Origin of the sequence: uncultured Aquabacterium sp., from assembly GCF_947366995.1 — a bacterium.
Lineage (GTDB): Bacteria > Pseudomonadota > Gammaproteobacteria > Burkholderiales > Burkholderiaceae_C > Aquabacterium.
On sequence record NZ_CANBCC010000033.1, the window covers coordinates 1 to 42322 of the forward strand.

27 protein-coding genes are annotated in these 42322 nt (G+C 68.4%); 11 read left to right on the top strand and 16 right to left on the bottom strand.

The features are described from left to right. The first annotated feature begins 9630 nt into the window (after positions 1 to 9630). From Q0Z44_RS10250 to Q0Z44_RS10275, 6 genes are read left to right on the top strand one after another with little or no spacing between them, the layout of a single operon-like run. Positions 9631 to 11292, top strand: a complete 1662-nt coding sequence (locus Q0Z44_RS10250; RefSeq protein ID WP_298012281.1) for a DUF2341 domain-containing protein — start codon at positions 9631 to 9633, stop codon at positions 11290 to 11292. Positions 11293 to 11303: 11 nt separating this feature from the next. Further along, complete coding sequence (locus Q0Z44_RS10255; RefSeq protein ID WP_298012283.1) at positions 11304 to 11711, top strand: biopolymer transporter ExbD; 408 nt, start codon at positions 11304 to 11306, stop codon at positions 11709 to 11711. 7 nt (positions 11712 to 11718) lie between these two features. Continuing rightward, positions 11719 to 12120 carry a biopolymer transporter ExbD gene (locus Q0Z44_RS10260; RefSeq protein ID WP_298012284.1) on the top strand — a complete coding sequence of 134 codons (402 nt, stop codon included), beginning with the start codon at positions 11719 to 11721 and terminating at the stop codon, positions 12118 to 12120. A gap of 9 nt (positions 12121 to 12129) precedes the next feature. Then, entirely contained in the window at positions 12130 to 12831 is a 702-nt protein-coding gene (locus tag Q0Z44_RS10265) for an energy transducer TonB (RefSeq protein WP_298012286.1), read from the top strand. Between the two features lie 12 nt (positions 12832 to 12843). Beyond that, complete coding sequence (locus tag Q0Z44_RS10270) at positions 12844 to 14592, top strand: putative porin (RefSeq protein WP_298012288.1); 1749 nt, start codon at positions 12844 to 12846, stop codon at positions 14590 to 14592. A gap of 46 nt (positions 14593 to 14638) precedes the next feature. Continuing rightward, positions 14639 to 15253, top strand: a complete 615-nt coding sequence (locus Q0Z44_RS10275) for a hypothetical protein (RefSeq protein WP_298012290.1) — start codon at positions 14639 to 14641, stop codon at positions 15251 to 15253. A 15-nt stretch (positions 15254 to 15268) separates the two neighbouring features. Here the strand turns inward: Q0Z44_RS10275 and fabI are convergent, their stop codons facing one another. From fabI to Q0Z44_RS10300, 5 genes are all read right to left on the bottom strand, one after another. Continuing rightward, complete coding sequence (gene fabI, locus Q0Z44_RS10280) at positions 15269 to 16030, bottom strand: enoyl-ACP reductase FabI (protein WP_298012292.1); 762 nt, start codon at positions 16028 to 16030, stop codon at positions 15269 to 15271. A 37-nt stretch (positions 16031 to 16067) separates the two neighbouring features. Then, complete coding sequence (locus Q0Z44_RS10285; protein WP_298012295.1) at positions 16068 to 17144, bottom strand: AI-2E family transporter; 1077 nt, start codon at positions 17142 to 17144, stop codon at positions 16068 to 16070. Positions 17145 to 17361: 217 nt separating this feature from the next. Further along, positions 17362 to 17685: an H-NS histone family protein gene (locus Q0Z44_RS10290; protein WP_179950644.1), complete on the bottom strand. Its 324-nt coding sequence runs from the start codon at positions 17683 to 17685 to the stop codon at positions 17362 to 17364. Between the two features lie 145 nt (positions 17686 to 17830). Continuing rightward, a complete protein-coding gene (locus Q0Z44_RS10295; RefSeq protein ID WP_298012298.1) occupies positions 17831 to 18943 on the bottom strand; it encodes a site-specific integrase in 1113 nt (370 codons plus the stop codon). Positions 18944 to 19124: 181 nt separating this feature from the next. Beyond that, positions 19125 to 20126: an AraC family transcriptional regulator gene (locus Q0Z44_RS10300; RefSeq protein ID WP_298012300.1), complete on the bottom strand. Its 1002-nt coding sequence runs from the start codon at positions 20124 to 20126 to the stop codon at positions 19125 to 19127. Between the two features lie 198 nt (positions 20127 to 20324). Here Q0Z44_RS10300 and Q0Z44_RS10305 point away from each other — a divergent pair, with 198 nt between their 5' ends. Next, complete coding sequence (locus Q0Z44_RS10305) at positions 20325 to 21896, top strand: NAD(P)/FAD-dependent oxidoreductase (RefSeq protein ID WP_298012302.1); 1572 nt, start codon at positions 20325 to 20327, stop codon at positions 21894 to 21896. A gap of 12 nt (positions 21897 to 21908) precedes the next feature. Here Q0Z44_RS10305 and Q0Z44_RS10310 read toward each other — a convergent pair whose 3' ends face one another. Together Q0Z44_RS10310 and Q0Z44_RS10315 are read right to left on the bottom strand one after the other, a co-directional pair. Next, positions 21909 to 23528, bottom strand: a complete 1620-nt coding sequence (locus Q0Z44_RS10310) for a PEP/pyruvate-binding domain-containing protein (RefSeq protein WP_298012306.1) — start codon at positions 23526 to 23528, stop codon at positions 21909 to 21911. A 1-nt stretch (position 23529) separates the two neighbouring features. Beyond that, positions 23530 to 25476: a phosphate transport regulator gene (locus tag Q0Z44_RS10315; RefSeq protein WP_298012309.1), complete on the bottom strand. Its 1947-nt coding sequence runs from the start codon at positions 25474 to 25476 to the stop codon at positions 23530 to 23532. Between the two features lie 153 nt (positions 25477 to 25629). Here Q0Z44_RS10315 and Q0Z44_RS10320 point away from each other — a divergent pair, with 153 nt between their 5' ends. Continuing rightward, positions 25630 to 26262: a hypothetical protein gene (locus Q0Z44_RS10320; protein WP_298012312.1), complete on the top strand. Its 633-nt coding sequence runs from the start codon at positions 25630 to 25632 to the stop codon at positions 26260 to 26262. Between the two features lie 36 nt (positions 26263 to 26298). On the opposite strand, the gene Q0Z44_RS10325 is transcribed toward Q0Z44_RS10320, so the two are convergent. The 4 genes from Q0Z44_RS10325 to Q0Z44_RS10340 all read right to left on the bottom strand — a co-directional run bounded on the left by Q0Z44_RS10325 (position 26299) and on the right by Q0Z44_RS10340 (position 31968). After that, complete coding sequence (locus tag Q0Z44_RS10325) at positions 26299 to 27864, bottom strand: methyl-accepting chemotaxis protein (RefSeq protein WP_298012315.1); 1566 nt, start codon at positions 27862 to 27864, stop codon at positions 26299 to 26301. A 115-nt stretch (positions 27865 to 27979) separates the two neighbouring features. After that, positions 27980 to 30046, bottom strand: coding sequence for a CocE/NonD family hydrolase (locus Q0Z44_RS10330; protein ID WP_298012317.1), 2067 nt, complete (start codon positions 30044 to 30046; stop codon positions 27980 to 27982). A gap of 30 nt (positions 30047 to 30076) precedes the next feature. After that, positions 30077 to 31729, bottom strand: coding sequence for a GMC oxidoreductase (locus Q0Z44_RS10335; protein ID WP_298012319.1), 1653 nt, complete (start codon positions 31727 to 31729; stop codon positions 30077 to 30079). Positions 31730 to 31767: 38 nt separating this feature from the next. Beyond that, on the bottom strand, positions 31768 to 31968 hold the full coding sequence (locus Q0Z44_RS10340) for a hypothetical protein (protein WP_298012321.1): 201 nt from the start codon (positions 31966 to 31968) through the stop codon (positions 31768 to 31770). A 170-nt stretch (positions 31969 to 32138) separates the two neighbouring features. On the opposite strand from Q0Z44_RS10340, the gene Q0Z44_RS10345 reads away from it, so the two are divergent. Next, a complete protein-coding gene (locus Q0Z44_RS10345; protein ID WP_298012323.1) occupies positions 32139 to 33563 on the top strand; it encodes a CapA family protein in 1425 nt (474 codons plus the stop codon). Positions 33564 to 33593: 30 nt separating this feature from the next. Here Q0Z44_RS10345 and Q0Z44_RS10350 read toward each other — a convergent pair whose 3' ends face one another. From Q0Z44_RS10350 to Q0Z44_RS10370, 5 genes are all read right to left on the bottom strand, one after another. Beyond that, on the bottom strand, positions 33594 to 34403 hold the full coding sequence (locus tag Q0Z44_RS10350; RefSeq protein WP_298012325.1) for an FCD domain-containing protein: 810 nt from the start codon (positions 34401 to 34403) through the stop codon (positions 33594 to 33596). A gap of 74 nt (positions 34404 to 34477) precedes the next feature. Then, positions 34478 to 34696, bottom strand: coding sequence for a DUF535 family protein (locus tag Q0Z44_RS10355; protein ID WP_298012327.1), 219 nt, complete (start codon positions 34694 to 34696; stop codon positions 34478 to 34480). Further along, on the bottom strand, positions 34693 to 37773 hold the full coding sequence (locus Q0Z44_RS10360; protein ID WP_298012329.1) for a CusA/CzcA family heavy metal efflux RND transporter: 3081 nt from the start codon (positions 37771 to 37773) through the stop codon (positions 34693 to 34695). Before Q0Z44_RS10360 ends, Q0Z44_RS10355 begins: the two co-directional genes overlap by 4 nt. A 1-nt stretch (position 37774) precedes the next feature. Next, positions 37775 to 38923: an efflux RND transporter periplasmic adaptor subunit gene (locus tag Q0Z44_RS10365; protein WP_298012333.1), complete on the bottom strand. Its 1149-nt coding sequence runs from the start codon at positions 38921 to 38923 to the stop codon at positions 37775 to 37777. Beyond that, entirely contained in the window at positions 38920 to 40215 is a 1296-nt protein-coding gene (locus Q0Z44_RS10370) for a TolC family protein (RefSeq protein ID WP_298012336.1), read from the bottom strand. Before Q0Z44_RS10370 ends, Q0Z44_RS10365 begins: the two co-directional genes overlap by 4 nt. Before the next feature lie 119 nt (positions 40216 to 40334). Between Q0Z44_RS10370 and Q0Z44_RS10375 the strand changes: the two genes are divergently transcribed. Together Q0Z44_RS10375 and Q0Z44_RS10380 are read left to right on the top strand one after the other, a co-directional pair. Further along, positions 40335 to 41012 (top strand): response regulator, encoded by a 678-nt coding sequence (locus tag Q0Z44_RS10375; protein ID WP_298012339.1) that lies wholly within the window; start codon positions 40335 to 40337, stop codon positions 41010 to 41012. Further along, positions 41009 to 42322, top strand: a 1314-nt coding sequence (locus Q0Z44_RS10380; protein ID WP_298012341.1) for a sensor histidine kinase, incomplete at its 3' end; no start/stop codon positions are given. The genes Q0Z44_RS10375 and Q0Z44_RS10380, both read left to right, overlap by 4 nt.

Consider the following 42322-nt stretch of genomic DNA (forward strand, 5'->3'; position numbering starts at 1 on the left):
TTATCCGGTGACTGGAGTTCAGACGTGTGCTCTTCCGATCTCATCAGCCCGGGCCAGCTGAGTGGCGAGGCCGCCCCTTCTTCGCTGGCGTCGACCGCGACACAGCCGCGCGAGACGAGCTATGTGGAGGGCGCAGATGCCGGCTGGCTCAGCCTGAAGGGCAGCACGCTCTACATCGGCGCCGAGATCCAGGCCGGCGCCGTGGTGGGGCCGCTGCAGCTGTGGGGCAACCCCAGCGGAACGACGGTCTCGGCCGCGGACACGACGGTGCGCCTCAACACCAAGGTGTCGACCGAGCTGGGGCGGCTTGCCACACTCATCGACAAGCCACACCTGTATGCCGCTGTGCGGCCGCTCGGGGGGCGCGTCGACATCGAGAACACCCAGGGCTCGGTGCGGTTGCAGGCGGACACCGCGGGCGCCATGCCGACGCTGCCCGATGAGGATGGGGGTGCTGCGTCGAACTGGTTGGCCGGCTTGGCGACCGAGACCCGCGTGTCGGCCACCATGCTGCAGAACAGCGGGGCCTCGGCCGTGGCCCTGAAGGCGACCCACACCAGCGACACGGTGCCGCACGACGTGAACGTGGATGCCGACGTGAGACTGGATCTGGGCGCGTCGGGTTCGTTCCTGGCGGCAAGCCAGGGCGGCGGCACGGTGACGATGGCGGGGCAGGTGCGCGCTGCAGGCGGCACCATTGCGCTGGAAGCCGGTCAGGCCCGCGCCAGTGGCACCGGCGAAGGCAACGCCATTGGCGCTGGCCCGGGGAATGTCATTGTCGCGTCGACGGCCGTGCTGGATGTGTCGGGCGGGGCGAGTGCCCGCGGCGCCGAGGCCGATGGCGGGCAGATTGCGATCAAGGCCGGCCACAGCGTGTCGGTGGCCGGGGGGGCCTTGCTCAACGTGTCGGCCGCGCTGCTGCGTGGCGCGCCGTCGGGCACGGTGAAAGGCGAGGCCGGCGGCATCAACCTCCAGGTCAACACCGCCGTGCCGGCAGGCGTGCCGGAAGACACCGTCTCAGGAAAGTTGATCCTGGCGGGCACCTTGCGTGGCTTCGATTTCAACCGAGGCGGCAAGCTGGCGATCGGTGGCCTGCGGAGCCTCTGGATCGGTGAGCCGACGGCCCAGGTTCCGCAGGCACTGCAAAGCGGACTGCAGATCGCACCGACCTTCTTCTCCGAAGGCGGATTCGGCACGTTCACGCTTCAGACCAAGGGCGACATCGTGGTGGCGGACCACACCCGCATCGTGCCCAGGCTCGTCAACCTGAGCGAGCCGGTGAACTCGTCGCAGATCAATGTGGGCCGCGCCGGCCCGACGGGCACGGCGATGGCCGCAGAGACCGAGCGCGTGGTGCTGGACGATGCGCTGCGGCAGCCGGTTTCGATCACGCTGGATGCATCGGCCTTGAAGGCCGATGTGGCGATGTCGATCCAGCCAACCGGGTTGAACCGGGGGGGCAGCGTCACGCTGGGCGTGGGCGCGGTGATGGACGCCGGGCTCGGCGGCAGCCTCACGCTGCGTGGCAGCTACCGCGTGGACGTTCACGGTGCGCTGCTGGCGCGGGGCGGCGACGTGACGGTGGGACTCGGCACCGACACGGTGTTGCACCGGGTGGGCTCGTCGCCCACCAACGCGCTCGAACTCGACCCGGTGGGCTACCTGCCCGACCAGGCCGTTCAGCTGCACGACACCAGCCTGATCGACGTATCGGGTGCGGCCAGGGTGCGTGCCACCACGGTGGCCGGCCAGACGCGACTTGTCGGCGACGTGCTGGGCGGCGGCACGGTCAGCCTCAACCCGGATGCCCAACGCGGCTGGGTGCTGATGGACGAAGGGGCGGTCATCAACCTGAGCGGTGCACAGGCCGCGCTGCATACGGGGGTGTCGCGTCAGGCCACGACCGTGAGCGCCGCAGCGGGCACGCTCAACGTCTCCTCTCTGTATGGCTTCTACCTGGGCGGCACCCTGATCGCCCACCGCCCGGACGCCAGCGTGTCCGGCGGGCAGTTCAACGCGCGCTCGGTGGCAGGCAGCATCCGTGATTTCCAACTGCAGCCCGACACCGTGCCGGGCACGGCCTTCCCGGTGACGGCGCTGTCTGAGGTGGGGCGCATCCGCGTGGTGGGCGAGGGGCAGGCGGTTTCAACGGACGCCGCCGCGCGAACCTTTGGTGAGAGCCAGGTCTCGGCCTCGGGGCTGCTGGACAGCGGCTTTGATCGCCTGTCCTTCACGGCCAGCGAGCGGGTGGTGCTGGGGCGCGATGCCAACCTGGTCGCCAGACCGGCCGACCGCGCGGGCCATGTGCCACTGCGCTCGGTGGTGCTGGACGCGCCGGTCATCGCCGCAGAGGCCAGTGCTTCAGGCACGCCGAACGCCGTGACGGTACAGGCCCACCATGTCAGCATCGGCTCGGCCCGATCGGCCGACCCGGCGTTGGGCATGCAGCCGCCGGGCGCAGCCACGACGGGCACGGCCGCGCTGACGGTGAACGCAGGGCTGATCGACTGGTATGGCACACACGCCTTCCAAGGGTTCGCCAACGTCGCGTTGCGGGCCACGTTGTCTGCCAAGCACGAGGTGGGCGCGCGCCGCAATGGCGAGATCCGCCTCAACGGCCTGGGCGCTGGTACGACGCGGCCGACCGCGGCCCTGTTGTTCGATGGCCACCTCGAACTGCAGGCGGGCAACCTGTACGCCAGCACGCTGACCGATGCCCGGATCGAGGGTACCGCGACGTCCACCCTGCAGACCCTGAATCCCGAGAAGGGCTCCAGCAGCGCGTCGCCACTGTCTGCCCTGGGGCGCCTCACGCTGGACGCCGGCACGGTGAGCCACGCCGGCACGATCGACCAGCCGTTCGGCGACATCCGGATCACCGGAACCCAGGTGGCGCTGCAGGACGGCAGCCGGCTTTCCGTCAGCGGCGAGGGGCTGGTGGTGCCGGTGGGCTTCATGCTGAACGGGCAGCGCTGGCTGTATGGCACGAGCGAGGCCGGCGTTGCCTCTTCTGCGGATGCCAAGGCCGTGCTGGATCTGGTGGACCTGCACAAGGACGTCACGGTCGAATCGCCGAACCTGACGGTGGCGTCCAGCTCACGTATCCAGGCCCAGGCCGGTGGTGACCTGCTGGCGTGGGAGTTCGTGGAAGGCGTGGGCGGCACGAAGGACACCTTCAACCGCGCCGGCGTCTATGCCATTGTTCCGAGCCACACATACGAGTTTGCCCCCTACGACACACAGACGGCGCTGACTGCAGCGGCCAACGGGCAACCCCTGTCTGTCGGTGCGCAGGTCCGGATCACGAGTGCCAACGGGGCCCTGCCACCGGGCACCTACACGCTGTTGCCCGCACGCTATGGGATCCTGCCAGGCGCGGTGCTGGTGTCGGCCCGGACGCTGGCGTCGGACCAGCCGCTGGCGACCGGGCTGACACGACCCGATGGCAGTGTGCTGGTCTCGGGCGTCGAGACTGCCGTGGGCACCGACATCAACGGCGGCAACCGCCGCAACCTCGCGCTGCTGCTGGAGCCGGCTGCGACGGCGGCCGCGCAGTCGCGGGTCGACCGGGTGTCGATCAACGATTTCCTGAGCACGCAGGAGGGCACGCGACCTGCAACGGGCGGGCGCGTTTCCCTGCTCTCGACCCAGGCGTTCGACTGGACCGCCAGCTACCAGCTCAAGGGCGGCGAGCTCGATCTCAGCATGGGCCGTTCCCTGGTGGTGGGCCTGGCCGGCACCACCCGGCTGGAGGAGGGCGAAGTGCTGGTGTCGGCAGAGGCCTTGTCTCGCACAGAAGCCGACAGCATTCTGCTGGGGGGCCAGCGCGAGGAGGTGAAGGGCGAAACCGTCGTCACCGCCAAGGCCGAGCACATCCGGTTCGATGGCGATGTGTCGACCGGTGAGCTGATCGCGGTGGCCCAGCGCGGCATCGATGTGGCTCAAGGGGTGAGCCTCACCGTCGACGAGGACAAGCACGCCGACACGGACGTGCAGCGCGTGGTCCGTGTCCAGGGTGATGGGGCTACGCTGGCCGTCAGTCACAACAAGGGCCTGGACGTGCAGCGCGACCTCGCTTCGGTGGCGCCGGGTACCCCGCTGGCAGGCCAGCTGAGCATCGCCTCGTCCCCGGCCGCACCGAGTGCGCTGAAGGCGGCGCATGTGGTGATGGACGCGGCGGGTGCACTGTCGGTGAACCCGGACACGGCCATCCAGGCCCGGGCCATGAGCGTGGCCGCCGGGCAGATCGCCATCGGAGACACCACCGCAGACTCGGCCCTGGTGCTGGCCGGTGGCCTGCTGGAGAGCGTCAACGCCGCCGAGCGCGTGCAGCTGCGCAGCTACGGGGCCATGCAGTTTGCGGCGAATGCAAGCCTGGGCAGCGTGAAGACAGCCCAGTTGACACTCGATGCCCCCGCCCTCGTCGGCCAGGGGGGTGACATCACCGTGCGCGCCGGCGAGGTGGTGCTCCGCAACACCACCGGGCGCGCCGCGCCGACCGACCTGACCGGCGCCGGACGACTTCGCATCGAGGCCAACCCGGCCTTGTCGGATGTCCGAACGGGCGGCCTCATTGTGGGCGTCGGGCCGGTGCGCTTGGCGGCCGAGTCGGTGACGCTGGCGAGCCAGGGCGATCTGGTGTTCGATGGCCGCGGCAAGCAGACCAACACCCTGTCCTCACAGGGCGACCTGACGCTGAGTGCAGCACGGGTGACGGCCCTGTCGGGTGGAGCGCATCAGGCCCGGGCCGATGGCGTTCTGCGCGTGGAGAAGGCAGCGGGCTCGCGCACACTGGGTGAGACCGCCGGGTTGGGCGCGACGCTCGCCCTGTCCGGCACGCGGGTTGAACAGCAAGGCCGTGTCGAGGTGGCTTCGGGCAAACTGGAGATCGAAGGCCGCGGTGCGACCGACAGCGCCCGGACGGTGGTGCTGGGCGAGGGCTCCGTCACCCGTGCCGCGGGGACCGTCGTCCAGGCAGGCCGCACGTGGGCGGCCAGTTCGGCAGGCGGCGAGGTGCGCATCCGCGCGGCTTCGGGCGACATCGAGGTCTTGGGCCAGATCGATGTGTCTGCTGGTGGGGTACCCGTGTACGACGGCACCGGCAAGGTGGTGGGCTGGAAGACAGCCTCTGCTTCCGACAGCGCCAAGGCCGCCGGCACGATCGAACTCAGCGCACCCACCGAAAGCGGTCGCGTGGTGTTCGGCGCAGAGGCCTCCCTGCTGGGCCGGGCCAGCACCGACACGCTCAGCGGCCAGCTGGTTGTCGACGCGGGCCGTGTTGCCGAGGCGGCCCAGGCCAGCGCCGCGGCTGGCGTGCGCGGCACGCTGGACCGCCTGGCCGAGCTGAGCAACGAAGGGGGGCTGCACGGCGCGGTCACGGTCCGCTTGCGCGGCACTGAGGATCAGAGCCTCCACACGGCCATGAAGGCCGTGCGCACGCGCATTTCGGTGGACCAGCGCAGCCTCACACTGGGCCGTGACGCGCTCATCGATGCACGCGCGCCGCAAGGTGGGATGGTGCAATTGGCGGCGCGCGGCTTGACGCTCGAGGACGGCGCGCGCATCGAGGCGGCCTCCAGCCGCGACGGCGCTCAGGGCGGCGACGTCCTGCTCTCGGCCACCACGGGCGTGCGCATCGTGACGACGGTCGACGCTGACACGGGCGAAACCACCGTGAGCACGGAGTCGGATCCCGGCGTGCTGGACCTGCGTGCCGGCGCCACCGTGGATGCAGGAACCGGCCGCATCGTGCTGCGCGCCGAGCGGGACGACAACGAGCTCGCCGCAGCAATGGCCCTCGCAGCGGATGCCGCGGCACAAGCCGCCGACGGACGGGATCCAGTGCTGGATGCCGCGGCGCTGGCGCGCGGGCTCCGCATGGCGCCAGTGCAGGCGACCCTGAACGCACGCGAGGTGCTGGTGGAATCGGCCCGCGTGTACGAGCGCAATGACGATGGTGAGGCCTACACCGGCATCCGCACGGCGGCCAGCAGTGGCACGCTGCTGGGGCAGCGCGATCTGGCCACCCATGCAGCTGAGTTCCTGGCGGCGCGCGATGTGCTGATGGGCTCGCTGGGCCTGCTCGGTCGGGCACAGCTCCGTGCAGGCGTCGAAGTGCGTACGACGGGCGACTTCACGGTGTCGAACGACTGGAACCTCTGGCGTGCCGACCGGGCGGACGACCCCACCCTCGCACCGCTCATGCTGACCCTGCGCGCCGGCGGACACCTGCGCGTCAATGGCACGCTCAGTGACGGTTTCACCACCGCCGCCGCCACGGGCAGCGTCGCACCGGGCGATGCGGCGTCTTTCCGCCTCACCGCAGGGGCTGACCTGAGCGCATCCGATCTGCTCGCCGTGCAGCAGACCGCTGCCGAAGCCGACCTCACGGTGGCCGCCGGCAAGGTGGTGCGCACGACGACGGGCTCGATCGAGATGGCAGCGGCACGCGACGTGGTGCTGGCACCGGGAAGCGGCACCAATCCCGTCCAGGGTCTGGTGTACGTTGCAGGTCGCCCGGTCGAGTTGCAGGCCGACCAGGTAGCGGCCGCACCCGACGTGAACGCCCTGAGCTACACCGAGCGCGGTGGGCGGCTGGAGGTGCACGCAGGGCGTGACGTTCGCTCGGCCGCGCCGGTGCAACTGCCGAGCAACTGGCTGCTGCACGCGGGCGTGATGGCCGACGACGGCAGCGTGGGTCTCGGCGCGTGGGCCAGCTACCTCGCCGGCTTCCGGCAGGGGCTGGGCTCTTTTGGCGGGGGCAACGTGCATGTCTCGGCCGGGCGCGACATCCTCGACCTCGGGGTCGTGGCACCCACCTCGGCCCGCCACGTCCAGACGTGGACGACCAACACCGACGGAGACGCGGTGCTCGGCACGCCGGCACTGGACGTGCGCAACGGCGGTGACGTGACCGTGCAGGCGGCGGGCGACATCCGGGGCGGTGTCTACCTGCTGGGCCGCGGTGAGGGCCGGCTGGAAGCGGGCGGCGCGCTCACGACGGGCAGCAATGTCAAGGCCGACGTGCCTGCCCAGGGCGCCATCCTCGCCCTGATGGATGGCCACTGGTCGCTGCAGGCTCGCACCGGTCTGGAGATCGCCGCGGTCTACAACCCCACGGCGCTGTCTTCGCCCTCGACCACGCGGGTGCCCGCAGAAAGCGCGGCGTCCTTCTTCACGTACGGCAGCGACAGCGGCGTGCGGCTGTCCAGCGCCGCGGGCGATGTGGTGTGGAATGCCGAAGGCGCCTTCTCGTCTTTCGAGACGCTGGTGGGCACGCCCACCCGGCCCACCACGGTACAGGGCTACTTCAACTACCTGCATGGCAGTGGTCAACTCATGCCGGCCGCAGACCGCGTGACGCGGGCGCTGGCGGTGAGCAACCGCCTGGCGCAAGTGGCGCCGCCCACCGTGCAGGTCAGCGCCCTGGATGGGGCGGTCAAACTGCTGACTTCGGAGCTGTACGCACTGTGGCTTTTCCCGTCGGCCACGGGCAACCTGAGCGTCTATGCCGGACATGACCTGTCGATTCAAGGCGGCAGTCGCGGCGTGGTGATGCTGGACGGCGATCCGGGACGCTGGCCCAGCGTGAGCCGCCCTGCGCTGGAAACCGGCTGGACGGACGGCGTCTACGCCACCTTGCGCCCGGCAGAGCTTGGCCTGGCCGGGGAGAACCGCAAGCTGTCGGTCGACACGCTCTACAGCAGCACCCTGCACCAGAACGATGCCTTGCCTGCCACGCTGTATGCGGGCGGCAGCATCACCACCGACACGAGACTGACCGTGCCCAAGGCGGCGGTGGTGGAAGCCGGTGGCGACATCATGGACCTGAGCTTTGCCGGGCAGCATTTCCACGAGACCGACGTCACGCTGATCAAGGCGGGCGGCCGCATCGTGGGACGCGACAACACGCTTAGCGACCGCGACAGCGGCATGATCCAGCTGGCCGGGCCGGGTGAACTGCAGGTGGAAGCGGGGACCGACCTCGACCTCCGCACGGCAGGCGGCATCCAGACCATCGGCAACCTGCCGGGCAGCTACTACGGCATCTCGGCCTTCAACGTCGGCAACGCTGCCTTGCCGGACACCGGGGCCAGCGTGCGCGTCAGCGCGGGTATGAACCGACGTGTCGACGTGGACACCCTGATGCAACGCTACCTCGCGCAGGATCCGCAGGCACAGGTGGCGCTCGTGAACCACGTGCGCGGCGTGCTGGCCCTGCCCGCGAGCCAGATGCCCGACCTGAGCGGCCTTGTGGGCGCCGAGTTGCAGACGGCGCTGGCATCGGCCTTCCCGGCCGCGCTGCAGTACTACAGGCAGTTCAGCCAGGCTCACCAACTGAGCTTCGCCGAGGCAGTGGTCGACCGCGCGTTTGTGGCCCGCTACGTGGCCCCGGGCCAGGCGTACGCCGTCGCATGGGCAGCCCGTGCCAGCGCGCTCGGTCTCGACCCGGCCCGCACCGAGGGAACGGCCTTCCAGCAGTTCAAGGACGAAGTCCTGATAGGTGAGGTGCGCCGGCTGGGCCAGCAGGCGGTCGAACTGGCCGACTCGACCGACCCGGCCGAGAACCAGCGCCGCCAGGCACAACGCAACGCGCTGTGGGCCCAGGTCGATGAAGTCACCAGCCTCGCCGGCCTGGGGGCAGGCTTCCATTTCGATGGCGACATCAACCTCGCTTCGAGCAAGATCCACACCCTGGCAAATGGCAACCTGTTGTCGGGAGGCGCCGACCTCTTCGCGCCTGGTGGGCAGATTCTGGTGGGCTACTCGTCCTCGACGCCGACCGACCGGGACAACGCGGCCACGCGCGGCCTGGTGGCCTACAACGGCGGCAGCATCCGCGCGTTGGCCGATGCCGACTTCCAGGTCAACACCCAGAAGGCCTTTGTGGTCGGTGAAGGTGACCTCGTCCTGTACAGCCGGCGCGGAGCCATCGACTCCGGCCGCGGCTCGAACACGGACGTGACGGTGCCTGCGCCCGTACCGGTGGTCGATCCCCTCACGGGGGCGGTGGTGTTCCGCTCACCCGCCGTCACCACCGGCAGCGGCATCGGCCTGCTGAAGAAGGCGGACGGCACGTCCCGCGGCACCGTGGACCTCTTCGCGCCCATCGGCGGTGTGCTGGCGCTCGACACCTTCATCCGCAACGAGTCGGGTGGCGACATCCGCGTGGCCGGGCCGGTCAAGGGCGGCGACAACCTCAAGGGCAACGTCAAGGGCGGTGCGCCCACCGTCTCCCGTCCGTCGGTGAAGGTCGGCACGAAGATGCCCGGAGAGGTCACCTCGGGCGCCACGCAGATGGCCGAAGCCAGCCAGGCCGCGCGTCGCAAGGAAGCCAACGGCATCCTCACGGTGGAGTTGCTGAGCCTGGGCGATGACAGCGTGACCCGAAGCGGCGCGCCCCAGGCGGGCCCGGCCTCGCCCTGCCCACCGAACGAGCGCGACTGCGCGCGCTGACAACACGCGGCGCTCCCTCCGATGGTCCGATCTGCACCACCTGTCCAGGGGGGCGCTGGTCCGATCGGACCATCGGCTTTACCAAGGGGGACACACCCCCTTCTGACAATCGCTCACCTGTCCTGAACACCTGTTGCCATGAATGCCGTCCGGAAAGCTGTCTGCCTGATTGCCATGTTGTCTGCCTTCGCCAGTGCGCCTGCGCGTGCCTGGTGGGATACCGACTACAAACAGCGCACCCGTGTGACGCTGAACACGTCCAGCGATGGCGTGACCACGCAGGAGGCGCTCGCGGGCCCCGTCATTCCGGTGCGCCTGCATTCGGGCAACTTTGACTTTGTCGGTGCACGTGAAGATGGCAGCGACCTGCGCGTCGTCGCCGCAGACGACAAGACCCCGCTGAAGTTCTGGGTCGAGCGCTTCGATGGCGCCAATGAACTGGCCGTGCTGTGGGTGCAGCTGCCGAACGTGGCACCGGGCACGGACAAGAACGCCGTGTACGTGTACGCCGGCCACGACAAGGCGGCTGCCGAGACGACCTCGCCGAAGCTCTTCGACGCCGCCATGCGGGCCGTAGTCCCCTTCGGCGGCAAGGCCGGCGAAGAGCTCCTCAATGGCCTGCAGGCTGCCGGGCCGGTGGCGCAGGAAGCGAACGGTCTGATCGGTGCAGCGGCCCAGCTTCAGGGGCAGGCGCTGACCTGGAAAGGCGACACGCTGAAGGGCGAGCCGCAAGGGCCTCACAGCGTGAGCCTGTGGCTGAAGCCCGCCACGCTGGATGGCACGGTGTTCGAGCAGGGGGCGCTCAAGCTGGTTGTGGCGGGCGGATCGCTCAAGGCCACGCTCGGTACGGCGCAGGCCGCGGGCGGCACGCTGCCCGTGTCTTCGTGGGCGCACCTCGCCGTCACGGTGGGGGCGGGCAAGCTGACGCTGTATGTGAACGGCGCACAGGCGGCGCAAGCCGAGCTCGCGGGCGGGCAGGCGCCCATTGCCGGCGAGATCTCGGTCGGTGCCGGCCTGACCGGTCAGGTCGATCAGCTGGAGGTGGCCAACACCGTGCGCAGCAGCGACTGGGTGAAGTTCGCCCACGCGGCGCAGGGCGCCGAAGCCAAGCTGGTTCTGTCGGTGACGCAGACGCCCGAGACCGCCGAGTCCGAAGCGGAAGCCGGTGAGGCCGGCCACTTTGCCATCCTGGTCGACAACCTCACCACCGACGCCTGGGTCGTGATCGTGATCCTGGCCATCATGTTCGTCATCGCCATCTGGGTCATGTACGACAAGGCCGTGCTGGTGGGCCGGGCCGACAAGGACAACCGCCGCTTTCTGGCCGCGTTCCGCGACAGCAAGGACGTAATGTCCGTGGCGGCGCAAGGCATGCCGCACTCGCAGCTGGCGCGGCTGTACCAGGCTGGCCTGCGCGAGTTGCGCAAGCGGGATGTCGGTGCACCCGGCGCAGCGCCCCTGAGTGGCGCGTCGATCGACGCGGTGAAGGCCGCCATCGACGCCGACCTGGTGCGCGAGGGACACACCCTCAACAGCCGCATCGTGCTGCTCACCATCGCGATCTCTGGTGGGCCCTTTCTGGGGCTGCTGGGCACCGTCGTCGGCGTCATGATCACCTTTGCGGCCATCGCCGCAGCGGGTGACGTCAACGTAAACGCCATCGCCCCGGGCATTGCGGCCGCGCTGCTGGCGACGGTGGCAGGCCTCGGCGTCGCCATCCCGGCGCTGTTCGGCTACAACTACCTCGCGTCGCGCATCAAGTCGATCTCGGCCGACATGAGCATCTTTGTTGACGAGTTCGTGACGCGCGTGGCCGAAAACCACGGCGCACGCTGAGCGGGGCGGTCATGGCCGGTGACGTCAAAGGCGATCTGCAGGCGTACGACGACATCAACGTCACGCCCATGCTGGACCTGGCCTACGTGCTGCTCGTCGTCTTCATCATCATGACGACCGCTTCCGTGCAGGGCGTGAAGGTCGAGAGCCCGCAGACGCTGGCGGCCAACAACCTGGCCAAGCCGCAGACCAAGGGCATCACGATCACCGCCGACGGACAGGTGTACCTCGACGCCTACCCGGTGAGCCTGGAGGAGCTGCAGTCCACGCTGGCGCAGTACAAGGCCGCCAACCCCGCTCTGCCCGTGATCCTGAAGGCCGACGCCGCGGCGCAGTACGACAAGGTGATGGCGGTGCTCGAGATCGCGAAGCGCCTGGACATCACCGAAATCGGTCTGGCGACCAAACGGGCGCAGTGAGGGCCACATGCAGGTTCAGGACGACACCCGCCCCTACGACAGCATCAACGTCACGCCCATGCTCGACCTGGCGTACGTGCTGCTCGTCGTGTTCATCCTCATGACGACGGCGTCGGTGCAGGGCCTCACGGTCAACATGCCCAAGCCCAGCAACAAGCCGAGCACCGAGAAGCACGAGTTGAAGGTTGTGCAGGTGATGGCCGATGGCGCGTTGCTGCTCAACGGCGCGGCCATCAGCATGGCCGACCTGGAACGCCAGCTCACGGACGCCCGTGCACGCGACCCGAAGATGAGCGTCGCCATCAAGGGCGATGCACGCACGCACTACGCCAAGGTGGTGGCCGTGATCGACCTGTGCAACAAGCTCGAGGTGGGCATGGGCCTTGTCACTTCGCGCATCGGGACCTGAGGAAACGACATGGCCGAGCTGGCACTGAACCCGACTCCGGACGGTGGCGCTGCCGAGGGTGGCAAGCCACGCTGGCTGGCGCCTGCTGTCATCACCGTGTTGCTCGTCTGCGGTGCGGGATGGCTGTTTTCGACCCTGGGGGACAGCCCTGCCCCGCCCCGGCGCCAGACGGTGAAGATCGCGGTGCTGCCCGATACGCCGCCCCCCCCGCCTCCGCCCAAGGAAGAGAAGAAGCCCGAGCCCGACAAGCAGACGCAGCAGGCCGAGCCCGTGCCCATGCAGCAGCCCAAGCCAATGGAAGCGCCGCCTGAGCCGCAGCAGCTGAAGATGGACGGCCCGGCAGGCGATGGGCCCAGTGCCTTTGCCGCCGGCGCCGTTTCGCAGGACTACAAGGGCGGCGCCATCGGAAACGGTCCGGGCGGCGGCAACCGCATGCAGTTTGCGTTCTTCACCAACCGCCTGCTGCGCCACATCCAGACCGAGCTGGCCCGTCGCGCCGAACTCAAAGGCAGCGACTACCGCGTCAACGTGCGCGTCTGGCTGGCGGACGACGGCCAACTGCACCGCATCGAGCTGGCCTCGTCGTCCGGCGACCCGCAGACCGACCGCCTTCTGCAGGAGGCGTTGACCCGCCTGCCCGCCATCGATCAGGTTCCTTCCAATCTGCCTCAACCCCTGTCCATGCGCATCACCAACCGCGTGACAGGCTGACCTCCTCCCATCATGAAGTTCACCTCTGTTCCCGTTCGGCCCACCTTGATGGCGCTGTCCGTGCTGGCTGTTCTTGCGGCACCGTCGGCCCGGGCCGACCAGGCAGCCTCCATCGAAGCGGCGCGCCAGACCACGCTGAGCCTGATCGAAGTGCTGGTGGAATCCGGCGTGCTGACGCGGGACAAGGCCGATGCCATCCTCAAGCAGGCCGAGCAGCGGGCGGCTCAGGCCGTCGCAGCGAAACCGGCTGGCGCGGGCACCTTGCAGGCAACCCATGAGACCGGCGGCACCGGCACCGGCGCGCGCCCCGTGATACGGGTGCCCTACCTCAGTGAGGCGGCGCGCACCCAGCTGCGCAACGAGGTGCGAGAAGAAGTGCTGGCCCAGGCCCGACAGGAACGCTGGGGGGTGCCCAACGCACCGTCCTGGATCGACCGGGTGCGCATCGAGGGCGACATCCGCTACCGCTATCAGAAGGACCGCCCTTCCAGCGACAACACCCCGGCCGACGACTACGTGGCCGCGCTGTTCAGCGGCACCGGCGGCCTGACCCGTGCGGCGGATTTCATGGGCTACGAAGCCGTGACCATCGATGGCGCGGATTACGCGCTTGCGTCGGGCAACACGCAGAAGGCCCGCAGCCGCGAGCGGCTCCGTGCGCGCCTGGCGGTCTCGGCCAAGGTCAGCGACGAAGTCGGAGCCGGCTTCCGCCTGACCACCGGCAGCGCCACGGACCGCGTCTCCACCAACCAGACGCTGGGCCAGGACTTCAACAAGTACCAGGTGTTTCTCGACCGGGCTTTCCTGCGGCTGGATCCCAACGAGTACGTGACCCTGCAGGCGGGGCGCATTCCCAACCCGTGGTTCGGCACCGAAATGGTCTGGTCGGAAAACCTCAACTTCGAAGGCGTGGCGGCCAGCGCGCGGTGGTTCAACGAAGACCGCACCGCCGTTCCGTTCGCCACGGTGGGCTGGTTCCCGATTCGCGAGCAACGGCCGGGCGAGCGCGGCGGGCGATCCCTGATCGGCGCGCAGGTTGGCGCGCAGCTCGAGCCGACCTCACGCACCAAGGTCAAGCTGGGCCTGGCCTACTACCGCTACCAGAATCTGGAAGGCCGGGAAGACAACGGCTACTACGTCGAGTCCAACGGCGGCAGTGTGGCCGACCCGATCGTGTACGGACGCCACGAGTACGGCCGCAACCTGCGTCAGAAGGGCAACACCCTGTTTCAGACCAACCCGGCCGACCTGACGCCGGTCTGGGGCCTGGCCTACAAGTTCGAGCCGATGGTGTTGACCGCGTCGGCAGAGTTCATGCACTTTGCGCCCTTCAGCCTGATGGTGTCGGCCGAGTACGCGAAGAACCTGGGCTTCGATGCTGCTGACTTCCGCCGCCGCGCGGGCAGCGCCTTTGCCGGCGTCAACCCGGGTGGCAAGGACGACGGCTACATCATGAAGGCCGCCTTCGGCTGGCCCGAGGTGACCGACCTGGGCCACTGGCAGCTCACGACGTCGTACCGCCACATCGGCTCGGACGCGGTGCTCGACGCCTTCAACGACAGCGATCTCGGCCTTGGCGGCACCAACCTTGAGGGCTACACGCTCGGCTTCAACCTCGGGCTGGCCCGCCAGACGATGCTGGGCGTGCGCTACCTGGCAGGCCGCACGATCGACTCTCCGCTCAACAACCTGACCAACGCTCAGAGCAAGGCGAAGTACCAGGTCAACACGCTGCAGGTGGATCTCAATGTGCGCTTCTGATGTCCGTCGCCAAGCGGTATCTCACCCAAGGACCGCGCGACGCTGGTTGTGGCTCGGCCTGGCACTGGCCGTCGCGCTGCCGGTGCAGGCGCAGTCCGACCGGGAACGCGAGCAGATTCGCCGCCTGAGAGAGCAGCTGCGCCAGCAACAGCAGGTGCAGTCCGAGTTGCAGGCGGGGCAACAGGCTGCCCAGGCGGCAGCGGCCCGCCAGAAGAACGAGTTCGACAGCGCGCTGGCTGCAGCCCGAGCCGGTCAGAGCGCCGTGGCCCGCAAGCTGCAGGCCTTGCAGGACGAAGCCAACGGCTTGCGTGCAGACCGCGCACGGCTGGAGGGTGAGTTGCAGCAGGCCCGTGATGAGGTGACCCGCGTGAACGACGCCAGCCGCCAGGCCCGTTCTGCCGCACAACAGGCCGAGCAACGCGCCCAACAACAGCTCACCGCCCAAGGCCAGAGCCTGGCGTCCTGCCGCGCAGACAACGCCACCCTGGCGGCACTGGGCCACGAGCTGTTGGCCCGCTACGAGAACAAGGGCTTGCTCGATGTCTTCCAGGAAAACGAGCCCTTTGTGCAGGCAGGCCGCGTGACGCTGGAAAACGCCCAGGCCACCTACGCCGAGCGCCTGGCCAAGGCCCGCCAGCGCCCCGCATCCGACGCCCGCTGACCAGCCGCGCCGCCGTCACAGCACGTGAAAGCCGGCGTCCACAAACAGCGTGTTGCCTGTGATGGACTTGGCCGCGTCGCTGACCAGGAAAGTGCACAGCGCCCCGACATCGTCCAGGTCCACCAGCCGGCGCAACGGTGCCCGTGCAATGGCATCGGCCATCAACGCGTCGAAATCAGGGATACCGGAGGCCGCACGCGTGGCCAGCGGCCCGGGTGAGACCGCGTTGACGCGAATGCCTTTCGGGCCCAGTTCGCACGCCATGTAGCGCGTGCTGGCCTCCAGCGCGGCCTTCACCGGCCCCATCACGCCATAGCCCGGTATCACCTCTTCCGCGCCGACGTAGCTCATGGTGAGCAGGCTGCCTCCGTGCGCCATAAGCGGCTCCGCCAGGTGCGCCATGCGGGCAAATGAGTGGCACGAGATGTCCATCGCACGGGCGAAGCCTTCTCTGGATGCGTCGGTAACGCGGCCATGCAGGTCGGAGCGCGGCGCGAAGGCAATGGAGTGCAGCACGAAATCCAGGCGGCCCCACTGCGTCATGATCGCCTCGAACACGGCTTCCAGTTGCCCGGGCACTTCCACATCGAGCGGCATCAGAATCTGTGCGTCCACCGAACGGGCCAGCGGTTCGACGTACGGCCTGGCCTTGTCGTTGAACCAGGTCAGGGCCAGATCGGCGCCCGCCTCCCGAAAGGACCGTGCGGCACCCCACGCAATGCTGTGCTCGTTGGCCACGCCCACGACGAGGCCCTTCTTGCCTTGTAAAGAAAACATCTCACGCCCTTGCGATGCTGCGGTGCCGCAAATCCTCTCAGGTGTCGCGGCGCTCTGCAACGGGCATGTGAGGGGGCGTGGCGTCGCCGGTGGGTTCGACCGTTGCGGGCATCGGGTCGTGCAGCACCTCCTGCACGTAGAGCTTCTGCACCAGGATCATCGTCACCACCATCAACGGCGTGGCGAACACCACGCCAGCGACGCCGAACAGCAGCCCGAACACGACCACAGACAGCAGGCCCAGCACCGGGGGCAGCTCGACCGCGCGTCGCTGCACCACAGGCATCAACACATTGCCCTCGAACTGCTGGATCGCGATAGCGAGCAGGCCCACATACAGCGCTTTCTCGGGGCCTTCGGTGAAGGCAAACAGCACCGCCAGCAAGCCAGATGCGATGGGGCCGAAGTAGGGAACGAAGTCCATGAGCCCGGCGATCACGCCAATGGACAAGGCCATCGGCATGCCGAGTACGGCGAGACCGATGGCGGTGGCACAGCCCACAAAGAGCATCGAGATGCCCTGCCCCAGAAGCCAACGTTGCAGGCCCTCTGAGCTTGCCTCGAACGCGGCGGCCATGCGGGGGCGCAGCGCCTGCGGCACCAGTCTCAGCACGCCACGTCGGTACAGCTCCGGGTCCAGCGCAAGGTAGATGGCCAGGACCACCATCAGCGCTGCACTGCCCAGTGCGCCGAAGGTCAGACCGGCTGCGTTCACCACCGGCGCCCACGACACCGCATCGCCCTTCATGCCATTGCGCCACCATTGCAGCACGCTCTGCCCGAAGGTCTGTTGCCGCAACCAGGTGGTGGCCGCCTCGATGGCCGCGGGCAGGCGCTCGCGCAACCGCTCCATCTGCTCTGCGAACCGATCGCCCACCAGCCAGCCGCCAAACGCGAGTGCCAGCGTCACCAGCAGCAGGGTGACGACCACGGCGGTTCTTGGCGGTAACCCGAACAGGCGCTCGAGCCGCGTCGAACCCGCAAGCAGTGCGGTGGCCAGCACGGTGGCCCCGAAGGCGAGCACCAGCACATCGCTGAGCCGCCAGGCGAGCAGGATGACGCCGAGCGCGCCGATGACAAAGCCCACTTGCCGGGCGAACGTGCCCGTTACCATGGACGGAAAAGGAAGGAGGAAAGGCGTGTCATGCCCGGCCTAGAGCAGCCAGGATGCCTGCCCCCCGGAGACAGGGGGTAGCTGAACAGGCTCGGCGCTTGCTGCGCCGGCCGATACGGCAAATTGCCGCAATTGAACAAACTGCGGCAGTCGTTGCCGGCAATTTAGGGGCGCAATGCAATGCGCCCGGGCCCGGTGCAGATGACCGGGTCGAAACTCAGACCTTCAGGTCGTCCAGCGATTTGCCGGCGGCCAGCGCGGCCTGCACCCACTTCGGCTTCAGACCGCGGCCGCTCCAGGTGGCGCCGCTGTTCGGATCCTGGTATTTCGGGGCCACTTTCGAGCCCGCGCCTGCGCCGGTCTTGCCAGTTTTCACGGAAGCCAGGTCGGCCACGGTCAGGCCGTTGTCAGCCAGCATTTGGCGAATCTTGACGATGACGGCAGAGCGCTCGGCCTTTTTCGCTTCCTCGATCTGTTTCTCGAGTTCCTGTGCCTGACGCAGCAGATCGGCCTTCTTGGCGGACAGTTCTTGGTAATTCATACTCGTCTCCGGTGATGCAAAAGATATTCGCACGGATGATACACGGAACGGTGGTTTTGCGATGCGCCGCCCGCCTGCGCCCAGTGCCACCAACCGGCAGCCATAAAGAAATGTTCACGCTCCGCAATATTCGTTAGATTTCGCATCACGAATTGGCCGTGCGGGCGCCCCCTCCATGCACGCTGTGTGCCCTCTCCTCTATGGATTGCACCACCATGCCCAGCGCAGCTTCTGAATCCTCCAGATAGCGCTGCACCGACTCCAGCCGATGCAGCCCCAACTGAGCCTGCAGCAGATGGGGCGACACGCCCTCGGAGAGCGCCATTTGGATGTGGGCCCTCCGGAGGGATTGGATGCCTCCGGTGAAAAGCCAGTGCACGGGATCGGGCGATGCCTCGCCGAGGCGCTCCAGTATCCGGTAAGCCGTCGAGGCAGTAAGCGGACCGCCCTTCGCCGTGGATGGGAAAAGGACGTTGTCAGCGCCTCGCAGTGCGGCCGGCATGGTCGCCAGCCACCACTTCAGAAGAATCTGCGCACGCCACAGGCCGAGTTGTCGCGGCCCACCGTCGTTTCGTGGCGACGCGATCGTGCGGTGTTTTGCCGTGCGAGCGGTTTCGTCCCGGTGCACCACCAGCTGGGCGCGCACTCGGTCGATCTCGACAGAACCTTGCCGGAGCAGGCGGATTTCCTGAAAGCGCACGCCAATATCGAGCCCCATGGAAAGCATCACCAAGTCGCGCGCGATTTTCCACGAGGCCGCTGGCGTTTGCGGCACCTCGATGGCCGGGCCGGTGACGGGGAGCCGGGAAAGCACCTGCAACAGATCTGCGGGCAGTTGCGCAATCAGCGGCGCAATCAATCGGTCGACCTCACCGCGCGATATCCAGGCCGTTGCACCTCCCATCCATTCATGATCGACGTCGTTGCGAACGGCCGCTGCGGGGGGTCTTTCGGTTTGTCCTTCGATTACCACGAGCGCCCCGCCGCCGTGCGCCCAGTGCAGGCGGGTCAGCAAACGCGCATATCTGCGATGGGTGGCCGCTGACCACGGCCGGGGCCCTGTGCAGCGCTCGGCCAGAAACCCATTGATGGCCCGTTGGGGTTCGGCGAACATGTCGATGCCAGCGGAGTGCGCCCACTGCGCATAGGCGGACACCATGGTGCGGTAGACCGCCACAGCCTCGGCGGACAAGGTGTTGGGGCCTCGCGTGCGTGCGCGGCTGGTAGCCGCATAGGCCTGTGTGTGCAACACCGCCATGAGCGTTTCCACGGTGGACTGGACGGGCTGCACCACTGGGCGCGCGCCGGAGGCTTGGAACAGGCGAGCTGGCATCGATGGATTTCAACTAACCGTAGAGAGGCCACCACTCTAAATCAAACGCTACGCAAGCGCGAGCATCTTGACTAGGCCGGCCTTCTTTGCGGTTAGTTGAATTCTGTCAGCGCCCCCGGTACACAGCCGGACTTTGCCCAGCCCACCTCTGAAAGGCATGGATGAACGCAGCAGACTCCGCATAACCCAGCTGGTGCGCGATGTCCTCCACCGACAGGCTGCTGTGCTTCAACAGATGACGGGCTTTCACGTAGCGCGCCTCGGCCAGCAGGTCTCGAAAGCTGCGCCCTTCTTCACTGAGCGCGCGCCGCAGGCTGCGCTCGCTGAGGTCGAACGTACGGGCCACGGCTTCCACCGTCGGGAACGCCCCGCTGAACAGGCCCAGGTGCGCCAGCACCTTCTCCGACAGCGTGTCGTCGGTGCGTTCCTGCGCTTGCAGTTGCTGGTCGCACATCGCCCGGTACATCGCATGGCCCGAGGCATCGGCTGTCGGAAAGCGCACCTGCAGGTGCTCGTTGCGCAACCAGAACCGCGCCTCATGCTCGCCAAAGCGCACCGGGCAGCCGAAGTAGGTCTCGTACGCCGCCGCCTCTGCCGGGCGGGGATACGGCATGTCGATGCGCTCGGCGTGGATGTCCATGCCCAGCGTGGCCTGCATGTCGCGCACCATCTTGTAGGTGCCCGATACCTCGCCGTCCACGCGGAAGCGGAAGGCCTGGGGCGGCATGGGCATGGGTTGCAGCACCAGGGCGCTCAGGCGCTCGCCGGGCTCCATGCGCAGCGTGCCGAACAGATATGTCAGCTTCTGATAGCGGATGCCCATCTGGAAGGCCTCGTACGCATTGGCGCAGGTCATCAGCAGCATCACCAGTGGGCCGTAACCGGCCAGCCCATAGAAGCCCCCCAGTCGCAGACCGACAAGCGGATCGTGCAGCCCTTCGGCCAGATCGGCGTAGATGCGCAATTCGCGCGAGCGCTCGATGCGCGTGCTCGGATCCAGCTGCTCCAGGGTCAGGCCGTGCCGCTGCAGCACCGGCTCGGGGTCTTCGCCGAGCTGCTTGAGGCCCTGAACCATGTAGATCAGGCCCAGGATCGATCGGGTGCTCATGTTGATTCAGATCAATTTGACAGGCGGGGTTAACCCGGGAAACGGCCCGTTCTGGCCGAAACGATCAATTTGTCGGTCGAATCTAGCATGGCCCCTCGGACTGCGGGCGCCCACCATCGCGCCATGTTCGGAGACACGCCCCTGAATTGCACGGCGCGCACAGGTGGCCTCCACAACCCAGATCCCGAGGGACAAGACATGACTACCGCACACGCTGCCGCCCCCGTCGTTTACCAGGTCGAAGTGGCCATTGCCGGCGCTGGCTTCGGCGGCCTGGCCATGGCCATCCAGCTGCAGAAGCACGGCATGAACGACTTTCTGATCCTGGAGAAGGCGGGCGAAGTCGGCGGGGCCTGGCGCGACAACCATTACCCCGGCGCCGCATGCGACGTGCAGTCGCACATGTACTCGTACTCGTTCGAGAAGAAGTCGGACTGGACCAAGCGCTATGCCCCCTGGCACGAGATCCAGCAGTACATCCTCGACACCGTCAAGAAGCACAACCTGCGCCCGAAGATCCACTTCAACCAGGAGGTGGTGAGCGCCGTGTTCAACGAAGGCACGGGCCGCTGGGTGATCAAGACCGCAGGCGGTGAAACCATCATGGCGCGCCACTGGGTGCTGGCCTCAGGCCCGCTGCATGTGCCGGCCTTCCCCGACATCCAGGGCCTGGACACCTTCCAGGGCAAGGTGATGCACTCGGCGCAGTGGGACCACGGCTACGACCTCAAGGGCAAGCGCGTGGCCTCGCTCGGCACTGGCGGCTCGGCCATCCAGTACGTGCCCGAAATCGCGCCGAAGGTGGGCCAGCTGCATGTGTTCCAGCGCACGCCGGCGTGGGTCATCCCGCGTGACGAGCGCAGCTACTCGGGCCTGCGCAAGGCGATGTTCAAGGCCCTGCCCTTCACGCAGACGCTGCACCGCTGGCGTTGCTACTGGACGAACGAATCGCGCCTGTGGCCCATCCTGAACCCCTGGATGGCCCGCATCGGCGAAGGCCTGCTCAAGAAGTTCATCGCCTACCAGGTGAAGGACCCGGCGCTGGTCAAGAAGCTCACGCCCGACTACACGCTGGGCTGCAAGCGCATCCTGATTTCGAACAAGTGGTACCCGGCCTTCAACCGGCCCAACGTCGAGCTGGTGACCGACGCGATCTCGCACTTCACCGAAACCGGCATCGTCACGAAGGACGGCCGGGAGCGCAAGCTCGACTGCGTGATCCTCGGCACCGGCTTCGTGGTCGACCCGCGCATCTACATGAAGAGCTTCGAGCTGCGCGGCCTGAACGGCCACACCGTGCAGGAGGACTGGAAGGTCAGCCCCACCAGCTACTACGGCATCACCACCGCAAACTACCCGAACATGTACCAGCTGGTCGGGCCGCACACGGGCCTGGGGCACAACTCCATCATCTTCATGATCGAGGCGCAGGTGAACTACATCATCGAGTGCATCAAGCTGGTCAAGCGCAAGAACGCCGACTGGATCGACGTGAAGCCGCAGGCCATGCAGCGCTTCCTGGGCGAGATGACGCAAAGCCTCAAGGGCACGGTGTGGAGCTCGGGCTGCAAGAGCTGGTACCAGACGGCCGATGGCATCAACTTCGCGATCTGGCCGAAATCGACGTGGCGTTACTGGCTGGAGACCCGCTCGGTGAAGGAGGCGGATTACGTGTTCGGCAAATGCAAGGCGCACGCCGTGACCGGCGCCATCGGCACACCGGCGGGCCTGGCCGGTCAGGCCATGGCGCGCATGGGCGGACCGCGCTAAACGGTAGCCCTCTCAGGGCATCGCATCGCCCTGCAGGGCCACCAGGCGGGCACAGAGGTCGGCGGGCACATCGGCCTCGGTGCGTGCCACCCCGCGGTAGATGCGGCCGGCGTGGCCATCCAGGGTGAGGGTCTCGCCCTCCTGGAAAGTCTGGCCGCCCAGTTCCACGCGGCGGGCAGCCAGGTCGATGCGCAAAGCGTCGCAACCCACCAGGCAGACCTTGCCAAGCTGCCGGGCCACCACCGCGGCATGGGAGGTCCGTGCGCCGCGCTGGGTCAGCAGGCCCTCGGCCTGCTCCAGCGCGGCGATGTCGCTGGTTTCGGCATCCACCCGCAGCAGTACGGTCGGCACGCCCTGCGCCTGGCGCGCCCGCACACGGGCCTCATCCAGCGCGATCTCGCCGCTGGCCACGCCGTCACAGGCTGCCACGGCTTCGGCCAGCGGCACCAGCGGGGCGCCATCCTCCCCCACCACACGCCGCGAGGTCAGGTGAGCCTGCGTCAAGTGGTGTACACGCGCCAGCGCTTCGGCCCGTGTGATGAGGCCTTCATCCAGCAGGTCCAGCGCAATGCGGGCCGTCGCGCGCGGGGTGCGCTTGCCGCTGCGCGTCTGCAGCATCCACAGCGTCCCGTCCTGCACGGTGAACTCGAAGTCCTGCATGTCGCCCAGTTCACGCTCGAGGTGCTGGGTCGCCTCCTGCAAGGCCTGCCAGGTCAGCGGCAGCACGCTCGCCAGCAGGGCGTGGCCGTGCGCGCTGTGGCGGCCAGAGACGACGTCTTCGCCCTGCGCATTGAACAGGAAGTCGACCCACAGCCCTGGCTCGCCGGTGGCGGGGTTGCGCGTGAAGCCCACGCCCGCGCCCGAGCGCCCGCCCGCATTGCCGAACACCATGGTCTGCACGGTCACGGCGGTGCCGATGTCATCGGCGATACCGTGCGAGGTGCGGTAAGCCTGCGCGCGCGCGGACTGCCAGGAGGCGAGCACGGCCGTGATGGCCTCCGACAGCTGCATCCGCGGGTCCTGCGGGAACGCGCGCCCGGCGTGTTGGTGGTACACCGCCAGGTGCCGGTGGGTGAGGTCTCTCAGTTCGGCGAAATCCAGATCGCGCTCATTGCGGCCGCCCGCCAGCGCCTGCGTGGCGTCTTCGAAGTGGCGGGCGTCGATGCCGGCCACCACCTCGCCATACGTGGCCACCAGCCGGCGGTAGGCGTCCCAGACGAGCCGGGGGTGCCCGGTCTGCCGCAGCAACCCCGGCACGGTGGCTTCGCACAAGCCGATGTTGAGCAGCGTTTCCATCATGCCGGGCATCGACACCGGCGCACCCGATCGCACCGACAGCAACAGCGGGCGGCCCCCATGGCCCAGCCTGAGCCCGGTGCGCGACTCCAGCGCGGCCAGCCCGGCCTGCCAGGTGGCCGGCTGCGCCGCGGCAGCACGGGATGCCGCATCGTGGCACCACCCCGTTCCCAGCACAAAGGCCGGCGGCACCGGGAGGCCCATGTCGGCCATCCTCAGCAGGTTCCACGCCTTGAACCCCATGGTGGCGGGGCCCGGCTCAGAGCGGGTCGGGCGGGCCGCCGACGTCTTGGGCAAGCAGCCGATGAAGTAGGTGTCGTGCAGATCGGCTGCCATCTCAGGCCCCCTTGACGGACTGATCGAGCACGAGGGCGCGCAGGGCATAGCCGGCGGCGAGAAGGCGGTCCGATGCGAGCTCGAGGCTCAGGGCCAGGTCGTTGGCCAGCATCAGCGCGGGCGCATCCTGCACGTTGCGCAGGATCTCGCGCCGCGCGTGGCGCAGCAGTTCGTCGCACTGCTTTTCGGCGCGCACCACATTCCAGGTGGCGGCAAGAAACGCGTCGGTGTCGTTGGTCTCGCTGGCGTGATCCAGTGTGCGCGCAATGGCGAGCGCCTTCACATGCTCCTGCACCGCCTGCAGCACCGTCTGCGCCAGCCGGGACAGGGCCTGCCGCACCTCGACGTTCCAACCGTGCTGGTGGTGGTCGGCCACCAGGCCTATCAGAAAGGCAGCTTCTTCGAGCGCATCCGCCACGTCGTCAGACAGGCTCAACAGTTGAACCACCGGCGCCAGGCGCGGCCGGCGCTCCGCCTCCTGCCGCGCCTGCATCACCAGATGGTCGGCACGACGCTCCCAGGCCTTGGCCCGGGCGGCCAGGTCGGCGGCGGCATCACGCAGGCCGTCGTGTCCCTGCAGCAGTACATCGCTCACACCCTGAGCCAGTGCATGGCACCAGGCGGCGTGTTCTTCCAGCAGGTCGAAGCCGGCGCCGCGCTGGTGCACCATGCGCGACAGCAGCATGCGGGCCTCGTCGGCCAGCAGGGCCGCAGGCTCACCGCGGCGCAGGGCTTCGCTCGACCGGACCAGCACGTCCACCAGGAAATGGCGTGCGCCCTCTGCGCCCAGCACCTCGTCCAGGCGGTCGCCGATGCGGAAGGCGCCCTGGTCGACATCCTGCATGGCCTGCCAGACCAGGTGCTCGCCACCCGCCTTCAGCCAGCCCATGTGGCCTGCTTCGGCCTCGGCCGCCGCGGTGAGCACCGCCACGGCACCCACCTTGTCCACGAAGTGCAGCAGCCGTTTGCGCGCCCGGTTCCAATCGATCAGGTAGACGATGCGTGCGCCGATGCCCTCCAGCGTGGCCTCCAGCGCCGCATCGGTCTCGGGCTCGAAACGCACGGTGCCGACCGTGTAGGCCTTGCCCTCGTTCAACTCGGCGGTCTGCCGCGATTCGACCCCCGACCAGATGCCGCCCAGGGGGCCCAGCATGGCCTGGAAGAACGCAAATCGGCTGCGGTGAAGATCCGAATAGGGCAGGCTGATGTGCCGTCCCTCGACCTGGATGACGAGCACATGCGCGTCGTTCGTGCCGATGTCGTTCTGCAGCAGCAGCCGGGCGCCGTCGCGCGTCGCTGCCGTGTCCAGGCCAGGGTGGTCGAACTTCAATGGCGCGGTGCGATTGAGGCCCCGCATGAAAGCGCGGATGCAGGCACGGTCAGCCTCGTCGATCTGCCAGACATGCGCGCCCTCGATGACCTCGCTGGCCAGCTCGGCAGACAGGCGGTTGATGGCCTTGTGCAGGTCCATGACCAGCAGGTGCAGGCTGTCGTCGCCATGCCGCTGTCCGTGCGTGAGGCTGCGCAGGTGCGCCCGGTCGAGCTGCTCGCCTTTCAGCCCCGCAAGCCAGTCCTGCCACTGGCGGACACGGGCATGGGGCTCGACGTCGTCGGTGCAGGCCTCCAGCACGGGGCGCGCCATCACGGCGAGGTCTTCGCTCAGCGCCGTGACGAGCGCGGGCAACTCGGGCAGGAGCAGGGCACCGTCGACGGCGCTGGCGCCCGCGGGCATGTCATGCAGCCAGCCGGCCGTCTCCAGCCCGGCCGCACGCAGCTCGCTCGACAGGTCGGGCGGCTCCTGGTCGGGGTGGGCCGCCCGCGTGGCAGATGCCTGCAGCACGGTGAGGTAGACCTTCAGCCGATCGTTGGCCGCCAGCGCGGCCTTCACCCAGACCGGCATCAGCAGCCCCCGATGCCCCAGCGATGCCACTGCCTGCTTCTTCAACATGCCGCCCTCCTGACGTGGTTGCACGTCGGAAGTCTGGGCACGAAGTATGACGAGGCCGTGGCACCCCCCAGGATGGGCGTCCACCGTGCATTCCGATGAATTACCTATAATATTTATACGATTTCATCAAGTAGTCACACGAAGAGGATTTCCATGACCACGCCCGCCGCTGCACCCGACAAGAAGGCCGAATCGCCTGAACAGAAGCCCGCCGATGCGGTGGTGACGCCGACGCCTGCCGTGGTGGCCCCTGCGGCGCCCCCGAAGCGCGTGCGCACCACGAAGGTCAAGGCTGTCGAGCCGGCGCCGGCCGCCTCAGCTGTGCCCGCCGAAGTGCCCGCGGTCACGCCGGCCCCGGCAAAGAAGGCATCGCCCGCCAAGGCACCCGCGCGCACGCCGGCGAAGGTGGCGAAGAAGTCGACCGGCACGTCGGTGCGCGCGCGGAAGACCGCGCCGAAGGCTTCCGCCGCCCCCGTTCCCGCCCCGAGTGCCACCAAGGTGGAGAAGCCGGCCAAGCCCGGCAAGGGCGTCAAGGCCGACAAGCCGGCCAAACCCCCCAAGGCCGCCAAGATCAAAATGGTGCGCGATTCGTTCACCATGCCCAGCGACGAATGGGCACTGATCGACCGCGTGAAGTTGCGCGCGCTGGAATGGCGCATGCCGGTCAAGAAGAGCGAGGTGCTGCGCGCCGCCCTGCACGCGCTGATGGGCCTGAGTGACGCCCGCCTGAAGGAGACGCTGGCCGCACTGGCGCCCATCAAGAAGGGCCGCCCCAGCAAGGCGTGAACAAGCGGGGGCCTCTCGATGGCCCCCGCGTGCTACTTACACCGTCGTGGCCCGGGATGCTTCCACCCGGAACACCGACACCAGTTCAGCCAGCCGCGCTGCCTGGTCCTTCATGCTGGCCGCCGCCGCGGCGGACTCCTCGACCAGGGCAGCGTTCTGCTGCGTCATGCCGTCGAGTTCGCCCACGGTGCGGTTGACCTGCGAGATGCCGGCCGACTGCTCTTTGGTTGCCTCGGTGATCTCGTTGATGATGTGGTTGACCTGCTCCACCGCGGTCACGATGTGGCCCATCGACGTGCCGGCCTCTTCCACCAGCCGTGCGCCGGCCTCGACCGACTCGACCGACGCGCCGATCAGCGACTTGATTTCCTTGGCGGCCTCGGCCGAGCGCTGCGCCAGCAGACGCACTTCACCGGCCACGACGGCAAAGCCGCGACCCTGCTCACCCGCTCGCGCAGCTTCCACGGCGGCGTTCAACGCCAGGATGTTCGTCTGGAACGCGATGCCGTCGATCACCGAGATGATGTCGACAATCTTCTGCGAGCGCTGGTTGATCTCGCCCATGGTCGTGACCACCTGCGACACCACGGCGCCGCCGCGCTGGGCGGCACCCGCCGCCTGACGGGCCAGATCGGCTGCGGTGCTGGCCGACTCGGCGGTCTGCAGCACGCCGGTGGCCACCTGTTCCATGGACGAGGCGGCGCCCTGCAGGCTTGAAGCCGTCTGCTCGGTGCGGTTCGACAGGTCCATGCCACCGGAGGCCACCTCGCTGCTGGCCACGCGGATGGAATCGGTGGAGTAGCGCACCTCCTGCACGATGCCGCCCAGCGACTGGCGCATGGCCTGCAGCGAGCGCAGCACCTCGGACACCTCGTCCTGCCCTTCGATGCGCGACGAGCGGGTCAGGTCACCGTCGGCAATCGCCTTGGTCACCTTCACCACATGGGCCAGCGGGCCCGTAACGGACACGGTGATGGCGCGCGCCACCAGGACACCGATGAGCAGACACGCGCCGCCCAGCGTCAGGATGAACATCTGTGCTGCGCTTACCTCATCGTCCACGGACTTCTGAATGGCTTCTGCGCTGGCCTGCTTCCTGGCGCCCACATCCGCGATGGCGGCCAGATAACGTTCGGCCAGCGGCATCATCTCGCGGTCGATGAAGGCCGCGGCTTCGGGTTCGCCGGCCTTCAGCCGCTTGAACGCCTCGTCCCGGGACGCCACGTAGGCCTTGCGGTGTTCCGCAATGGCCTTGAACGTGGCCCGCTCCTCGTCGGTGTTCGCGCCCTCTTCCAGCGCCTTCTGCAGTTTGGAGATCTCGGCCGAAGTCTGCTTGATCTGGCTGCCGAACTGCGCCTGCACCGCGTCGTTGTTGCCCGACTTGGCGATGGCCAGTGTGCGGGTCACGTTCAAGGTGGTGAGGCTGTGCCAGTGCTCGGCCATCTCGGCCACGGCGCTCACCGCCGCCACGCGGTCGCCCCCTTCGCGGGTGGACTGCAGCTTGAACCAGCCAAGCGCGCAGATCCACACCACCAGCGTCAGCACCACCGCAAAGCCGAGCCCCAGCCGCCGGCCCATCTTCAAGTTGTTCAGTGCCTTCATGACGCTCGTCTCCTGGTGATCTCCCAGGTATTTCGGGCAGGAACAGACCTTCTTGAGGAACGGGCCGCCGCCATACCGCCAAGTAAGCACGGCGGCGGGCGCTGAGAAAGCGTCCTCAGTTCAGGGCACTGGTCGGCACCACGGGCAGCACCACGCTGGAGGGGCGAGCCGGGTCGCTGTAGATCGTGGTGACGTTGCCCAGCGCCCCGGACTGCTGGGGCGCGGGCCACACACCCATGGCCTGGTTGCTCGCGCTGATGGCGATGCGCAGCTTGTGACCCTTGCGCACCAGGGCCGCAGCCGGGAACACCTCCACCGGCACCAGCATCGGCTGGCCCGGGATCACGGCCAGCCGCGAAGCCTCGGTAAACGGATGCCAGGGCTGGATCATGACGCCGTTGACATGCCGCGATCGCATCGGGTCGACCGCCCGGAAGGCGGCCGACTGCAGGCCCGTGCTGATGGGGGTGGCCTTGCCGAACACATCCACATCGTCAACCCGCACGGCCAGGGCGGCGTCGGACCGCGTGGTCGACATCCAGATGTCAGCCTGGATGGGCCCGTTCAGGTAGAGGTCGCTCTGCAGCGGCTCGGTCTCATAGATCACCGCGCCCTGCGCCCGCTCGACCACGGCGCTGTTCGTGTAGCAGGCCTTTGGCAGCAGGCCCGGCAAGCCCAGCGACCACTGCACGAAGCTGCTCGAGCAGTCGCTGCCATCGTTGATCTGGACCTTGGCCTTCACCGTCGTGCCGTCCTCGCTCTTCTCGTAGGTGATGACGGGGGCGGCCGGTTCTCTCACCGTGCGGGCGGCCTCCACCGTGGTGGGCTTCAGTGCGCTCAGCTTTGCGCTGCCGCGCAGGTACATGCGCTGCGGGCTCATTTGCGGATGCGGCCAGTCGGTGGCCCGCGCGTACCGGGTGCTGCCCAGCACACCGTAGCCTTCCACGAACTGCGTGACGTTGGGCAGCGCGGCGGCGCCAGTGTCCATGCCGCGCAGGTACTGGTCGAACCACTGCAGCATCAGCGAGGCCGAGCCCGGCGCGCCACGGGCGGTGAGGTTGTCGGCGCCACTCGAGGCAGCCAGCACCGCCTGGATGTGGGCACCCTTCAGGATCACCAGCTTGGTCGTGGCGCTCTGCTTGATCTGCTCGTACAGCAGAGGCTCGTCGCGCTGGAAGATGTCGTTTGAGCTGCCCACGAGAAAGGTCGGCACCTTGATGCGGCTTGCACCTTCGATGGGCGAGCGCACCGACCAGAATGTGCCATCGTCCGTCGCATAGCCCGGCTTGCCCGCCAGCGCATTGCCCACAGTGGGCAGGTACCAGCTGTCGATCGACGCAATGTGCTGCTGGTTGGCCGCCTCGATCTGCGCCGCGTAGGCCGGGTTGCTCTTGATCGCGAGGTCGTTGGCCACGCTCAGCGAATGGGTCAGCGGCAGCCAGATGCTGATGAAGTTGGCGTTGAGCAGGCCGCCCGGGCCCACGGTGCCACGGAAGGCGTCGCCCATCGGCACTTGCGCAAACACCGCCTTCACCGCGGGATGCTGCTGCTTGGCGGTCTGCAGGCTGGTGATGCCCAGGAACGAGGTGCCCGCCAGGCCCAGGTTGCCGTTGAACCAGGGCTGCTTCGTGATCCAGTCGACGGCGTCGGCGTACGCGGCCTGCTCGGCCTCACCCAGCAGGGCCGCCTCGCCGCTCGACATGCCGGAGCCGAGCACGTCGACCGCCACCGAGATGTAGCCACGCCGGTTCATGAAGCGGTCCTGTCCGCCCACCAGCAAGGTGTTGCCCGTGCCAGAGACCGAGCCAAGCAACTGGCCGACGTCAATGCGATACGCCGTCTGGGTCAGGATGGCCGGAAAGGCGCCTGGCACGGGCCTGCCTTGCGCATCGGCCGGCACCGACACCAGCACCGCCAGCTTGTGGCCACTGCGGGTGGTGATGAACTGCAGCGGCAGCGTGATGGAGCCGGGGTGCTCTTCAGCCCGCGAGTACGCCTTCCACACCGCGCCTGCGTTGCTGGTCACCGGTGTGAGGGCCTGGGCCGTGGTGCCCCGTGTCCCCAGCGTCGTGGTCTGCGCGGTCGCGGTGCCAGCCAGGCACAGCGCGGCCGCAGCCAGGCTGAGTGCACGCAAGGTGGCCGGCACCGAGGTGAGGCGGTCAAGGGTTGAAGATGGGATCATGGCTCCTCCAAGGGGTTTGAAATGGGCGGGTCAGAAATCGCGCAGCAGGATGTGCTCGATGTTGCGTTCAGCCAGTGCGGCAACGGTGAGGGCCGGGTTGGCCACCAGGGCGCCCGGGATGAGGGCGCCGTCCATCACGTACAGGCGTTCGTAGCCGGCCACGCGGCCGAACAGATCGGTGGCCTTGCCCAGCGGGCAGCCGCCCACCGGGTGGTAAGTGGTGCTGTCGGCAAAGGTCTTGCCGCTGAACAGGTCGGTGCGGTAGTGGGTGCCGGCCGCCTGGTTCACGCGGTCGAACACGTGCCGGGCGCTGCGCACGGCCGGCGCGTTCTGTCCGTTCCAGTTCAGCACGGCGCGGCCGGTGGCCGGGTCATACGCGAACGTCCCGAGCTCGGGGTTCTGCGTCATGACGATGTTCATGTTGGTCCAGGACTCCACGCCCAGCGGGAGCGGAATGTTCATCGAGAACACGGGCAGACCATCCTGATCCCGGGCGTGGAATCCCGTGGCCGGCACCAGCGACTGCTTCGTGCCGGTGGGATTCCACACCGGGTTGCCGCGCACCACGAAGATGTCGCTGTTGGCGCTCCACTGTGTGCCGATGGCACGGTTGAGGTTGGGCAGCGTGCCGGTCTCGCGTGCGCGCACCAGCATCTCCGACGTGCCCATGCTGCCGCCGGCCAGGAACAGGTGGTCGCAGCTCAATGCATAGCGGCGCAGCAGGTTGCCCAGCGCGTCGATCTCTTCGACCGTGACCACGTAGCGTCCATCGGGGGCCTGCTCGATGCGCTTGACGGACGACAGGGCGCGGATGCTCACCCGTCCCGTGCCCAGCGCATCGGCCAGGTAGTTCTTCGTGAGGTCGCGCTTGCCATGGTTGTTGCCATAGCCGCCCTCCATGCCGAGCGCCGACTTCGGCACCAGACCGGCTTCTTCCTGCTCCATGTACTGGAAGTCGTAGCCGCAATCGAGGAACTCGGTGCTGTAGCCCGCCCTGGCAAGGGCCGCCCGGTTCACGCGCGCGTAGCGGTGATAGGGGCTTGCTTCGAAGTAAGCCGGTCGAATCCGGTTCTGGTTCAGCTGTGCCAGCGCCCGGGGGCAGAGCCGGCGCAGGAAGTCGTCGACATCGAAGCCGGCCGGCATCAGGGTCCGCAGCACCTCGCGTTGCGGCGTGATCAGGATGGCCATGTTGACGAGCGAGCCCCCGCCCACGCCACGGCCACCGTAGACGTCCATCGCCCCGTTGGGTGCTCGCAGCACGTCCAGAACACCGGCCCCGTATGGCACCTTGATGTGGATGGGGATGTTGAACAGGCTGGTCGTCACCGCGGCCGCGCGGGTCGAGAACCACATGGCCCGCTCGTCGGGCTTGAGGCTGTTGCAGAACACCTTGCCGTCGGCGCCCGGCTTGTTCCACAACTGCCCCATCTCCAGCATCGTGACCGGCACGCCGGCCTGCGCGAGCCGCATCGCCGTGACGGCGCCGCCATAGCCGGTGCCCACCACGAGCGCCCGCACGTGGTCCACCCCGGCGGCGGCCTGCGCCGCCTGGGCCGCGGCCGCCGCGACACCACCCAGGGCCACCGTGCGCCCCAGACCGGCCGTCGCACCGACGGTCTGCAGGCCCCATGCCGCTGCGGCATCAAGAAGCTGTTGTCCGAACTGACGACGGGTGCTGGCCATGGATCCCTTTCTGGTGTGCGGTTCAGTGAGTGGCCATGCTAGGAAGCGCTCTCGCCGTCGGCATTAGCCGCAGCGGCCATCATGTGGTCGAACTGCGCAAGCGGCGCCCACTCGCCGTCCTCGGGCAACTCCTCCATCGCGCACAGGCCGCAGCGGCGCAGCAGATCGCGCGAGTCCTGGCCTTCCACTTCCAGCGTGTGGGCAAGGATCTTCAGGTTGACGGAGGAGACACGCAGCATGGCAAGGCAGGAGGTTTCACGTGACGAGCATGGGCCGCCCGGCCCTTCATCGCTGTCCGTGAAATCCATGCCGTCACCGCATTTCGGGGTGTGGAAACCTTTCCCGACGCTGCGCCCGACCGGCGTATGCTCTCGCGCAAATTCGCACCCCGCGCCCTGCGCTCCTTGCCATGCACGCTGCTCCTGCCTCGCACCGCCCGTCCGCATCCCGCCCGCGGCGGCCCGCCCTCGCCCTGGCCCTGGTGATGTGGGGTGGCGTCGCGCACAGCGCCGCTGCCGAACCGACGCCCTCGGCCTTTCCAGAACTGCTGTGCGCGCTGCGCGTGGCGGGGCACACCCAGCTGGTGCGATCGCCCCTCGCGGCCGACCCGTACGCCCCCAGGGCCGCGGACGTGCGCGGACGCTTCCGTTTCAAGGCCGTGCTGCTGGGCCAAAGCATGCAGGCTGCCCATGCGACGGTGACCGTCACCGACACCGAAGCCGAGGAAGGCCCCGCAGTGCTGCAGCAGGTGAGCTGGCCGGCCCCGTCCACCGACGCCGTCGGCCTCCTCACCGACGCCGATGCGTGGGCCCCCCGCCTCAGCGGCTGGCAGCGCGTGTACTCGCCTTACCTGGGGCGCGAGCTCACCTGGGGCTGCGCTCTGGTGCGTTCAGGCGCCACGCCGCGCGGGACAGCCGATGTGGACGGCACCGTCCCATCCGTGGTGGCCGCGCCCTCGCCTGCGCCCCAGGTCAGCATGACCGACGCCGGGCCCACCGTGCGGCTGGCCTGGATGGGCGACGTGATGCTGGCCGACGGGCCGGGGCAGGTCATCCGCCGCGGCGGTGACCCGTTCGCGGCGGTCGCCACCCGGCTGGCCACGGCCGACCTCCGCATCGCCAACCTCGAGTGCGTGATCGCCCGCGGCGGCAAGGCCCTGGCCAAGCCCTGGACTTTCCGGGCGCATCCGCGCGTGCTGCCGGTGCTGCAGAAGCATGTCGATGTGGTGTCTCTGGCCAACAACCACTCGGGCGATTACGGCGCTGAGGCGTTCGAGGAGATGCTGACGCGCCTCGACCGTGCCGGCCTGCCCTATGTGGGCGGCGGCCGCAATCTGCGCGAAGCACACCGGGTCCAGGTGATCGAGCGCAAGGGCGTGCGCATCGCGCTGATCGCCTACAACGAGATGTTCCCCCGTCGCTTCGAAGCGGGCGACGACCACGCCGGCATCGCCTGGAGCGACGATGAACAGGTGCTGCACGACATCCGCCTGGCGCGGGCCCGGGCCGATGTGGTCATCCCCTTCATGCACTGGGGCCAGGAAGACAATGAGCAGGCGCATGCGCGGCAACGTGCGCTGGCACGCCGCATGATCGAAGCGGGTGCGGCGGCCGTGGTCGGCACGCACCCCCACCTGGTCCAGGACACGGAGATGATCGACGGCAAGCCTGTGATCTACAGCCTGGGCAACTTCGTGTTCGACGGCTTCACCAAGCCGCTCAATAACACGGGCGCCCTGCTATGGATGGACGTGAACCGCCGGGGCGTGGCGTCATGGCGCATGGAGACCGTGCGCATCGATGCACGCGGCGTGCCCCACCCGGCGTCGAAGTAAGGAAGGGGCCGCCGCCGGGCGGCCGCCGCTTCACCGCTCGCGCCAGGGGTCGGGCAGGCTGCCGCCCTGCACGGCTGCGCGGCGCACCGAGCGGGCCTCACGCTCACTCTCGTCGCGCATGCGCACCAGCGTGCGGTCCACGAAGTCGATGTGGGCTTCGGCCGCTGCCTGCGCGGCGGGCGGGTCGTGCGCCTCGATGGCATGGAAGATCGCCAGGTGCTGCGCCAGCAGATCGCTCGACACCGTGCCGACAGCGAACAGGTTCGCGATGTTGTCGTGCACGTGGGTGCGCATCATCGTGAACAGACTGGCCAGCAGGTGGCTGAACATCGCGTTGTGCGCCGCATCGGCAATGGCCTGGTGGAAGGCCGCATCGGCCTTGGACAGGGCTCCGAGGTCCTTGGCCGCGTGCGCCGTCTGCAGCGTCGTGACCACGGCTCGCAGGCGCGTGAGGTCGGCCTCGGTGGCGCGCTCGGCGGCATAGCGCGCCGTGCTGCCTTCCAGCATCCGTCGAAACTCCAGCACGTCACGGCGCAGTTCGGGGTGGCTGGCCACCATGCTCTGCCAGGGGCTGGAAAAGCTGGCTTCCAGCTGGTCGGACACGTAGGTGCCGCCGCCCTGGCGGCTGATGAGGAGCCCGCGGGCGGCGAGCTTCTGGATCGCCTCGCGCAGTGAAGGCCGCGACACGCCGAGTTGCTCCGCCAGGGACCGCTCGGGAGGCAGCGCATCGCCCGCCTTCAGGCTGCCCTCCAGAATCATCGATTCGATCTGCTGGACGATGGCGTCTGAGAGCCTGGGCACGTTCACCCGCTTCAGGGGCTTGGGGAGGGCGTCGTTCATGGGTCGGACTGGGGGCACGGACCGAACGATAGCAGGTCAACGCGGGCCCCGCGCCAGGTGGGCCTCTGCCCTGCTCAGTCCCAGTCGGCCCGGATGGCCTGTGCCATGCCGTCAAGCGCCAGATAGCGGCGTCGGTACATGGCACGCTTGCGGGCGTCCACTTCTTCCAGCGGGCGACGCTCCAAAGCCCGGGGCAGCTGCCAGTGGGCGTCGGCCCCCTGCGTCCCACCGGCTTCTTGCCAGAACGCCCGGTAGTCGAAGTGGACGGCGGTTTCGGCCGTCACGGGCATCATGCTTCGGACTCCGGCTCGAACACGCCGAGCAGGGTAGGCAGCAGCAGCAGCGTGAACACGGTGGCAGAAATGATGCCGCCGACGATCACAAGGGCAAACGGTCGCTGTGTTTCGGAGCCGATGCCGTGCGACAAGGCGGCCGGCAAGAGACCAAGCCCGGCCATGAGCGCCGTCATGAGGATGGGCCGCAAGCGCACGACTGCCCCCTGGACGATGGCCTGGCTGCGGCTCAGCCCGTTGTCCAGCTTGGACTGCACCTCTTCGACCAGGATCACGCCGTTTTGCACGCAGATGCCGGCCACGGCGATGAAGCCGACTGCCGCCGAGATCGACAGGTGCATGCCGGCCAGGCCGAGGGCGACGAAGCCGCCGATGAGGGTGAAGGGCACCATGGCAAGCACGAGCGTGGCACGCAGCACCGAGCGGAACGCCCAGAACAGCAGCACGAAGATGCCGCCCAGTGACAGCGGCACGACCACCAGCAGGCGCTTGAGCGCCCGTTGCTGGTTCTCGAACTGGCCGCCCCACGTCATCGAATAACCCTGGGGCAGGTGCACCGTGCGAGCAACCTTGTCCTGGGCTTCGGCCACGAAGCTGCCCTGATCTCGACCACGCAGGTTGGCCTTGATGTGCACCATGCGTCCGCCCGCCTCACGCGAGATCCGCGTCGGGCCTTGTCGCACCGAGACCGAGGCCAGCTCGGACAAGGGCACGCTGCCGCCTCCGGGCAGGGCCACTGGCAGGCGTCCAACGGCCTCGATGGCATCGCGATAGGGTCGGTCGAAACGCAGGGTGACGTTCGCGTTGCGCCGGGCCTCGTAGAAGGTGTTGACCGTGCGGCCCCCCAGCGCGGTTTCGACCACCGCATTGAAGTCTTCGATGGTGACGCCATAACGCGCCAGGCGATCCCGGTCGGGCAGCACCGACACCTCGCTGAGCCCGCTGATGCGGATGGGCTCGACGTCGGCAGCGCCCCGGATGCCGGATAGCACGGACGCCACCTGATCGGCCTTCTGGCTCAGCACCTCGAGGTCGGGACCGAAGATCTTGATGGCCAGTTCGCCCTTGCCGCCCGACAGCGCCTCTTCCACGTTGTCCTGGATGATCTGACTGAAGTTCGGGTGCACGCCCGGGATCACAGTCATGCGGCCGGCGAGATGGGCGATCAGCGCCTCCTTGTCGGCAAAGCGCCAGGTGCCCCGGGGCTTGAGGTCGGCCAGCATCTCGATGCTGTTCGGTCCCTTGGGGTCGGTGCCGTCGTCGGGGCGTCCAATGTGCGTCACGACCTTGCGGACCTCGGGGGTCTCCAGCAGGATGGCGCGCAGACGGGACTCCACCGCGCGGGTCGAGGCCATGCTGCTGGAAGGCGGCAGGCTGAGCGTGATCCACAGGTTGCCTTCATCGAGCTTGGGCAAGAACTCACTGCCCAGCAGCGGCACCAGCAGCAGGGCCGCACCCAGCACCGACACCGAACCCACGATCACCATGCGGCTGCGTTCGCGGCACCACAACAGCGAGCGCATGTACTGATCCTTCAGCCTGTCCATCCACGGCAGGTGCTTTTCGAGCAGTGTGCGGCGACCCAGGAGAAAAGCCAGCATCGTGGGCACCCAGGTCAGCGTCAGGACAACGGCGCCGGCCAGCGCGAACGACAGCGTGAAGGCCATCGGCGAGAAGATCTTGCCCTCGACCCGCTGGAACGTGAAGATGGGCAGGAAGGCCAGGACGATGATCCCCTTGGAGAACACGATCGGGTGGCCCATGGCGGTGGCCGTCTGGCGCAAGGCGATCAGGCGGTGCGCCGGGTCGGACCGCGCGGCGCCCTCCGCCGAATCCAGCGTGAGCCGCACCATCAAGGCTTCGACCAGCACCACGGCCGAGTCGATGATGATGCCGAAGTCGACAGCGCCCAGCGAGATCAGGTTGGCCGACATCCCCTTCAGGTGCATCAGCGTGAACGCGGTGAGCAATGAGAGCGGGATGACGCTGGCCACGATCAGCGCGACCGCCCAGTTGCGCAGGAAGAGCACCAGAATGGCCACCACCAGCACGGCACCCACAAGCATGTTCTCGGCCACCGTGTGCACGGTGTGTTCGATGAGGTCGCGGCGGTCGTAGATGCGTTCGATGTGCACGCCCTTGGGCAGCCGTGATTCGAGCTCCTTGAGCCCACCGGCCAGCGAGGCGATCACCTTGGCCGGGTCCTGGCCGCGGATCATGTTCACGATGCCTTCGACGACGTCGTTGTCGCGGTCGAGCGCCACGATGCCGGAGCGCTCACGCTCGCCCCAGGCCACTTCGGCCAGATCGTCCACGGTGATGGCCGTGCCGTTGCGCGCGGCGACCACGGTGCGTCGCACATCGGTCAGCGAGGTGAACAGTCCCAGCGAACGCACCACCAGCGCCTCGTCGCCGCGCACCAGCACGCCGCCGCCGGCATTGGCACTGCCCTTGGCCAGCGCGGCCTGCAGTTCAGACAACGAGATGCCGAACTTGGTGAGCGCGTCGGGCCGGGCCCGAACTTGCACCTCCAGCAGGGCGCCGCCGATGGTGACGACGTCGGCGATGCCGGGCACGCGGCGCAGTGCAGGCCGCACCACCGTGTCCTGCAGCGTGCGCAGCTCGGACAGCGGCATGCCGGCCGGACCACGCAGGGTGTAGCGGAACACCTCACCCACCGCGGTGGTGAGGGGGGCCAGCTGGGGCGTGGTGCCCGGAGGCAGGCTCACGTTCTGCAGCTTCTCGAGCACCTGCTGGCGCGCGAAGTAATCATCCGTGCCATCCGAGAACAGCAGGGTCACCACCGACAGGCCGGTCATCGAGACCGAGCGCAGCTGCGTGATACGCGGCACGCCGCTCATCTCGGCCTCGATCGGCCGCGAGACCATGCGCTCGACCTCCTCCGGCGCACCGGACGGGTAGGCCGTGATGATCTGGACCTGCACGTCCTGCACGTCGGGGAAGGCCTCGACGGGCAGGTTGCCCACCGCGTAGCCCCCCACCAGAAGCAATGCCCCGATGACGAGCACCACGAAGACGCGCTGATTCAGCGCGAAACGAACCATCTTGTCGAGCATGTCAGTCGTCCGATGCCAGTTCAGCTTCGAGCAGGATGGCGCCCTGCGTCACCACGCGGTCGTCCGGCTTGAGGCCAGCGCGGACATGGCTCACCAGGCGGCCACGGTGGGCCAGGGTGACCGGCGTGCGGGCCAGCAGCCCCGGCGCGCGCTCGACGAACACGAAGTCCTGAACGCCGACCGTCACGAGCGCGCTGTTGGGCACCTCCACCGCGGCTTCGGCGCCGTCTGCGAGCGGAACAAGGCGCACGAACAGCTCGGGGCGCGCGCCCGGAACCGGCTCGGCAATGTGCGCACGCACCGCCACGCGCCGGGTCGCGGCGTCCAGCATGTTGCCCACGTGCACGATGCGGCCGCTCATGGGCGCCAGCGAATGGCCATCGTCCTCGATGCGCACGGTCTGCCCCAGGCGCAGGACATTGGCGTCGGCCTCCGGCACATCCGCCACCACATCGAGTCGACCTGGGTCGGTGACGACAAAGGCCGGATCGGCCGCATCCGGGCGCAACTCCTGCCCCGGGTTGAGCTGCCGGGACGCCACCACGCCGGCCAGCGGCGCCCTCAGCGCAAAGCGCCCGTCGGAGGCCACCGAGCCCAGGCTGCGCAGCCGGGCCGAGGCACGCTCCAGCTCGGCCTGCGCCACACGGGCCTCGGCCCGAGCCGCTTCCAGCTCCCGCGTGGCGATCACCCCCGCCTCATTCAAGCCCTGCGCGCGCCGCCATGCCGCTTCACGGCTGTCACGGTCCGCCTCGGCCTTGCGCGCATCGGCCACGGCCGCCGCGGCATCCGGGGCCACGACCCAGGCCAGGACATCGCCCGCCCGCACCAGCTGGCCGGGCCGGGCCACCACCTCCACCACCCTTCCGGGCAGGGGGCTGAACACGCGCACGGTGTGGTCTTCATCGGGCACCAGGCGTGCCGGCAGCGGCTCGACCAGCGGCGGAATGGAGCGCTTCACCGGCTGGATCGCCAGGTGAGCCAGTTGAGGTGAACCGGGTGGATAGCGCAGTTGGTCCGGCGCGATCCGGGTCGTCGCCGAGGCGACGGGGGTCTCTGGCTCCGCCTGGTCGGGAGCAAAGCGGGAGGCGGCCACGGCGAGGCCGACCACGGCGGCCGCGGCCCCCGCGTACAGCTGGAAGGTCTTGTTCATGGGGTAACGACGTGAGCAGCAGAGAGGTCGGCACCGGGCAGGCCCGGGGCGTCGACGAGAAGAGCCAGGGTGGAGCGGACCATGGCGTGGTCGGCTTGTGCGGCAACGTGTTCGAGCTCCACCGCGTGCAGCGTGCGGCGGGCATCCAGCAGGTCCTGCAGGCCCAGCGCGCCCTGAGTACGGGCGTACTCGCTGGCTTTGAGCGCCTCGCGCGCCTGCGGCAGCAACTGCCGCTCGATGCGCGTCAATCGCGTGCGGGCGGTTTCCCATGCCGCAAGCAGGTTCTCGAGTTCCGCCTGGGCCACTGCGAGCGTGCGCTCGTGCTCGGCACGGGCGTCTTCGAGCTGGACCAGCGCCTTGGCCAGCGGGCCGGCCTGGCGGTCTGCCACCCCCAGCGGCACCGACACGCCAATGCCCCACAGGCGCTGCCCGACGGGCGGATCGTGCTCGAACTGCACGCCAACCGTGACATCGGCCTTGCGCTGGGCTTCGGCCAGCGACACGGCCGCTTCTGCCTGGGCCATTCGCTCCTGAGCGGCGCGCACTTCAGGTCGACGGGCCACGGCGGCCTGGATCATGGCGTGATCCAGCGGGATCGCCCGTTGGTCATCGGGCCAGGGATCGTCCGCGCTCAGTGCGGCTGCGCGCTCGTCGCGCTCGAGCGCCAGCACCTGGCGCAAGCGCTGGCGGGCCTGCTGCAACTGCAGCTCGCTCTGAGCCTGCTCGTTGGCCGCCCGGTCGGCCTCGACGGACAGCCGGGTGGTTTCCAGCCTGGAGAGATCGCCACGGGCCAGCCTCTCCAGCGCGATGTCGCGGCCCTGCGCGGCCAGCCGCGCGTTGTCTCGGGCAATGTCGGTCTGGGCCTGGGCGAGCTTCAGGCGCCAGTAGGCCTCGGCCGCCGCGGCCGACTGCAAGCGGGCGGTCGCCTGAACGTCCAGACTCGCCGCGGCCACGCCGGCCTCGGCCACCTTTGTGCGCCAGGCACGCTTGTCACCCCGTTCCAGGGTCTGCTCAAGACGCAGGATGGTGTCGAACGGGCGGGACCAGGGGCCGCCGTGACCCATCTGCCTGGGATTGATGGCCAGCGTGTTGAGGCTGAGCTGCATCGCCGGCGTGACACCGGCCGTGACCAGGTCGGCGCGGGCTCCTTCGAGCGCCCGTCGGGCCGACGACACATCGCGCCCCGCCTCCACGGCCCGTGCCATCGCGGCAGACAGCGTCCATGACGCACCCGGCGGGCCGGCCGGGGCCCCGTCCGCCGGGGCAGCGTGGGCCGCAAGGGCGCCGGACATCAGGAGAATGACAGCACAAAGACCAGATCGCATGACTTCCGGTCGAGTCGCCGACGGTGGCAAACTGACCGGGGCGCAGTCTCCTGCCGCTTCCTTTCACGAACCTTTCACGGCCTTGCATGCGCCTGCTCCTTGTTGAAGATGACGCACCCCTGGCCGCCGGGCTGGCCGCCACGCTGCGGCTCGGCGGCTATGCGGTCGACCCGGTCTCGACGGCCGCCGATGCCCGTGCCGCCGTGGCGGTGCAGCCCTTTGATGCGGTGATCCTCGACCTCAATCTGCCGGATGGTGATGGCCTGACATTGCTGAGGGAATGGCGGCATCGTCGGGTGCGGCTGCCGGTGCTGATCCTGTCTGCACGCGATGCCGTCGAGGACCGCGTCACCGGGCTGGATCTGGGTGCCGACGACTACCTCACCAAGCCCTTCGACCTGCCGGAGCTCGAGGCCCGCCTGCGCGTGCTCATCCGTCGCAGTCAGGGCGCCTGGGACAGCAGCGTTGCGGCGCTGGGCCCGCTGTCGCTCGACACGGCCGCCCGCCGCGCCACCTTGAACGGGCAGGACATGGGCCTGACCGCGCGCGAGTTCGCCTTGCTGCGCATGCTGGTCCTGCGATCGGGCCAGATTCAGCCGAAGGAAGCGCTGATCGCCCGACTGACGGACTTCGAGCAGGACATGAGCGCCAATGCGCTGGACATCCTGGTACATCGGCTGCGCAAGAAGCTCTCCGGCAGCGGTCTGGGCATCCGCACCCTGCGGGGGCTGGGCTATCTGCTGGAGCAGGAGCCCGAGGCGTGAGAGGTAGCACACTCCAACGCCGGCTTGCGCGCCGGATGGGCGCGGTGCTGGTTCTCTTTGCAATCGCTGCCGCAGTCATCGTCTTCCAGCTGGCCAGCCGCTTCAGCGAGGAAGCGTACGATGAATGGCTGCTCGATACCGCGCGCTCCATCGCTCAGCTCATCAGGCCCCACAATGGCCTGCTCATCGCCGACCTCGCGCCGAACACACTCGATGCCGTGGTGTTCGATGCACACGACCGCGTGCTCTTTCGCATCGACAGCCCGACGCAAGGGCTCATTGCCGGCCAGACCAACCTGCCGCCTGGCACCCACACCGAAGGACACACCGTTCAGTACCACGACGTGGTCATCGACGGTCAGGCCATGCGACTGGTTCAGGTCACCCGCCTGGATCTCGTTCCCGGCCACCCGGTGGTTGTCAGCGTTGCCGAAACCCTCCACAAGCGAGACCGCCTCACCTCGCGTCTCATGGTCACGGTCATGGGGCTGATCGGGATGCTGGCCCTCGTCACCATGTGGGTGGCTGCCGACGTGATTCGCAGCGGCATGCGGCCGCTGGCCTTCCTGACGAAGACGATCCGCGCTCGCCAGCGCGACGACTTCACGCCGGTCTCCAGCGACGGGCTGACCGACGAGCTGCGCGTCTTCACCTCGGCACTCAATGACCTGCTGCGCCAGTTGGACGAAGCCGTGGGGCTGCAACGGCGCTTCGTCACCGACGCCGCCCACCAGCTGCGCACGCCCCTGGCCGCGCTGAAGGTCGAGCTGAGCCATGCCGAGCGGGAAACCGATCCGGAGCAGCGGCGCCTGGCCATGCAGCAGCTCGGCGAAGGCGTGGAACGACTGGCGCGGCTGGTGCATCAGCTCCTCGGCCTGGCCCGCGCTGAACCGGGCGCCCTGACCCGGGTGGCGTTCAGCGACGTGTCGCTCGGCCCTTTGCTGCGCGAGGTGACGACCCGGTTCGTGCCCATGGCGCTGCGGGCCGACGTCGACCTGGGCTACGAAGAGCTGGGGCACGCGACGGTGCGGGGCGACGCCCTGCTGCTGGAAGAAGCGGTCTCGAACCTGATCGACAACGCCCTGCGCTACGCGGGGCGCGGCGCCCGTGTCACGGTGCGGCTGCGGCTGGATGGCGCCCACGCCTGTGTCGAGATCGAAGACAACGGTCCCGGCGTGCCCGTGTCCGAGCTGCCCCACCTGGGCGCACGCTTTCACCGGTGCCCGGGTAGCCCCGCAGGGGGCTCGGGCCTGGGCCTGTCCATCGTGCGCGAGGTGGCCACGCTGCATGGCGGCAGCGCTGCCTTCGCG

Excerpts from the sequence above, each read along its gene's own strand:
- Q0Z44_RS10345 (WP_298012323.1), top strand. The coding sequence starts at position 32,139 with ATGCACGCTGCTCCTGCCTCGCACCGCCCGTCCGCATCCCGCCCGCGG.
- Q0Z44_RS10335 (WP_298012319.1), bottom strand. The coding sequence starts at position 31,729 with ATGGCCAGCACCCGTCGTCAGTTCGGACAACAGCTTCTTGATGCCGCA.
- Q0Z44_RS10355 (WP_298012327.1), bottom strand. The coding sequence starts at position 34,696 with ATGATGCCCGTGACGGCCGAAACCGCCGTCCACTTCGACTACCGGGCG.
- Q0Z44_RS10290 (WP_179950644.1), bottom strand. The coding sequence starts at position 17,685 with ATGAATTACCAAGAACTGTCCGCCAAGAAGGCCGATCTGCTGCGTCAG.
- Q0Z44_RS10255 (WP_298012283.1), top strand. The coding sequence starts at position 11,304 with ATGGCCGGTGACGTCAAAGGCGATCTGCAGGCGTACGACGACATCAAC.
- Q0Z44_RS10370 (WP_298012336.1), bottom strand. The coding sequence starts at position 40,215 with ATGTCCGGCGCCCTTGCGGCCCACGCTGCCCCGGCGGACGGGGCCCCG.
- Q0Z44_RS10360 (WP_298012329.1), bottom strand. The coding sequence starts at position 37,773 with ATGCTCGACAAGATGGTTCGTTTCGCGCTGAATCAGCGCGTCTTCGTG.
- Q0Z44_RS10285 (WP_298012295.1), bottom strand. The coding sequence starts at position 17,144 with ATGGTAACGGGCACGTTCGCCCGGCAAGTGGGCTTTGTCATCGGCGCG.
- Q0Z44_RS10265 (WP_298012286.1), top strand. The coding sequence starts at position 12,130 with ATGGCCGAGCTGGCACTGAACCCGACTCCGGACGGTGGCGCTGCCGAG.
- Q0Z44_RS10305 (WP_298012302.1), top strand. The coding sequence starts at position 20,325 with ATGACTACCGCACACGCTGCCGCCCCCGTCGTTTACCAGGTCGAAGTG.
- Q0Z44_RS10325 (WP_298012315.1), bottom strand. The coding sequence starts at position 27,864 with ATGAAGGCACTGAACAACTTGAAGATGGGCCGGCGGCTGGGGCTCGGC.
- Q0Z44_RS10260 (WP_298012284.1), top strand. The coding sequence starts at position 11,719 with ATGCAGGTTCAGGACGACACCCGCCCCTACGACAGCATCAACGTCACG.
- Q0Z44_RS10340 (WP_298012321.1), bottom strand. The coding sequence starts at position 31,968 with ATGCTGCGTGTCTCCTCCGTCAACCTGAAGATCCTTGCCCACACGCTG.
- Q0Z44_RS10330 (WP_298012317.1), bottom strand. The coding sequence starts at position 30,046 with ATGATCCCATCTTCAACCCTTGACCGCCTCACCTCGGTGCCGGCCACC.
- Q0Z44_RS10310 (WP_298012306.1), bottom strand. The coding sequence starts at position 23,528 with ATGGCAGCCGATCTGCACGACACCTACTTCATCGGCTGCTTGCCCAAG.
- Q0Z44_RS10320 (WP_298012312.1), top strand. The coding sequence starts at position 25,630 with ATGACCACGCCCGCCGCTGCACCCGACAAGAAGGCCGAATCGCCTGAA.
- Q0Z44_RS10270 (WP_298012288.1), top strand. The coding sequence starts at position 12,844 with ATGAAGTTCACCTCTGTTCCCGTTCGGCCCACCTTGATGGCGCTGTCC.
- Q0Z44_RS10350 (WP_298012325.1), bottom strand. The coding sequence starts at position 34,403 with ATGAACGACGCCCTCCCCAAGCCCCTGAAGCGGGTGAACGTGCCCAGG.
- Q0Z44_RS10375 (WP_298012339.1), top strand. The coding sequence starts at position 40,335 with ATGCGCCTGCTCCTTGTTGAAGATGACGCACCCCTGGCCGCCGGGCTG.
- fabI (WP_298012292.1), bottom strand. The coding sequence starts at position 16,030 with ATGTTTTCTTTACAAGGCAAGAAGGGCCTCGTCGTGGGCGTGGCCAAC.
- Q0Z44_RS10315 (WP_298012309.1), bottom strand. The coding sequence starts at position 25,476 with ATGTTGAAGAAGCAGGCAGTGGCATCGCTGGGGCATCGGGGGCTGCTG.
- Q0Z44_RS10295 (WP_298012298.1), bottom strand. The coding sequence starts at position 18,943 with ATGGCGGTGTTGCACACACAGGCCTATGCGGCTACCAGCCGCGCACGC.
- Q0Z44_RS10250 (WP_298012281.1), top strand. The coding sequence starts at position 9,631 with ATGTTGTCTGCCTTCGCCAGTGCGCCTGCGCGTGCCTGGTGGGATACC.
- Q0Z44_RS10300 (WP_298012300.1), bottom strand. The coding sequence starts at position 20,126 with ATGAGCACCCGATCGATCCTGGGCCTGATCTACATGGTTCAGGGCCTC.
- Q0Z44_RS10365 (WP_298012333.1), bottom strand. The coding sequence starts at position 38,923 with ATGAACAAGACCTTCCAGCTGTACGCGGGGGCCGCGGCCGCCGTGGTC.